Source organism: Brotaphodocola sp., assembly GCF_050873065.1.
Classification (GTDB): Bacteria; Bacillota; Clostridia; order Lachnospirales; family Lachnospiraceae; genus Brotaphodocola.
Genome location: NZ_JBNMIC010000013.1, coordinates 1 through 57,671 on the forward strand (window position 1 = coordinate 1; position 57,671 = coordinate 57,671).

The following is a 57,671-nucleotide window of genomic DNA, read 5'->3' on the forward strand; positions in this document are numbered from 1 at the left end:
ATGGTATCCAGAAAGAAAGATGCTAATCAGGATACTCATAAGATGATTAATCATTCGATTAGAATACGATTTGCATAAATCTAATTTTTTAAACTGGTTGTATATGAATGCTGAAAGATGTATAGTATTTGCAGGAGACACCTTCTTTCGTGAATGCTGTAAATGTTAGTTTGGGCACTTTCATTATACAACATAATCGAATTCAAGGTGTCTTTCTTTTATGCAAAATCACGAACTTGCTCATTTATAGCATAGAATAAGCAATGCTAATTCCACAATCATGCTTCTGTTTTCTTGGGTTTGTATGAAATGGATACGAAAAGATTGGAATTGAACTTTAATCGTGTTATAATTGGAAAGGAAAAATAAGCGCCCGCAGGAAATGGGCATTTGTTTTTCTTACTAGAGGGAAACAAGCAAGGCCTGCATGAAACAGGTAAATAAATTACAACCTTTACAACATTACTTCATCTTTCAAATTCTTTTAAGTTCAGTCATCATGGCATGAGCATTATTTTCATGTCAAATTTTAGGGAAAGAGTAGGTAGAATACAGATATGGACGTAAAATATTTGAATTACATTCTGGCGATTGCCAAACACAAGAACATGACGATTGCTGCAGAAGAATTGTTTGTCTCTCAGTCATCTCTAAGCCAGTATCTCTCCAGGCTTGAGCAGGAACTCGGCACTCCGCTCTTTTATCGAACGAAAACGGAGCTCGTTCCCACTCCCGCCGGAGAACTCTATATCGATGCGGCAAAAAAGGTGGTAAATATCCAAAAAGAGCTCTACCACAATATCGCCGCTCTCGATCACCGCGGCAACATCCGAATCGGCGTTACTTCCAATTTCGGTATGCGGATGCTGTCGGAACTGATCCCCGAATACAAAAAAACATACCCTGATGTGTCGATCGAGATCTCGGAGCTCGGACTCCCCGCTCTCAAAAAAATGATCATGGAGGAATCCCTCGATCTCGGCATTGCAGCGGTTCCAAACCTGACGCCCTTTGCGGATCAGGCAAAAGTACTCCGAAATGAGGAGGTATTGTTTGCAATCCCCGCTACACATCCTTTTGCAAAGGAACATCCGGGCGAAAAACTGACTCCGAAAAAACTCGCGGAGGCATTCTCCAACGAGAATTTCCTGAACTCCAAGCGCGGCTCTTCCCTGCGCATCGTCGCAGATCAGGTTCTCAGTGAGGCGGACTTCACCCCTCACGCTTTCTGCGAGACAAACAATATTGCGGCGACCCGCAATATGATCGCTCACGGGAACGGTGTCGCCTTTATCGCGGAATCGTGCGCGGTCGACCGGGAACGGATTGCCTACTATTCTTTCAATCCGCCTCTCTTCCGGCTCAATGCGCTCTTCAACCGCAAAAACTGGAAACCGAGCGAAGCAGAACAGGTCTTCTATCAGCTTCTGCTCCACTATTTTGATTCTATCACAGAGTCTCCCTATCTTGCGGAGTCCCACACAGTGTCCAATTAATGGATTTCTGGTGACGGATCTATAAAAATTCTGAATGGATTTTTATATTTCTCGCGGGAATTGTGAAGTTATGCAACAGTATCCGAAAGAGAAAATCTCCGGAGAAATCTTCCCTGGAGATCTTCTCCTTCCTCAACTTTGTATAAAAATACATTTCCCCCTGAGCATTGTGCAATCCGGGATCTCTTCGGATTGCCAGCGCTCGATACTCTTTCCTCTTACTGAATAGGTAAGATGTCTTTATTTTACCACTTGTCTGTCGTTTCTACAAGCGGGATCCCGGTTGTTTTTGGATAAAAAGCCATACAATTTATGCACGCTTTCGCAAAGAAACATTCATTCGATTCATCAGAAATAATTCATTGGAAATTCCCGCAGTCCGTTTTCTCCAGAAATTGCAGGCAGTCCATCACTCCCGCCATGTAAGTCCATGTCAGTTCACTCTCGTAAGCCAGCGTAATTTTCTCGACCATCTCATCGATACACTTTCTCTGTTCACTTGCCAGTCCCATCTGCGCATACCGGTCACTCGCCCTGGCTGCCTCCTCCATCTCAGCTCTCAGCTCTGGCTGCAAAAGGACAAAACTTGCCCGCGCACGCTCTCGAAACTTCTGCATAACCGGATACATTCGCTTTTCTAATTCACCACGGTATTCTTTCTTCATAAAGAATCCTCCTCTCACAAACGGTGTCACTCCATCAGTTCTTCGTCTGAGATTTGGATCATTCCTGCATTTCTGCTCAGAGGATCTCTCTTCTTGTAATCAAACAGTCGATAACTTCCATCACTCAGACGCTCCAAGTGTGCCATTCTCGCCATCTGTCTCGAATCATATCCCTCATAATGCTTCAAATAATGTGGATTTTGTTCTTCCTGCCGGAAAAATCTTCTCGTCTCCTCCTTCCAGCTTCCCGGATCGGGAGCAAACGATGGACGGCTCTTGATATTCTCCCGCAAATAGAGATCACACATCAGAAGATCCCGAAAACATTCTTGTTTTCCCGGGAAACGCTCCGCCAGCAGATCCCACAGAATCTCATAGCGGGCCATCCGGCTGTGATTTACCTCAAACAGCTGGTGCGCCTCATAGTAATCCGCCATCTCTCTGAACATGGAATAAGGGGACTCGTACTCTTTTTCCAGTTCGCGCAGCGTCAGGCAGAACTGACGGCTGTTGTAATAAACTTCCACCATCTCCTCAATCTGCTTTAAGGTCAGTACATCTCCATACGGAAGCCAGCGCGTCGACAACACCTCATACGGCGGAGCAGATGCATACTGAAGTCCACATTCCTGCGTCATCTCTTCCATGCAGGATCCCTTCAGCACTTTCAAAAATCCAAGCTGAAGCTGTTCCGGCTCCATCCGGTAGACATCATCAAACGAATGGCGAAAGCTCTCCAAATCTTCCCACGGAAGCCCTGCAATCAGATCAAGATGCTGGTGAATCCGTCCCCAGCTGTTGATCCTTGCCGTCACCTCACGGATCTCATCAATGTCTGTCTTTCTGTGGATCGCTTCAAGTGTCCGCTCATTTGTCGACTGAACCCCGATCTCAAGCTGCACAAGTCCCGGTCTCATCGTGGACAATAATTCCAGTTCGTCCTCGTCGAGAAGGTCTGCTGCAATCTCAAAATGAAAATTCGTGATTCCATTGTCCTGATCGCGGATAAATCTCCAGATCTCCATCGCATGATCCTTCTTGCAGTTGAACGTCCGGTCGACAAACTTGACCTGCGGCACCTTCGCCTCAAGAAACCATGCCAGCTCCCGCTTCACCAGATCAAGCCCGCGGAAACGCACTCTCTTATCGATCGAGGAGAGGCAGTATGCGCAGGAAAACGGACAACCGCGGCTGCTCTCATAGTAGATGATGCGGTGCTCAAGCTCCCCCACATCCACGCACTCATAGGGAAACGGAATCTGACTCATATCCATGTAGGAGCGAACCTTCGTCTCCATCACCCCTGACCCATCCGGATTGCGAAACGCCAGACCATCAATCTCCCGCCAGTTTTGAGGATCTCCGTCTTCTCTCACACAGTTTTTAAGAAGCTGTGCAAACGTCTCCTCTCCCTCTCCTTTCATCACGAGATCCACGACGGGATTCTCCCGGAGTGTCTTTGATGCGTCGTAGGAAACCTCCGGGCCACCAAGCCAGATCTGTACATCTGGAAGAACTTTCTTCACATCTGCCAAAAGTTCCCTGACATAGGCGATATTCCAGATATAGCAGGAAAATCCGATGATATCCGGCTTTTTCCGATAGAGATCCTGCAGGATCTGTCCGATCTGCTGGTTAATCGTATACTCTGCAAGCTCAATCTCTACCAGCTGATCCGAAGCCCCAAAGCCTTTTCGGTCGCCAAACTGTTCCCGGAGAATCTTCTCCCCGTACGCCTTCAAACTGTAAATTCCAAGATTGGAATGAATATATTTGGCATTGATTGCCGTCAAAAGAATTTTCATCGTCCGTTTTCTCACTTTTCTCTGTCACCTGATTTTATTCCCATCTATCATTGCGAACATTTGTTCTGTTTTTATTATAATCTATTTTCCAGATTTATACAAGAGAAAGATCGCTTTTCTTTGATAAAAATATTACTCTTCCATCTTTTCCTCTTCCTTTCTACGCCTTGACAATCTGAAGCTTCAGTGATAAAATAAGTCTACCGCTGAGATACTGCGGACCAGTTCAGGGCTTGTACTGGTTTCGACGGGGATCATGCAGCTGGTGAAGCTATCCGCATGCGATGCGTTAAATGGCAAAATTAAAATTAAACGCTGAAGATAATTTAGCATACGCAGCCTAAGTGCTGCTGTCAGCCTTAGTGCACTCACACATTAAGAATCTGGCATCGACTATGTGAGAAACGACGTACATTAAGCTTTGCGTGTATGGGCGTATGATGAAGCTACTAAAGCCGCAAGGGTGCCTGTTTTCGTGCGGTGGAGGGAATGTCAAATAACCGGCTATGATAGTAGAAGAACAGGGAATTGGTTTTCGGACAGGGGTTCGATTCCCCTCAGGTCCACTAGCATCATACAAAGGGACTTAAAGGCAATAACGATACTGTATGTGAGCAACACGCTGTACGGTATCGTTATTTTTATGTTCAAATCACAAGACCTGCAAAACCTCAAAATTCCCAAACTCTAAAAATTCCTAAACCAAACATTTTTGACCAGCTCAATATTTTTGATACAGGAGGAAAAAAGATGAATCATAACGAACTGATGAAACTTGCGATCGAGGAGGCTTACGAGGGAATTAAAAAGAGACACGGCGGCCCGTTTGGATGTGTAATCGCAAAAGACGGAAAAATCATCGGCAGAGGCCACAACCGCGTGCTTCTCAACCACGATGCCACCTGCCACGGCGAGATGGAAGCGATCCGGGACGCATCCCGCAATCTTGGCTCCCACGATCTGTCAGGTACTGTCCTCTACACGACCGCTGCTCCCTGTCCGATGTGTAAGGGCGCAATCCTGTGGGCAAACGTCGACAAAGTCTATTACGGATGCACGATCAATGACACCGACCAGATCGGTTTCCGCGATGAAGTCTTCTATGAGAAATGGAATGAGGGCGAGGACGGAAACTACGGCGAAGAGCTCGAGCGCGAAGCCTGCAAAGACCTGTTTAAGGATTACGCAGAAATGGAGCACCAGATTTACTAATACCGCTTCCTGCAATCTGCCATCTTCACAGGCAAAACCCAGACATCTGAAAAGAGCAAAAAGCAGGCAGAAATCCTTCCGGGTCTCTGCCTGCTCTTCTCTTTGAAACTTTCTATGAAGTTCTGTTTTGTCTCAGAATCTGTGTTAAAATCTGTCCCAAATTTTGGCTCAAATCAAATCCTGATAATCCGATTACATTCTGATGATAATTCTTACAGAATCTTGCGGATCCATCCCTCCGGAGCTTCGATTCTGCCCATCTGGATGCCGGTCAGGGTGTCATACAGCTTCTGGGTAACCGGTCCCATCTTCTCCATTCCACTCGGGAAGCAGATCTCCTCACCGTGGTTTACGATCTTGCCGACCGGAGAGATGACTGCTGCAGTACCGCACAGACCACACTCTGCGAAATCCTTCAGCTCCTCCAACTTAACCGGGCGCTCAGTTGCCTTCAGGCCAAGATAGTGCTCTGCTACATAGAGCAGGGAACGTCTCGTGATGGACGGCAGAATGGAATCAGACTTCGGGGTAACAACCTCTCCATCCTTCGTTACGAACAGGAAGTTTGCACCACCGGTCTCCTCGACATACGTTCTGGTTGCCGGATCAAGGAACATGTTCTCATCATAACCGTTGGAATGAGCGGTTACATTTGCATGCAGGCTCATTGCGTAGTTCAGACCTGCTTTTACATGACCGGTTCCATGAGGTGCAGCACGATCGAAATCACTCACGCACAGGGTCAGCGGCTTTGCACCGCCCTTAAAGTACGGGCCAACCGGAGTTACCAGCATACGGAACTGATACTCGTTAGACGGCTTTACACCGATAACCGGACCTGATGCAAACATATACGGACGAACGTAAAGAGTTGCACCGCTGCCATACGGCGGAACCCAGTCTGCATTTGCCTTTACAACCTCATCGAGTGCCTCAAGGAAGCGCTCCTTCGGGAATGCCGGCATCTCCAGACGGCTTGCAGAATCCATCATACGCTCTGCATTTAAGTCCGGGCGGAAAGTAACAATGCTTCCGTCTTCCGTGGTGTAAGCCTTCAGACCCTCAAAGCACTCCTGACAATACTGAAGAATGCCTGCGCACTCATTGATCACTACATTCGGATCAGAGGTCAGAGTACCCTCATCCCACTTTCCATCCTTATAATTTGCCACATAACGTTTATCGGTAACATGATATGCAAAACCGATATTACCCCAGTCAAGATCTTTCTTTGCCATAAATCTTTCCTCCATTCGGCATCCGCATCTTCCCGGCAGACACACATTCTTTTTCTGCGGCGATTCCATAACTGCACATGCACAGTCTCACGAAACCACTGCCTTTTTCTTTTTTAATTCAGCCCAATTTTATTTTCTGTCTGAACGATAAAGCTATTATATCCCCATTATCCGTCAAAATCAATGCTTCTTTTTCGTTTTTGGCATATCTGTCTTCTATGTCAGATATAACTCAGCTATAACTCGGAGGGGAGATCCCTCCCTGACCAGACTCACGGAATATAAATAATGGCGCTCTTTTTTAATACCACCATGATTCTCGTAATCGCAGAAACAATCAGTGCAAAGCATAAGACGTCAAGCATCACACTCTCCGAATTATTGTGGATCAGACAGATGACTGCAATCGCAAGGTCAAAGATTCCGTTTCCGAATTTCACCTTCCAGGTCCCAGCCTCAAGCCTGCGCGATTCAAGTGATCTGAATATGGAGATGATTCCCGCAAAAAGATAGTAGATCGTAAAATAAAACAGGACATATCTCTGACCGGTTCCATGAATGGAAATCGCGAAGAAACCGACGTCCATCGTAATCAGCGCCCGGTAAAAGATCATCTTGCCGCCTACCATGTGAATTCCCATGCTGAAAAAATAGATCATCTGCCTGATTCCACTCACCATCAATGTGATTCCGAAAATCAATGTTGCCAGTGCATACCCCAGATTCGGAACCGCAAACATCACAATGCTGATCAGAATCATAAACACTCCCGCCAGTACATTGTAAATCCGAGTGAATCTATTCACCGCAAACCCCTCATTTCATCGAATTTTCTAAAACTTTTGTCAGCTTTTTATAATCCCGGATCCCCCGAAATCCGTTTTTCCAGTAGTCGATCGAGATTCCTGCCAACATATTTCCGGACTCAAAAACGGCATTTGTGACCATGCTCTTCTGGCGCATTGCCGCAATGATAAATCTTCCAAACGGGGTCTGGTCCTTTAACTCTTCCGGAGCTTCCCCGTATGTTTTCTGATAAGCATGAATGTCAAAGCGTGGAATCTCCTGCCCGGAAAGTTCCTCACCCAACGCTTTCCATTCCTCTGAAGCATCCAGCTGGCGCTTGCGAAGAATCGCATGAATGTGGTCCATCCACTCCGCTGCCGCCTCGAAATCATACCGCTCTTTCTCAAAAATATCGACTTTTCCCCGAAAATATTTCATTGCAAAGATCATCTGGCAGAAGGCGTGCAGATAGTCCGACGGGTTGTCCTTGTCGATCACCTCGTAATTGCCCCAGGCCGGCTGATATTTATAATGGGCAAAACTGTAATCCGGCAGATGACCTGCCCGCCCATGACCGAGATTCATAATGGAATTCTCGCTGCCGTTATTGATGCTGTTTGTATAGAGATGCCTCTCTAAATCATCCTTTGCCGCAGGATTATGGCGAAACGAGATCCTTTTCTCACAAGTCTCCTTCCCCTCGCCATCTCCATCCAGCACTTCATAAAATTCAAAATCCGTATTGTTGATCACCTGTGAGGGCGTTCCGGCAAAATAGGCATGCGCCCAGGTATCTGCCATCACGTGCATGGCAATTCCAACACTCTCCAGATCCTTCTCCTTTGCGAGATTCACGGTCCGGACAATAAGATCGCCGTTTGGTTTGCAGATCAGTCTGTACTTGTTTCTGTAAGTCTTTGACCAGGCCTTGACCGGTGCATAGAGATCATAGGGCAGAAAATGGAAAGATGCCCAGATCCTCGTAATATTCTGTAAGCCGATAAGATCCGTTCTGGCCTCCATCAGTTCGCTCTGAAGCTGTGTCGTCGCAGCAGCCAACGGTGCATGAACCTTTTTTAAGAGTGTTGCCGAACAGTGATCCACAAATTGGGCACTATATGCAATGCTTAAGCTGTCCTCATGGGAATATCCCGCAAGATAGGCGGCACAATACGTCGCGTAATAATGAAAATCTTCCTGCATACATCCTACCTCAGCTTCTTTAGTAAAATGGAAAATACCACAACTTCCGCGAGAATCACATCCGACGTCAAATCAATCAGCGTCAGTATGAGATCATCGATGTGCAGCCACTCTGATGGCGAACTGGTAAAAAACTCGGAAAGATAGAGTGCCATGGAACTCACAAAAGTAACACTGGCCAAAATCAGATACTTCCTGCCTGTCTTTTGGCCAAGACTGGTCAAAATTGCCTTTCTGCCTATATAGACATATATTCCAATTACGCCAAAAAACATGAAAAAAATCACGATTCCCAAAACGATACTCTGCGTTCTATCATTTAGAATTTCCCTCAAAACCTCCGGTGTTTCCCGCAAAGTCCGGTAAAAAGACTCAATTCCCCGAATTCCGGACCACAGAGAGAATAAAATGATACCGGCTCCGCTTGTATACAATAAAGATTGCAGACGACGTATTTTTTTGTTTGGATTCATTCCCCATCCATCTCCTCGAACGTATATATTCGTATATTCCTTCGTGTATCTTCCTCTGTTCCTCCCTTGTGCTTCTTCCTTCCCGCCGCCAGTTAACGCAGTTTCTGCTTATAATCTCTCTCGACCTCACGGCGCATATCCTTCTTTGCCATGTCGTCGCGCTTGTCATAGAGTTTCTTTCCTCGTGCCAGTCCGATCTCCACTTTCACAAGACTTCCCTTAAAATAAACCTGAAGCGGAACGAGCGTATATCCCTTCTCCTTGATCTTCGCCTCCAGCTTTAAGATTTCCTTGCGGTGCATCAGAAGTTTTCTCGCGCGCAGCGGATCCTTGTTGAAAATATTTCCCTTCTCATACGGATTGACGTGCATGCCATAAACATACACCTCCCCGTGGTTGTCAATACGGACAAATGCCTCCTTGATGCTGCATTTTCCCATACGAATGGATTTCACCTCCGTGCCGAACAGCTCAATTCCGCACTCATATTTCTCATCAATAAAATAATCGTGAAATGCCTTTTTGTTGTTTGCAATCAGCTTAAATGCTTCTTTGCTTCCCATCTTCTCTCATTCCTCCTCAGAATTTCTATCTTCCGTCTTCCTAACCTCTGTGTCTCTGTTCTCTCTTACTTTTTCTTACTCTTTTTCTTTTCACTCTTTTTTATTTTTCCTTACCCTTATTCAAAATAGGGCAGAAAGTCCACGGTTCTCGTCAGTTTGTCGGTTCCGGATACCGTGACTTTCACTTTCTGTCCGAGGCGGTAAACCCGTCCGCTTCTCTCCCCGCGAAGTTCCATCTTTTCCTCGCTGAACAGATAGTAATCCCCATAGAGATCGCTGACACGCACAAGCCCCTCGACCGTGTTTGCAAGCTCCACATAAAATCCCCAGTTTGTCACGCCGGAAATCACGCCCTCGTAGACCTGTCCGATCCGCTTTGACATATACTCGCACTTCTTCATCTTCACAACCTCTCGTTCCGCCTCATCTGCCCGGCGCTCTGTCTGGGAACACTGGATCGACACTTCCGTCAGAATGCTGTCGTAATGGCTGATCCGCTTTCCGGTCAGGTTTCCGTGGAGATTTTCCTTTATGATCCGGTGAATCTGAAGATCCGGGTAACGACGGATCGGGGAGGTAAAATGCGTGTAATAGCGCGCTGCCAGTCCGAAATGACCGCCGCAGATCGGCATATACTTTGCCTGTTTCATCGAGCGCAGGGTCAGACGGCTGATCAGGGCCTCCTCCTCGGTTCCGTCAATCTTGTTCAGCAGTTTCTGGATCTCCTTCGGGTGAACCTCCCCGTTCTGCATATGCAGGGAATAGCCGAAATTGTTGATGAAAATGCCAAGTTTCTTCATCTTCTCCGGATCCGGGTTGTCGTGGGTGCGGTACAGAAATGGTACTTCCTGCCAGTAATAGTCCTCCGCGATCGTCTCATTCGCCATCAGCATGAAGTCCTCAATGATCTTCGTCGCGGCATTTCTCTCATACGGCTTGATCTCAACCGGACGTCCCTTCTCATCGAGCAGAATTTTCGTCTCCGGGAAATCAAAGTCAATCGAGCCCCTCTGGGAACGCTTCTCGCGCAGAATGTCTGCAAGCTCCTTCATGCAGTCAAACATCTCAACAAAACCGTCATACTCCGCCATCACAGCCGGATCGCGGTCTGTCACGATCGCATTGACGGCCGTGTAACTCATTCGTCTGTCCACGCGGATCAGCGTCTCGGCAACCTCATGGCTGATCACCTTTCCCTGCGGATCAATGTCCATGATACAGCTGAGTGCAAGGCGATCCACCCCCTGGTTTAAAGAACAGATCCCATTTGAGAGTTTGTGCGGAAGCATCGGCACAACACGGTCCACGAGATAGACACTCGTTCCGCGTTTGAGTGCTTCACGGTCAAGCGGGCTTCCCTCTCTCACATAGTGGCTGACATCCGCGATGTGAACACCGAGGCGATATCCGAACTCCTCTCTGCTGATCGTGATCGCATCGTCGAGATCCTTCGCATCCTCGCCGTCGATCGTGACGGTCTGCCACTCCCTGATATCCTTTCTCCCTGCTTTCTCTTCCTCCTGCACCTCATCCGGGATGTGCTCGATCTGCTCCATCACTTCCTGCGGATACTCATCCGGAATTCCGTATGCCTTGACGATCGAGAGAATGTCGGTACCCGGATCGTTCACATGACCGATGATCTCAATGATCTCGCCCTCCGGTTTCTTTCTCTCCCCGCCGTAGTCTGTGAGCTTCACAACCACCTTGTGTCCGGTCACTGCTCCCATATCCTTGCCCTGCGGAATGAAGACATCCTCCCCAATCTTCTGGTTGTCCGGGACCACAAAGCCGAAATTCCTGCTTTTCTGATAAAATCCCACAAGCGTCTGGTTTGCGCGCTCAAGCACCTTCACGATCGTGCCCTCCGCTCTTCGTCCTCCGCGCGCCGGCTCCGCAATCACCTGAACCCGGTCACCATGCATCGCATCTTTGACTTTGTCATACGGGATATAAATGTCATCCGGGCGTCCCTCAACCGTGACAAAACCAAACCCCTTCGCCGTTCCCGAAAACGTTCCGGTGAGAAACTCCTCAGACGGAAGTTTGTATTTTCCGCGCTTTGTTAAAACGATCTTTCCCTCCTGCTCGAGAGCCTCTAAGACCTCTCTCAGTTCGTCTCTCTGATCCCGCGAAAGATCGAGAAGCATCGCAAGCTCTTTAAGTTTCATCGGCACATACGTCGGATCGTTGAACAGTGCCATCATTTTTTCTTTTCTCTGATTCAATAATTCTTCTGTCATAAAATTACCGTTTCGTTCCTTTCCAAAAATTCTTGAACACATTATTTGAAAAAAGCACCCTTGTTTCCACAAGAGTGCTTCACTTTCGTTGTCTTATAAAATATTCAGGACAAGAGACAGCAGCATGAACAGAATTGCGGCAGCCGTCGTCGCTTTCTCCAGGTTTCCTTCCATGGAACGGCCCTTGTTGCGGCCCCAGTAGGTATCTGCCATACCACCGATTGCTCCAAGACCCTGGCTCTTTCCCTCCTGCATCAGAACAACAACTGTCAGAAACAGGCATATAAGAACGAAAATTACGCACAAAATCGTCTTCAGCATCTAAAAACACACCTCCTAATTCCCAGCATAATAAAGAATCTCATCTGCAAGATTCTTGTATTTTCCCATAAAACAAGGATATTTTATCACAGGTCCGCCCAAAACACAAGGAGAATCGATTTTACCTTGTCACCTTTACGCCATTGTCCGGTATTCCTGTTTCCAGCGCTTGATCAGTTTCGTCTCGCCCTTTTCTCTCTGAGACTGTTCCTGCGCAAAAAGCGCATCAAGCTGTGCAACCTGGGCAGAATTCTCCGCACGTTTTTTCGCTCCTGCCATATCCCGCTCCCAGCCGGCTCTCAGTTCCGGCGTCGCCAGAGCCTTGAACCGCTCGCTAAGCTTCAAATCCGGATCCAGTCTCGTCAGGCAGTAGATCTGACGCAGAATCTCCGGATTCGCATCTGCCGCATACGCGCGCTTGTACGCCTCGAATGCCTTGTCATAGCGGAACATTCTCGCATAGCAGGAACCGAGGTTATTGCCAACGCGCGCACGAAACGATTCGTTGACGACCTCATCTGCCGGAAACTCGAGAAGTTCCTGATAAATCTTGACTGCACGCCCGTACTGGCGCATCGAAAACAGCTCATCTGCCTTCATCCTGCGGTAATCTGCCTGATGTTTTCCGCGCAGATCCGCAATCTCCTGACGATAGTGCGCAATCTCCTGTGCCGTGTAATAATCGCTTTCCTGAAGAATCATCGGCAGAATCTCATCCTGATTCTCCCCGCTCTTCATCCACTGTTCAATCTTGAGTGCCAGAAATCCCTGCCCCAGTTCCTCCCGCATGAAATCAAGCAGGGATTCCCCGACAAATCCATCTAACACAAGCAGCGGATAATGGTAGATCACATATGCCAGCTCCTGCGTGGAGGAGAGGCGCAGTCCCAGTTCCTCGGCATAGTAAGGATGGGTGACGTGTTCTTGTCTGCATAACAGTAAACTCATATCATAACCTCTTGTCTGATCTGTACTCCGGAGGACGGGAAGAGTTCTCCGAGTCCCTGATCCTTTAAGATGACTTCCATGGTCTTTTCATCCGGAAACGAAATCTGCACCCGCACCTTCGTCGTCCGCTCTTCCCTCTTCGGAAATCCTTCCAGAAAAATGGAAACAATCTTCCGGTTCGCCACATCCTGCTGCGGTGTCACCACAAGATCAACGGTATTCTGGTGATCCGGAATCACATCCACACTTGCAACCCGGCTGTGCCAGCGGTCTCCCGCCGAGGCGAGCACAACAGAAGTCTCCTGTCCCTTTCGGATGACATTCATCGAGACCGTCGTCTTTAGGCGTCCCTCACAGATCATCGTGTACGGGAAGGAAGTTTTTTCCTGATTCATATCTTTTGCACAGTATGCCGCTCCTCTCGCAAAGAGAGCCGTCTCCATATAGACTCTGCGTTTCATGCAAACCATATTCATAAATTCCGGTGCCCAGTCCCGTTTTAAAAATCCCTTTCCGGCAAGGAAAATCGCCGAATATGCTTTCTTCTGCATCATCCGCTCTCCGCAGGAGCAGACGATCTTATCCGCTAAACGCTTTCCGGATGCGGTTCCGAGAATATCAAGGCGGAAACTCTCCTCAAGTTCCTCATAGTCCGCTGTCACGATCGTCTGGTTGATGTTCTTCTGCACTCTCATCTCATAGTAGCGAAATCCTTCATCCGAGAGATCAAACATTCCAGTCGTTCCGGTCCAGATCTCGCGCTTCTGGCTGACCATATAATACAGAAAGCTCTCCGCATGGCTGATCATATCGATCTTTTCTGCCTGGATTCCAAGCCGCCCCGCACAGGATTCCAGAATTTCGAGCATCTTTGAATCATACCGGCGCACGGCAACCACAATGCGGTCAACCGTCTCCCGTTTCAGTTCCGTCCGGACCATCCTCAAAATCTCTTCCAAAAAATGGCCGAGAACTTCCTTTCCGGCATAGCGGGCACCTCCGACTGAGAAAGATTCTCCCTTTAAAGCACGGCTCACCAGCTTGTCCAAAATCTCTCCGTCGCCATTTAGGGTATGTGTGTAGGCATCATCTCCCACATACCAGCTGTCCGCCGTTCTGTTCTTGCAGATCACGGACGGGAGCGACCAGACACGCTCCTCATCCGCACAGCTGACCTGCGTATATTCATCGCACAAATCGATGCCAACAATCAGTCCGTCCATACAAATGTCAACCCTTTCTCTCACTGCCACGCTCATTACATAAGTCCAAACATTTCTTCCATCATCGCGCTGTCTGTGAGATATTTCTTCATTTTCTCTTTCAGCGTGCCCTCTTCCTTCAGGGACAGACAAAGTCCCATCTCATTGAGTGCCGCAAAACGGCTTCCGGCTGAGTTTGTCATCTCAATATCACAGGAGATGCTTCCCTCATCCACAAGAACCCTCTTTCCATTTTTCCGGTCATATACCTGATACTCCAGAAGCTCTCCCTCAAACAGGACTTTCTGGTGCACATAGATTCCCGGATATACCTTCCGAAGCTCCTCCGGCGCATAACGTTCCTCATCCGGAAGCACTCTCGCCATCAGCTCCGGACGGCTGTCCCGATTGCCGTGATACTCGACAATCACCTTGTCCATGATTCCGTCCGGCATCGTCATCAGACGTCCGAGATCGTGGAACCAGGCAAAGACTCTTCCCTCCGAAATCAAAAGATCCACAATCTTTCTCGCAAGCTCTTTCTGCTCCTCGCCAAGCACCTTCATCGAAGCGTAGTGACGGCAGAGCGCCAGAAGATAAATCGTCGGAACCCGGCTCTTGTCCTCCGCCTTGTTCACCACTTTCTCGAGATACTCAAAGACGCGTTCCGAACCGGTCTTCTGGTTCAGGAAATAATCCACGGACTTCGTCGTAAAGTAAGCGCGGACGACAAGCTCACTCGTCTGCCTGCCATCTGCATACCAGTCAAAGACCTGATCGAGACGATCCGTCTCCCCGCTGAACATCATCTGGGCGAGCAGACGCTCCGGCAGATCATACAGTGAAATGTGATCGCGGACACTCTGGCTGAGCACCTTGAACATCTTCTTCGTCGAACCGTTAAAGTACTCGCAGAGGTAGTCGAGGACGGAATCGTCGTAGCGTCCCTCCGAGAACAGCTTGCACGCGAGCGACACCAGAGCGTCATCGCGTCCTGAGATCTCTCCCTGAATCATTCCGGAACAGAGCTTTAAAAGGCGCGCACTGCGGACATTCTCCCAACCGTAAGTACACATGATGTTGAATGCGTCTCTGTAATAGCCCTGCCAGGTCAAAATCTCGCAGATCTGCCCACGCTCCGCGTTGTTCATCTTTGTCAGATCAAGCCGTGCTAAATACTCCACATCGTCCGGAAGTTCCCCGGCATCGCTCTCAATCATGCGCTGATCGTACTCAAGAATTCTCGAGAGTACTCTGCGCTTAAACAGAGGATTGAATTTCATCTCCTCGGATGCCCGTCTGAGACGGATCAGCTGTCCGTCATCGGAAATGCCGTGCTCGGCAATCAGTCCGCATTCCTGGAGGCGAAGCATCGGGTGCTCCGGGAAGACCTCATAACAGCGGGCCTCAAGCTCTCTCTCCTCCTTGTGGGACATCGCCGGAAGTTTCTTGAACGGAAGATTCGCATAGCGGTTTCCGTACTCGTCCTGAAACAGAAGGACCGGATTTTCTGCAAACAGCGGAACATACGCCGTTTTGTCCTTGATCGGGAATGCATCCTGTCCTTCCGTCTCCCCGCTGCACACAACGACATAGCGGATCGACGGGTTGTCGATCTGAATCCGGTACGAGCGGAGAATCGACGGAAGTACCTTTGCCACCTTATCGTCAATCATTTCCTTGTAGAGCATATGCTCATACAGAACTGCAATCCGGCTGTTGATCCGCGACTTGAGAAGCTGTTCCATTGCAAACTGCTCAATATCGCGCTCATATTTCTTGTAGAGCTCCGCCTCCGGATTCATGTATCGAAGAATGTTCACATACAGTGCCGCACGGCTGTTCTCATCCATGCTCTTCTCATAAGAGAAGTAGAGAAGCACCTCTCTCGGAAGCAGGTATGCATAATCCTCCGGGAGCGCATACAGGAAGTACTCGTAAAGTCTTGTCAGGCTGATTCCTTCCTTCAGCGCCTTCTGATACCACGTAAAATACCGGCTGTCCCGGCAATCGCTCCGGATCAGCACACCACACAGCGCGGAGAGCACATTTTTGTTCTCATACTTCTCGTACAGCGCCTTTAAAATGCGGTAATGCAGGCGGCGGCGCGGTTTGACCGTCACAGAAAGAGCTGAAATCCGCTTTGCAAGCTCCTCCCCGACAAGTCCGTGTCTCGTTCCGAAACTCATCACCTGCATCTCAAATTCATCGAGGCGGCGAAGCAGTTTCGGGTCTTCCTCAAAGATCTTGATTGCCTGCACATACATCCACGGGCTCGTGCAGCCCTGAGCAAAAAGTGTGTGCATCTCGTCAAGGATCCCCGCAGGATTCAGCGCCTGATCCGAGTCGACTAAAAGCTGGATCAGATAGAGGTATCCTCTCGCCATCGCCTTCTTCTCAATCGCTTCACTCTGCTTCACAAGGCGGATAAGTCCCTCTCTCTGTCCCGGCTTTTGCTGAATCCGGTAGAGAAGATACTGGAAATAGGAATAGAGCACACGGTTGTCGAGCCGCTGGCTGTTGACCTGTGCCCGGCAGGATTCGAGAAGCGCCATCGCCTTCTCCTTCTCTCCGCCTGCCACATAAAGTTCCGCAAGGCAGATTGCGTTCATCGCGCTCTCTCCCTCCGTCTCCTTCTGCACTTCCAGCTCCTGCTTCATCTTTCCGGCAAGGGACTGGCGGCGTTTTCCGGAAACCATCTCATACTCCAGTCTCATCTTCAGGTAGCGGGACAGTGTTTTCTTGCGCCCTTTCTGTCTCGGCGTCTTCGTCTCATCCTCCCCGACTGCCTCAATCGGAATATCAAACTGCTGCCGGATTGTCCGGACATGGATCACACCGAGATTTTTTCCGCGGTGGAGCCGTCCCGGATTGATTGCATAGGAGATCATGCAGCTCTGATCCTTAAAATCTTTCCGTTCAAAGTCTTTTCTCGGAACCTCAAGGAAATCTCCCTCCGCCGTGACCTCAATCTGCACAGCTCCCCAGGTATCCGCCTTTACTTCAAGAAGATCCATGCGGATATCGGAAAGTCCCTCATAACGTCTCTGGTTCGTATCCACCGTCAGCGTCACCGGCTTTTTCGCTCCCAGGGCAACAAGAAATTCTTCTAACTGGTTCTGGCGGTTCGGTCTTCCCTTCAGCCCATCGTAGAGCGCACGGACGCGCAGATCCTGCATAAACGGTGCTTCCGCAAAATCCTGGTACTCGAACAGTCTGAGCGCCAGTTCCTGATCCCGGTGAACCAGGTCAGCCAGGTCATCGGCTGTCTGAAGCCCATCGAGGACTTTCCCCGACGCACCAATGTCGACGGAAAAAGAAAAAGGCACCTTTTTCTCTCCCCCATTGGTCACAAGATAAAAAGCACCCGAAATCACATCGTCTTTTGACAGGTTTCTTCCGTCGATCTCATACGTGATGTGATTGCGGTTGCCTCCAAACGCCTCTTTATAAATCCGGACCCGGGGATTGGAAGAATATGCCAGTCCCTTAATAAAACGTCCCTGAAGATCCGTCACATATAATTCTTTTCTCGTCAGCTCTCCGGCCTGTATTGCTTCTTCCACTGACTCCGGGACAACATGTACCTGCAAGACATCGGTATCCACAATTCCCCTCGCCAGACGGTTAATCTTCTCTCTCATCGTATCTCCCGCAAATTTCTGAGTTTTATCATCTTCATTTTTCAACATGGATATTTTTTATGATATTCACATTTTTTAATGAGAATCTGTATCTCGATAATCTTCCCTATATTATCACATTTTTACTTGATTTAAAAGGATTAAATTGTTATGATTAAGAAATTAAGAAAAATATAAGTATATCGATCATTTCGATATTGCTTTGCGAAAAGAGGACCGCCATGATGTTATCGGAACCGATGACTTTGTACAAACTTATGAATCTTTATATGCTTCGTCAGGTCAGTTTTCCACTGACGAACGCTCAGCTGACTGACTTTTTTTTACAGCATGAGTACACCAGTTATTTCACGCTCCAGCAGGCACTCAAGGAGCTTCAGGAATCCGGCCTTGTCCGCACGGAGTCCACACACAATACCACCCGCTACACGATCACGAAAGAGGGCGAGGAGACGCTCAGCTTCTTCGTAAAAAATATTTCTCCGGCGATCGTGGAAGACATGGACCAGTATCTGAAAAAGAACCGTCTGCGCATGAGAAATGAAGTCGGCGTTGTCTCCGACTATTTCAAGTCCACGACTCAGGATTACACCGTCCACTGCGAGGTCCGCGAGGGAAAGAGCACGCTGATTGATTTAAGCATCTCTGTCCCGGACCGCGAACAGGCCGAGGACATGTGCGCGAGATGGAAGGACAAGAGCCAGACGATCTATGCCTACATCATGAAAACCCTGATGGGCGGCGGGGAAGACACCGAAAATTGATGGTTCCCTGCCATTATATGGACATTCCAAAGGGGGACAGCCGGAAACCGGCTGCCCCCTCTTTTTTGTGTCTCCACTTATTTATGTTTTTTATTATTCCTCATAACCGTTCGGGTTATTCTTCTGCCAGCGCCAGGAATCCTCACACATCTCCTTGATTCCGTTCTTTGCCTTCCAGCCAAGCTCTCTTGCTGCCTTGCTCGGATCACAGTAGCATGCCGGAACATCTCCTGCGCGGCGGTCCTTGAAGACGTAGTTGATTTTCAGATGGTTTGCCTCCTCGAATGCATGAATCACATCGAGCACGCTGTAACCAACACCGGTTCCCAGATTGTAGATCCAGACACCGCCCTGCTCCTTGCTCATCTTGTCGAGAGCCTTCACATGACCGTCTGCAAGGTCCACTACATGGATGTAGTCACGAACGCAGGTGCCGTCCGGGGTATTGTAGTCATTTCCGAATACGCCAAGGCACTCCAACTTTCCTACTGCAACCTGAGTGACATACGGAAGCAGGTTGTTCGGGATTCCCTTCGGGTTCTCACCGATACGTCCGGACTTGTGTGCTCCGATCGGATTGAAGTAGCGGAGAAGCATAACCTTCCATTCTGGATCTGCGGTGTGAAGATCGGTCAGGATCTGCTCGAGCATTCCCTTTGTGCGTCCGTAAGGATTCGTGATCTCGCCCTTCGGGCACTCCTCCGTGATCGGGATAAATGCCGGATCTCCGTATACGGTTGCGGAAGAACTGAACACGATGTTCTTAACTCCGTGGCGACGCATCACATCACACAGAATCAGCGTTCCGGTGATATTGTTGTGATAGTACTCAAGCGGCTTGTACACAGACTCGCCAACTGCCTTCAGACCTGCAAAATGAATGACTGCATCGATCTTCTCATTCTGGAAGATGTGCTCGAGTGCCGGCTCGTCCAGGAGATCTGCCTCATAGAATGTCACCGGCTTTCCAGTGATCTCCTCCACGCGCTTTAATGATTCCTTGCAGGAATTGCACAGGTTGTCAACCACTACCACATCATAACCTGCATTCAGCAGCTCTACGCAGGTATGACTTCCGATATATCCAGCTCCGCCCGTTACCAAAATAGTAGCCATAATGCCCTCCTCTTTGCTATCTTAATATGTTTCTGATAAATGAATTTTGCATCAGCCAAAACAAAGTAAATTTGTATCAGCTTTGCGTTATTTTCTATTATAAGGGGAGAACCGCGGAAAAACAATGATATTTTCTTCGGAATCTGTTTAATTTTTATCGAAGTTTTTTTATGACTTTTTCCGCTGCCTCTTTTCTCTTTCCTCTCTCCCACTTTTTTCCCGCCGGTTCTGAGATAAACGGAACTCATCAGAACCGGCCACGATCAGTTCTGGCACAGAAATGCCCGCATTTTCAGCACTGCCTTTTTCTCAATTCTCGAGACATAAGAGCGGGAAATCCCAAGTTTCGCCGCAATCTCCCGCTGCGTCCACGCGCGTTTTCCCAAAAGCCCATAGCGCATGCCGACCACGGCCTTCTCCTGCTCATTCAGGCAGTTTTCAAAGGCCTCATAGAGTTCCCTGATATCCTGATCGAGAATCATCTCTTCCAGAAAATCTTTATTTTCCGCCTGCACCACATCCACAAGCGCAATCGCCTCCCCGTCCTTATCGAGACCGATCGGCTCAAACAGGGAGACTTCCCGGCTGTATTTTTTTCCCGCACGCAAAAGCATCAGAATCTCATTTTCAATGCACTTTGCCGCATAAGTCGCCAGTTTCGAGCCCCGGTCCGGGTGAAACGTATTCACTGCCTTGATCAGACCGATCGTCCCCACCGACAAAAGATCCTCCGTCTCATAATCTGTACTCTGATATTTTTTGACTACATGAGCCACCAGTCGCAGATTTCGTTCAATCAGGATATTGCGTGCCCTCAGGTCTCCCTCTCTCAGGCGTTTCAGGCAGGCACGTTCTTCTTCAGGTGTCAAAGGCTTTGGAAATGTCTGCACAGAAAAAGCCACCCTGAAGCTTACTTATGATAATGTATGCTTCGGTGGCTTTTCCAGTGCCATTCCGGCTTTTCCGAATTTGCGGTTTCTCTTATACGCACTGCACTATTTTTGTATCCTGCAAATTTTTCAATTCAGCAAACTCGTATCCGTATACAGCACTCGATTACAGATCAGCGTATAACATGCCCCGAACGCATTTGCGCCGACACGAAGCAGCACCGCCATCGGAAGACCAAAAAGTCCTGCCGCTATGGATAATGCTCCAAATGTGTTAAATGCAGTCTGCCATGCATATCCCGCGGAGTACCCTACTCCGATTCCGCCGATCATCCCGATATAGGGGTGCATGGACTTTGGAAGCAGCACATAGAGGCCAATAAACAGGACACAGCCGACAATGTTAAACATCCATCTGTCTTTCGATCTCGCGATACAGTCCTGCGGAAACGGAAGGCACACAGATATGCAGGCAATTCCCGCCCACATCGCTCTCGGCAGCCCTAACAGGTTCATAAAAAGCATTGCACTGCATACAATCAGTGTCAGCCTGATATACCATCTGCCGCGCGCAGATCTCAAGTCAAACTCTCTAAAAAGATCCAAAAACGTTCTTCTGTACGGGCGGTTCTTCTGGTTTTTATAAAAAATAACCATACAGAGAATCATTCCAACCGCAAGTCCCTCAACTCTCAGAAGATACTCCTGCCCCGTCACCGGATACCCCAAAAGAAGCAGATAGCCCAGAACAAACGTGGAGTGGTTATGCATGATCACGTTGTGGCAGCCCAGTATCATCAGAAGCAGAATGCAGCCACTGTTGACGACAAATGCAGGCAGCGGCGAAACCATATGGGCTAACCGCGGTCCCACCATCAAAACAGCGAAGATCCCTGCAATCGAAAAGATCCCATGGGCTGTCCTGATCCCGAAATCGGCCTGACGCAGCACAAGCACGGCAAGCAGAACTGTGACGCCAACCACACTGTTATCGCTGCCGGTAAGCTTGCTGTACGCACTCACCACCGCCACACAAAATGCCATAACCAGATATACCTTAAAATTATAAATCAAGATGTGACGGAGTTTTTCTTTCTTATCTGCGGTATTTCTGATCAGCTGTTTGGAACCGGCAGAACTCAATTGTAATTCCTGATAAAATGTCATGTTCTGTTGTCTCTCCCTCAAAAAATAAAATCACTGATTCTGTCAAATCGGCAAACAGCACTATATCGCAATTTTCACGAATCGTCAATCCTCAATCTGTACGTCGACACTCGCAAAGAGCATCACTCAGAGTCAGAACAGACCCGGAATCCTGCGTGTTAAACGGAATATTCCCGGAGAACCAGTTCTGTGATCCCAGGATTCTCACCCCCTGTCACCCGGAGCACTTTTGGATTCTGCCCATGTCCCAACTCCCGGTAAATCGCTCTCTGGATCGCATTTCCCCGGTTATACCCGTGAACAATCCGGATCCGATAGGTACTTCCATTCGCCCGTTTGATCAGCGCATGAATTCTCTCGATTGCCTGATCTGCCGTCATTCCGTGCAGATCCGCATCAATGTATGGTTCCTGTCTCATAGTTTTCTCCTAAAAATGATACAATAAAATACAATTTCCTACTATGCAAAAATCATCGGATGCGCCGGTAACGCCTCCGATGACTTCTTATTTCTCCATATACTGCCGGATCGTGCTGATCAGCATCTCTTCATCGAGCGGCTTTGTCAGGTGTTCGTTCATCCCGGCATGTTTGCTCAGCTCCACATCATCGGCGAACGCATTTGCAGTCATCGCAAAGATCGGGATCTCCCGCGCGTCCCGTCTTGCCATGCCTCGAATCGCTCTTGCTGCCTCTAAGCCATCCATCACCGGCATCATAATGTCCATGAGAACCAGATCAAAGCTACTCTCCTCAGAAGTCTCAAAAATCTCCACAGCTTCTTTCCCATTTCTCGCCATCGTCACTTCCATCCCGGCATTCTCAAGGAAAAACTTGGCGATCTCCATATTGAGTTCATTGTCCTCCGCCAGCAAAACCCTGCATCCGGCAAGCATCTGATCCGACACTTCCTTTCTGCCCGCCGTATCTTCCCGATAGCTGTAATCAATCTCAATCGGAATGAGAATCGTGCAGACCGTCCCGACATCAAGCTTACTCTCCACTTTGATCGTCCCGCCCATCATCTCGACAAGCTGTTTCGTGATCGTCAGCCCGAGACCGGTTCCCATGTAAGACGTTCTCGCATCGTCCTCCTCCTGGGAAAACGGTTCAAATGCGTGCTCAATATAATCCTCACTCATTCCGCGCCCGCTGTCTGCACAGACAAAGCGGTAGAGTCCCCGCCCGTTCTCGCAGGAAATCTCCTCCGTCGTGAACTGGACAGTTCCCCCGTCCCGGTTATACTTGACCGCATTTCCGGCAACATTCTGCAAAATCTGCTTGATATGGAGCGGACTTCCAATCAGATGAAAATGGCGGGTTTTCTCATGCTGGAATGAGATTTTCAGATTCCGGACCTCCCCCTTCATCTCCGCAATGCTGCTGACTTCCCGCAAAATCTGGAAGAGATCAAACGGCTTGCGTTCCAGAATGATCGCTCCTGATTCGAGCTTGTTCATATCGAGCACATTGTTGACAAGGTCGAGAAGAAATCCGACTGCCTCCTTGACCTTCTTCCTGCATTTTTTCAGCGTCACGACATCATCCGAGTAGTGATCCGCAATCGCAATCATTCCCAGAATTCCGTTGATCGGCGTCCGGATATCATGGCTCATTCTGCGCAGGAAATCCGTTTTTGCCATGTTTGCACGGCGGGCATCCTCCGCTGTCTCCATCAGTTTCTGCTTATACTCTGCCTCTTTCTGCTTCTCCGCATCAATCTGGCGGACCACATAGAGCACATTTGTCACCCGTCCGCTCTTGTCACGCTTCTTCACAATAAATCTCGCAAGATGCCAGGAACCCATAATCGCATGGTACTCGACTGCCACACTCTCCGTGTCGCGAAGTCGTTCCTGCAAGGTGGAGACATCAAGGAATTCTTTCATCATCTCCTGATGCTCCGGTGCGACAACACTCTCCCTCGCCTCCCGCAAAATCTCCTGTGCACTTCCGCATTTTCCGGTCAGCCGGTGCATATCCTGCCCCGCGGAGATCTCCTCATACGTCCCATCCGTCAGATCAATCCGGTAGATCAGCCAGTAGAGTTTGCTGATCGAATTGATGATCTCGCTGTTGAGCGTTGCATCCGCGAGCGCATTCTCAAGCTGGATCTTCTGTCTTTCCTGCTCCGCGACAATGTCGTCGACGTAGCGGTAGCCCATCACCACCTTGAATCCATCCGTGTCCTGAAGACGGGCAATCTGAACCTCAAAGCACTGCTGACCGGCGGGATTGGGATAGGTACGGAAGCGATAGGCGAATCTCTTGTTTTTCTCAAGATACGGGATCAGATACTCTGCGCTCATCTTCTCCACAAAGTCCGGCGCCGACTCCGGCACAACAAAATGATCAAAATAATACTGAATCCGGAAGGAGAACGACTGGCGCCCCACTGTGATCTCCTGATCTGCAACCGCTGCATTCGTGTCGCATCCCTGCTTCAGTGCAATCATGGTGTCTTCTATGAGATCGCAGTAATAGACCGAGGTATAGTCGATGCTCAGCACATCGAGAATCTTTTTTTCTTTATTTAACTCCTTCACACTGTTTTCTAACGACTGCTGCTTCTGCTCCAGTTTCTCCATCATCGCCAGATTCTCTTTCAATCCACCGATATGTCCGCCGATGGAGGTGAGAAGTCTCAAAGACAGATCCGACCTGCTCCGTTCCGGATTGTCAAACCCGATACAGCCGTTTAATTTTCCACGCACAAAAATCGGAATCAGAATGACCGCATGCAGACCCTGACCTTCAAATAATGCATACTCCTGCGGCATCTTCTCCCTGTCTTTCTCCCAGTCCATCGAGATGACTGCTTCCCCAGCAGTCAGCTTCGGCGTCCAGTTCGGCATCTCTGCCAGTCTCAGATTCTGCATCTCCTCCATCGTGTGAGGAACACCCTCGGCGCACCACTCATGCGTCATGCGCAGGGCCTCCCTGCTGTCAGAAGTCCATGTAAAGAGATAAGCGCGATCCGACATGGAATAATGACCAAGAGAAGCGAGAAGATCCGGCATCATCCGGTTCAGTTCTTCCATACTTGCGACATTGTCAAACATGGCAAGGTTGTCAAGAACCTCATCAACCGTGCCGAGCACAGCCTGAAGTTCCCGGTATTTCTTTGCCTGTTCCAGAATTGCTATCTTTTTCTTCCGCGTCTCATTTTTCATGCATAACTCCAATTTCTCAAATTTTCCCTTTGCTTTGCCGATTTTTGCTGATTCCCTGACTGACAAAGAAAAATGGGTCTCACTTTACAAAGTACAGCTAAATACAGCAAAAAACCGTCTGTGAAAATATTACTTCCACAGACGGCGCACAAACAATAAGCAAAAAATCTCCGAAAAAGATCAGATCACTGCTGCAACCGGCTGTCGTAGTTCCATGCAACGTAAAACTTCAAATTCTGCTGAACCTTAGACCCATTTGGCTTTGTGTCCTCGTCTTTCGGCGAGTTTACTAAATATGTCGTTTTTTATCAGAGTTATTATACTCACTTCATTTTCCAATGTCAAGAGACAGATCTCGTTTTACCCCCCCCGATTTGATTCAGCCAACAAATATTAAGAAATTCTTAATATTTTAAAAGAGCTGACCCGGCAGTTTTTTCTTTTCTTTCTTTGGAAATGTACGGTCAAACGCCTCCGCAGCCTCCTCCCCTACCAGATATCCTTCTGGTGTCGCGTACTCACCGGTGATCCCGTCCAAGTATCCCGCAGTCAGCTCCCTGCACAGAAAGAATGAAGCATCTTCCCCCTCTTCAAGCCCATGATAGCGGATTCCAAACTCGCTCGCAGGACGAAAGCCACTCTTTCCATAAAAGTCGATATTTCCCTCAAAGCAAAGCGCTCCGCAGCCAAGTGCTTTTGCCTGCTCTATCGAGTAATCAAGCAAAAGTTTTCCGTACCCCTTTCGTTTCCACTCGGGAGCAATACAGATCGGTCCCATCGTCATAATCGGAATCTCCCTCCCGTCATCTGCATGGATCACGGCTCTCACAAAAACATTCTGGCCAATCAGCTTCCCGTCCTGCTCCATCACAAAATCAAGTTCCGGCACAAAATCCGGATTCTCTCTGAGCTGATTCAACACATAGTGTTCAAGGCATCCCGGGCGATACACATTCCAGAAACTCTCCCGGACAAGGTTCTCCACATCCCGCTCCTCTTCTCTCTTTTCCGGGCGGATCACAACAACTTTTCCGTCCCGCTCATTTTTCAAAATCTTTTCTTCCATCTTTCTTGTCTTTTCCATTGTCTTTCCCTTTCTTTTCTACAAATTTTTCCACCTCGGATGCAAATCTCTGTGTCACATTCTCCCTCGCACTCTGATCCCCGGCACCGTCATACAGGCTGTAAAAGAAAAACATCAGCGAATAAAATCGAAGTGCCTCTTCCTCCGCCCGCAAAATTCCCATCTGTTTAAACAAATCTCTCACATATCCCACCGGGCCCGCGACAAGATACTGCTGATAAAGACCCTGCATTTCCGTGCTGCGAAACTGCTCTAAAACAAGCATTTTTCGAAACGAGGAGGCAAAGTCATCTTCCGTCCAGTACGCGAACATCTCCTTGCTGTACCTGGCAAAATCCTCCAGTTTGACCTTCCCGTACTCATCCGGCATCTCCTCCAAAGTTCCCTCTGGCATCTCACACTCTTCCGCCTGCTCTGCATCCCCCGCTTTCATCCGTCTGACAATATTCAAAAAAATATCCCTCTTGTTTTCATAATGGCGGTAGAGGGCTCCCTTCGTCATCCCAAGTGCTCCCGCAATCTGACTGACAGAAACCGCCTCATATCCATCCCTTGCAAACAGGTGAAGTGCCACCCGCAAAATCTCCTCTTTCGTATCCCTTGTCTCTCGTCTCATCCACTCTTCCTTTTCTCTATTTCTCTGTTTCTTTGTATCTCCGTTATTCTGTGATTCTTTTTCCTGTCACTCTGTCTGTGACCACCGTTCTTTCTTTTTTGTCGATAATCGTTTTTTGTAAACGATCGTTTACTTATCTTCATTTTTAGTATAGTGAACGATCGTTTATTTGTCAAGAGGCGCATAAAAAAAAGAAGAATCCGCTCTGTCAAATCAATGATTGACTGACTGCGGATTCTCCTGTATTTTTTACTTTATTGTCTTTGCTTTCTTCTTATTCCTTAGTTATTATGTTTTTACTTTTTAGGTTTTATTTGTTTTAATTCTCAGTTATTTCGTTTTCGGTATCTCTCTTGCATTTCATCTCTTACCCATTCACAGCACGGCGGATTGCAGTGAGCAGTTCGTCATACGTCTCATATGCCGGAAGTTCCGGATGATCTTTTTTGATCTGCTCGGTGCTCCGGAATAAAAATCCTGCCTTGCTCGCCTCGATCATGCCGAGATCATTGTAGCTGTCTCCGCTTGCAATCGTCTCAAATCCGATCGACTGGAGTGCCTTCACGGTCGAATACTTGGAGTTCTCAATTCTCATCTTGAATCCGGTGATCTCTCCGTCTTCTGCAACCTCGAGAGAGTTACAGAAAATCGTCGGCCAGCCGAGCTTCTTCATCAGCGGTTTTGCAAACTGGGTAAAAGTGTCGCTGATAATGATCACCTGTCCCATCTCGCGCAGCTCATCGAGGAACTCTCTTGCGCCCGGCATCGGATCAATCTTTGCGATCGTCTCCTGAATCTCCTTGAGCCCAAGTCCGTGCTCCTTGAGGATTCCCAGTCTCCACTTCATCAGTTTGTCATAATCCGGCTCATCTCTCGTGGTCCGCTTCAACTCCGGAATTCCACTCGCCTCTGCAAATGCCACCCAGATCTCCGGTACCAGAACTCCCTCTAAATCCAAACAGGTAATGTACATGATTTTTCTCTCCTCCCGGCAAAACGCCTGACAAAATGCCTGTATCTTATTTTTATTGATCTTAGCACAGGACTCCAAATTTTTCCACCCTGTTTTCTCGCATTTTCCATATTTTTGTTACCGTTCATGCCCTGCACAGACCACAACATCTCTTTTACAGTTTTTTTCGTGCTTTTCTGACTCTGTTCTGGGAAAATGGGATTGCTGTTTTGATAAATCTGTTTTAAAATCTTAGATAAAATGAAACTGTCAGATAAAATGAATGCTAATGAATGCTTCTGATAAAAAAGATTGGAGAATAATAGACTTATGAAAAAAGAGCGCTTATTAGACGATGGACGGATCATCCGTACCGCCACAATGAATGATTTAGATGCAATCTCTGCAGTGGAAGCAGAATGTTTCCCGGCTGCCGAAGCGGCTTCCAAAGAGGAATTTGAACAGCGAATCCGCGCTTACGGCAATCACTTCTGGCTGATGTCTGAGGGCGGACGCCTCGTCGCTTTTGTGGACGGAATGGTCACCAATCAGGCGGATCTGACCGACAATCTCTATGAGAATGCCAAACTTCACGATGAGTCCGGCGACTGGCAGATGATCTTCGGTGTCAACACCATCCCATCCTGCCGCAAAAAAGGATACGCCGGAGAATTGATCCGTCAGGCAATCTCCGACGCAAAAGAGCAGGGGCGCAAGGGACTTGTACTCACCTGCAAAGAAAAACTGATCCACTACTATGCTTCATTCGGATTTGTCAACGAGGGAATTTCGGAGTCCGTACATGGCAATGTCGTGTGGTACCAGATGCGGCTGGCGTTTTAAATTAACGCCAATGTCTTTAACAAGTACAGCCAGAACGTCAGCGAGAACGCACTTCCACAGGTTGTCAGCGCGACAATGCTGGAAGTGAGCACTCCGGCATGTCCCATATTGCGGGCCATGACATAACTGCTGACGGTCGTGCTCGATCCGAGCATGACGAGAATTGCAATCAGCTTTGCCTCACGAAATCCTACAAAGACTGCCACCGGAAGGAAGATTGCACAGAGTCCGAAAAGTTTCATAAATGTTCCGAGGAAAGCCGGCCCCATTCCACTCTTTGCCTTCTTCCAGTCAAATCCGGCACCCATCGCCATCAGTCCGAGAGGGGTCGCCATTCCGCCAAGCGTGCTGACCGTCTTTGACATGATGGACGGCATCGGAATTTTCAGGACAGACCACAGTGCACCAAGAAAAATTCCGATAATAATCGGATTTGTCGCGATCCCGCGAAGTGTCTTTTTGATCAGTGCCGGATCATTCGTCCCACTCTGCCCCGGACGCATGAAAGAGAGAATGACCACCGCCATCACATTGTAAAGCGGGACGCTTCCGACAATCATGAGAGGTGCCATTCCGGATGTCCCGTAAATATTTTTGATAAACGCAATTCCGAGAATCGCTGCACTGCTCCGGTACGATCCCTGCACAAACTCTCCCCGGATTGAGGAATCCCTGATCGCCAGTGAAATCAGATAGATAAGCGCGATACTTAAAAGCGTTGTCCCAAAACAGAACACAACAAACTTTGTATCCCAGACCGACGCAAAGTCTTCCGCTGCGAGATCTCCAAACAGCAGAACCGGCAGAGCCGCCTTAAATACAAACTGATTCAGACCGCCGATCATCTCCCCCTTGATCAGTCCAATGCGCCGAAAAAAAACGCCCAAAACCATCAGCAAAAAGATGGGAATTGTGGCGTTCAGACTAAAAACCAGATTTTCCATTTTTCTCCTCCTTAATACTCCCCGAAATCACCCTGACCCCTCAACATTTCCTTCGCAAAATTTCTCTCAAAATTTTCCTCTCAAAACCATCAGCAGAGTTCTCTCTTTTCATACAGTTACGTCTTTTTATTTTGCCACTATTTTCGCCTATTGTCAAATGAGATTGATTGTCAGGCAAAAGTCCATATTTTTCTCTTCGATCTGTTGTCTTTGCAGCCACTATTTTACAGAAAATTTTTCCAGAAGATTCAAATTGCGTTTTTCGCATCCTTGTGATACACTGATTGACATGCACGAAAAGGGTTCGTGCCAAAAAACAATTATCTTGTAATTCAAAAGGGGTTATTTTTATGCACAAACACAAGAGAAGTACCTTCTCCGGAAAGCTCGGTTTTGTCCTGTCTGCTGCCGGCGCTTCCGTGGGACTGGGAAATATATGGAGATTTCCATATCTGGCAGCAAAATATGGAGGAGGAATCTTTCTTCTCGTCTACATCATTCTGGCACTGACCTTCGGTTATTCCATCATCATCGCAGAGACTTCGCTCGGACGCATGACGAAGAAAAGTCCGGTGGGCGCCTTTGAGAGCTTCGGCAAGTCAAAAATTCGGTCACTTGGCGGATGGATCAATGCGGTTATCCCGATTCTGATCGTACCTTATTATTCTGTCATCGGCGGATGGGTCATCAAATACCTGTTTGAATATTTGAGAGGACACGCCCAGGCACTCGCCTCCGATGAATATTTTTCCACTTTTATTTCCAATGGACTTTCCACGGAAATCTGTTTTCTCGTATTTACCGCGTTCACGCTCGGCATCATCTATGCCGGTGTCCGCAACGGAATTGAGCGTGTCTCCAAATTCATGATGCCGATTCTGATTGTACTGTCCGTCATCATTGCAATTTACTCCACCACGAGACCGGGCGCTCTAGCCGGTGTAAAATATTTCCTTGTCCCGAATGTCTCTCATTTTTCCTGGATGACGGTCGTATCCGCGATGGGTCAGATGTTCTACTCTCTCTCCATCGCAATGGGTATCCTGATCACCTTTGGATCCTACATGAAAAAGGATACCTCTATCGAGGATTCCACCCAGCACGTTGAGATTTTCGACACGGCAATCGCGATCATGGCTGGTCTGATGATTATTCCGGCTGTCTTTGCCTTCTCGGGTGGAGATCCTGACACGCTCCAGGCCGGACCGGCACTGATGTTCATCACGATCCCGAAAGTCTTTGCCAGCATGGGATTTGGAACCGGCGCAGGAATCCTCTTTTTCCTGCTCGTCCTGTTTGCAGCAGTGACAAGTTCGATCGCACTGACGGAGAGCGCCGTCTCCACCTTTGAAGATGAGCTTCACTGGAGCCGAAAGAAATCAACGGTATTTATGGGTGTGATCATGGTTCTTCTCGGCACCCTCTCCTGCCTCGGATATGGACCACTCGCAAATGTGACGATCCTCGGCATGCAGTTTCTGGACTTTTTTGATTTTCTCACCAACTCTGTCATGATGCCGATCGCAGCGATTGCAACCTGCCTGTTCGTGTCAAGAGTCGTCGGTGTGGAGAAAATTGAGGAGGAAGTCACTCTGAATGGACAGCCATTCCGCCGCAGAAAAATTTTCCTTTTCATGATCCGCTATCTGTGCCCGATCTTTGCCGGAATCATCCTGATTAGCTCAGTGGCAAATGCCTTCGGATGGATTTCCATGTGACAGTAAAACATCTGGACAAGTTTTCCTTAATGAAAACCAGATTTACACCAGACATGATCCGACTTTTCACGGGGAGGCAGGTCTCATCCGCGAATTCTGTGCACAGACATCTATCACAGATCTGCATGAATACACCCTCTATTCCAGCTGCGAACCCTGTTTCATGTGCAGTGGTGCAATGGTATGGGTCAAACTTGGTCGGCTTGTTTATGGTGCTAGTAATATCGATTTGGAAAATATTCTCGGCAACAAAGGATGCAACTGTTCTAAGATCGTGTTTGACCATTCATTCTGGCAGCCAAAAGTTACAGAAGGAATTTTGCGAGAAGAAAGCCTGGTCATTTTAAAAGACTATTTTGGCAAACACGAAAAAGGCTGATACCGACAGCTTCCAGTTTTTAGGACTGAAACTACTGGAATTTATGAGGAGATTTAATTAATGGACAGTAAATGGAAAGAATTATATGACGCAGCAAAACAGGTGTTAAAACCGCGAGATGTCTCCAAAATTATTGAGGCAGGTGGAGTTTCGTCTCTTTCCCTCAACACTTATTTTCCATCAAAATTTTTCCGCCGACTCGATTTTTTATGGTAGAATACAATAATAAACAAATTGAAAATTGTGGAGGTACTATCATGGAAATAAAAAAGATCCCACATGATTTTTCTGTCTGTCAGGTGAAGGATTACTCTCTTGTAAATTTAGAGACCGAATATTGCTTTCTCGGCAAAACGGATGAAGAAAAATCGCTTGTGTGCATTACAAGTGAAGTGCCGTCAAATACCCTTCGACGTGATGATGGCTGGAGAGCCTTTCGCATTCAGGGCGTTCTGGATTTTTCATTAATCGGGATATTATCGAAAATCGCTGCGATTTTGGCAAATAATTCCATCTCAATTTTTGCAGTATCCACTTACAATACTGATTATGTTCTGATGAAACGCGAAAACTATCAGCGGGGATTGGAAATTCTGGAATCTGCAGGTTATGACATTATAGACTGATATTCAGCTATTCAGCCCAAAAGAAATCAACTAAGTCAAAAACGAGGGATGCCTGATTCTCAAACAGAACCATGCATCCTTCATTATTATTACTATGAAGTATCTACAGAATATTCAGATACCGCACCGGCACTTTTTTAGTCAGCCATACCCCATTTACCGACAAATAAAAGCGATAACCATCCTCCGCCATCTGCTTTGCATTTACCCGGTATACAACCGGCTTTCCATGCCGACCTCCGACTGTTTTGGCAGTCTCATAATCTTTTGACAGATGCACATACAGCCTGGATTTCGGAATCAGCCCAATCTGATCAATGGAATCTACATATTTCTCTCCCGTTCCATGCAATAAAACATCCGGCGGAGTCTTTTGCTCCAGTTCCACATCCACCGGAATGGAATGTCCCTGATTTGCCCGGATCAGTGTTTTATCCTCATTGAAAGAATATCTCTGCTTTGAATCAGTCCGCACAATTTCCTCCAGCATCTGCATGTCAAACGGTCTGCTCTCTGCTATCCCGGCAATCAGCTCTTCCGTACAGGCCCAGCCATGTTCATCTAGCTCAATTCCAATGGATTCCGGATGGTGCCGCAAAATAAACGATATAAATTTTCCAACATTTTCCTGATGTCCCATATTCCACCTTCCTCTCCTCTTTTAATACTTCTAATGTTATGCCAAATTATTTCCATCACTATAATATTACATCCAAGAAATTGCAAGAAGTCGTTTTGGAAGAAGATAATTTCCTATGCAACAAAAAAACAACAGGGACATCAGATTATCAAATCCAATGTCCCTGTTTCCTTTAAACCCTCTTACACTTCATCAATTGCATGTCCAATATCGTGGCGAAGATACTTATTCTCAAATTCCACCCACTCGGTTGCCTTGTATGCGTTCGCACGCGCCTCTTTTAAATCTTTGCCCAGTGCAGTCACGCCAAGAACTCGTCCTCCGTTTGTCACAACACGTCCATTCTCATCAAATTTCGTGCCGGAATGGAAGGCATAATAGCCTTTTGCGTCCTTAAATTTCTCGAGACCGCTGATCGGGTAGCCTTTCTCGTAGTGCTCCGGATAACCGTCGGACGCAAGCATCACGCAGACAGCTGCATTGTCCTCAAACTCCAGCTCCACCTGATCGAGTGTTCCGTCGATACACGCCTCAAAAACTTCAAACAGATCGTTCTTCATGCGCGGAAGCACCACCTGAGTCTCCGGATCACCAAAACGCGCATTGTACTCAAGCACCTTCGGTCCGTCCGGCGTCAGCATCAGTCCAAAGAAAATGATTCCCTTGAACTCTCTGCCCTCTGCTCTCATTGCATCGACTGTCGGCTGGTAGATGTGTTCCCGGCAGAACGCATCCACTTTCTCCGTGTAGAACGGGCTCGGGGAGAAGGTTCCCATACCGCCGGTATTCAGACCCTGATCTCCATCCTTCGCACGCTTGTGATCCTGGGCGGAAGTCATAATGCGGATCGTCTTTCCATCCACAAAGGACAGAACAGAAACTTCACGTCCGGTCATAAACTCCTCGACAACGATACGGTTTCCGGCAGATCCGAACTGCTTGTCAAGCATCAGCGTCTTCACGCCTGCCTTTGCCTCCTCGCGGTTCATGCAGATCAGCACACCTTTTCCGAGCGCAAGACCATCTGCCTTCAGCACGATCGGCATCTTTGCAGTCTCAAGATACTCGAGTGCAGACTCCGGCGTATCGAAGGTCTCATAAGCCGCTGTCGGAATTCCGTACTTTTTCATCAGATCCTTGGAAAATGCCTTTGATCCCTCGAGAATCGCTGCATTTGCTCTCGGTCCGAATGCGCGAAGACCTGCTTTTTCAAACACGTCAATCGCACCCGCTGCCAGCGGATCATCCGGTGCCACAACCGTTAAATCCACCTGATGCTCCTTTGCAAACGCTGCAAGCTTGTCAAACTCCATCACACCGATGTTCACGCACTCCGCAAGCTCTGCAATTCCCGCATTGCCCGGTGCACAGTAAATCTTATCTACTTTCGGGCTCTGTGCCAGTTTCCACACGATTGCGTGCTCTCTGCCACCGCCGCCAACAACCAGAACTTTCATTCCGAGTCCTCCCGTCTGTATGTTCTACCTGTGTATTCTATCTATATATTCTATCCGTATATTCTATCTGTATCTTTTATTTCACTTTTCCGTTTGCAATCAGATCAATCGCCTTTGGCAGAATCACCCACTCCGCCTGCTCCATGACTCTGCGCTGCAAAATCTCAGGGGTATCGCCATCCTGCACTTCCACAGCCTTCTGCAAAATGATCGGACCCGTGTCCATTCCGCCGTCCACAAAGTGAACCGTTGCTCCGGTCACCTTGACTCCGCGCGCAAGAGCAGCCTCATGTACTTTCAATCCATAGTAGCCGACTCCGCAGAAAGACGGAATCAGGGATGGATGAATATTGATGATACGGTGCTGGTATTTCTCCACCATCTTTTCCGGAATCTTTACAAGGAAACCGGCAAGCACGATCAGGTCAAGATCGAAAGCATCAACCTGCTCAAGCAGCGCCTCATTGAATGCTTCTCTGTTCTCAAACTGTTTCGGCGAGATGCAGATCGCAGAGATTCCGTGTTTTTTTGCACGCTCCAAGGCATAGGCATTCGGATTATTGCTGATCACGGTCACGATCTCTGCATTCGTGATCTTCCCGCTGTCCACTGCATCCAGAATTGCCTGGAGGTTTGTCCCGCCTCCGGAAACCATCACTCCGACTCTCAGCATAAGGTCACTCCCTTTTCCCCATCCTCAATCGAACCGATCACATACGGGGTGTCCCCGGTCTCGCGGATTGCAGCCATTGCCTTGTCCACATCTGCCGGATCCACTGCAACGATCATACCAATTCCCATATTGAAGGTGTTGTACATCATCTCTTCTGCGACATCGCCCTTCTTTGCGAGCATTCCAAAGATCGGCGGAACCGGATAGCTGTCCTTCTTGATCACAGCGCGGGTTCCCTCTTTGAGCATGCGCGGCACATTCTCATAGAAACCGCCGCCTGTGATATGGCTGCACGCTTTTACCTTGACACCGGCCTTCTTCACACTCTTGAGTGCCTTCACATAGATTCTTGTCGGTGCAAGCAGAGCCTCACCGAGCGTCTTTCCAAGTTCATCGTAGTAGGTGTCAAGACCTTCCTTTGTCATCTCGCTCTCAAATACCTTGCGGACCAGGGAGAAACCATTGGAGTGAACACCGGTGGATGCCATTCCGATCAGCACATCTCCAGCCTTTAACTGTTCACCGGTAATCATCTCTTTCTTGTCGCAGACGCCAACTGCAAATCCTGCCAGATCGTAATCCTCCTCCGGCATCAGGCCCGGATGCTCTGCGGTCTCACCGCCGATCAGCGCTGCCTCAGACTGAAGACATCCCTCTGCCACACCCTTTACGATGTCTGCAATCTTTTCCGGATAGTTCTTGCCGCAGGCAATGTAGTCAAGGAAGAACAGCGGCTCACCGCCTGCACAGGCAATGTCATTCACACACATAGCGACCGCATCGATACCGATCGTGTCATGCTTGTCCATGATGATTGCAAGTTTTACCTTTGTGCCACAGCCATCCGTTCCGGACAGCAGAACCGGCTCTTCCATCTCCTTGATCTTTGCAAGGGAAAATGCTCCGGAAAATCCGCCAAGACCACCTAAAACTTCCTCACGCATGGTCTTCTTTACATGCTCTTTCATCAGCTCCACTGACTTGTAACCTGCTTCGATATCCACTCCGGCTTTCTTATAATCCATGTTTTTCTCCGTTCTGCCGCCCGCTTAGCGGCTGTGTTTTCTGTGTTTCATTCTTCTTTGACACTCCCCACGGCTAAATCAGGGAGGAATTCTTACATCTGTGCCAGATATTCCTTGTAGCCGATGCTCTCTAACTTCTCCGCCTTCTTGACCACATCATTTTTCAGACTCTCTGCGTATGCTTTCACTTTCTCAAGGAGAGCATCATCAGATGCCGCAAGCATCTTTGCCGCAAGGATTCCTGCATTCGCACCGCCGTTGATCGCAACGGTTGCAACCGGAATTCCGGATGGCATCTGCACAATCGAGTACAGGGAGTCCACTCCGCCAAGATCAGAAGTCTTCATCGGAATTCCGATCACCGGAAGCGGGAAGATCGCCGCACACATACCCGGAAGATGAGCTGCCTTTCCGGCGCCTGCAATGATCACCTTGATTCCTTTTCCTTCTGCTGCCTTCGCCCACTCAAAAAATACATCCGGCTCACGGTGTGCAGAAATAATCGTCATCTCATAGTCAATTCCAAACTTGTCCAGAATCTCTGCTGCCTTTGCCATAATCGGCATATCAGAGTCGCTTCCCATCACAATTCCTACTTTTGCCATTGTTGTAAGCTCTCCTTTATTATTATATTAGTATTTCTTATAATTAGCGTTTGTAAATGAATTACTGCTTATTAGTATCATAACTGATTTTTTTTTCAACGTCAATAGGGAGAATCGAATAAAACAGGAACACTCTGTTTTTTTATGATATAAAAAAGAATGTGCCTTGGCACATTCTCGCGCCGAGGCGCGGTTGCTTTGGCAACCATCTTCCCCTGCGCCGAGTGCGCATCCTTGCGGAGCATTTTTTGTATGATAGGACGCAATTTCCTATCATACAAAAAACAGGAGCGGGCAGAATGCACGGATCTGATACATTCTGCCTCTCTCCTGTCTGGAAAATGATTTCTTATAAAATTTTTGAAAGCGGGCAGATCTCGATGCCTTCGCGCTCAAAGGCCTCGCGGATCTTTGCTACAAATGCAAGTGCGCTTGCACCGTCTCCATGTACGCAGATCGAATCTGCCTTGAGGGAGATGTCTTTTCCTGTGATCGCCTGAACCTTCTGCTCCTTGACCATGCGGATTACACGGGCAATCGCCTCATTCTCATCCGTAATCATCGCACCCTCTTTTGTTCTGGCGACAAGGGTTCCGTCCTCCTCATACGCGCGGTCTGCAAAGACCTCGGAAGCTGCGCGCAGACCACAGTCCTGTGCCGCATGAATCATCTCGCTTCCGGCAAGTGCCATCAGAATCAGGTTCGGATTGTACTCTGCAATCGCCTCACAGATTCCCTTTGCGAGCTTGTAATCCTTTGCCGCCATATTGTAAAAAGCGCCATGCGGTTTGACATGCTGCATCTCCACTCCGGATGCCTTGCAGAATGCATCTAACGCGCCGATCTGGTACAGCGTGTATGCCTTTGCCTCTGCCGGAGAGACATTCATGTTTCGGCGGCCGAATCCCATCAGATCCGGATATCCCGGATGTGCTCCGACACGGATGCCTGCCTCCTTTGCCATCTCAATCGTCTTTTTCATCACAACCGGATCAGATGCGTGGAATCCACAGGCCACATTTGCAGATGTGATTAACGGAATCACCTTGTCATCCATTCCCAGCGTATAACGTCCAAAGCTCTCTCCAAGATCGCTGTTTAAATCTACACGATACATTGTCTTCTCCTCCCGTCTATCCTATCTTATATCTATCTATACATATTTTTTATTTAATATGCATGGCAGTCTCGATAAATCCGGTATCTGCCTTTCCCTCAGCAAAAATCGGATGTCTCATAATCTGATACTGGAAATCCAGATTCGTCTCCACACCGATCACAAGCATCTCATTGAGCGCCGAGCGCATCTTCATGAGTGCCGCCGCTCTCGTCGGCGCATGCACGATCACTTTCGCAATCATGGAGTCGTACTCGGACGGAATCTTATATCCGGTGTAAAGACCGGTATCGACACGCACTCCGTTTCCTGCCGGCAGGTGAAGATGTCTGACCACACCGGGGCTTGGCATAAAGTTTTTCTCCGGAATCTCGGCATTGATTCTGCACTCGATCGCATGACCTCTCGGACGAACCTCCTCCTGCGTGAAGCTGAGCGGTTCTCCCATCGCCACGCGGATCTGCTCGATGATTAAGTCCGTTCCGGTCACCATCTCCGTGACGCCGTGCTCTACCTGGATTCGCGTGTTCATCTCCATGAAATAGAAATGACCCTTCGGATCCACAATAAATTCGATTGTTCCGGCATTCGTGTAGCCAACGGTCTTTGCCGCAAGAATCGCATACTTGTTCATCTCTGCACGCATCTCATCGGTGACGGCCGGAGACGGAGACTCCTCAATCAGCTTCTGATGGTTTCTCTGCACGGAACAGTCACGATCTCCGAGTGCAACCACATTTCCGAAGGAATCTGCCATGATCTGGATCTCAACGTGGCGCGGATTCTCGACAAAACGCTCAATGTACATCGTATCATCGCCGAATGCATTGGCGGACTCTCTCTGTGCAACGCCGAACTGGAACTCAAACTCTTCCTCGTTCGCTGCGACACGCATGCCCTTTCCGCCACCGCCGGAGGATGCCTTGATCATAACCGGATATCCGATCTCTGCGGCGAGCTTCTTGCCGACCTCTGCATCGTAGACCGGCTCTCTTGTTCCCGGAACAACCGGAACACCCGCATCCATCATCGTCTTTCTCGCATGGGACTTGTTTCCCATTCGGTCGATGACATCTGCATCCGGACCGATGAAGGCAATTCCATTTTCCTTGCAGCGTCTCACAAACTCACTGTTCTCAGACAGGAAGCCATAGCCCGGGTGAATCGCATCCGCGCCCATATTTTTGGCCGCCATGATGATCTGATCCATATTTAAGTAATTGTTCTTCGCAGGTCCCTCACCGATACAGATTCTCTGGTCGGCAAGCTGGACATGAAGACTGTTCTGATCTTCCTTTGAATACACCGCAACACTGCGGATTCCCATATTTCTGCACGCCCGGATGATGCGGACCGCAATCTCGCCTCGATTGGCAATCAGTATTTTTTCAAACATCGTCCGCTCCTCCCCGCTCTTATAATTTCTTTACACGGAACAGCGGCTGACCGTATTCCACTTTCTGCTCGTTGCTCACGAGAACCGCCTCGATCTCACAGTCGTAATCGCACTGAATCTCATTCATCAGCTTCATTGCCTCGAGAATACATACAGTCTGACCGTTCTTCACATGATCTCCTACTTTCACGAATGCCGGAACATCCGGTGCGGATGCGGAGTAGAAGGTACCTACGATCGGAGCGAGGATCAGCTCGATGTCATCTGCCTCCTCCTCTTTTGCATTGTCTGCCGCCGGTGCGGATGCTGCCTGCGCAGCCGGAGCCGGTGCAATTGCAGTGGTCACTACCGGCGGATGAGTCAGCTTGCTCATCGTAATCTTTGTATCGCCATCCTTGATCGAAAACTCCGTCAGGGAAGAATTCTCAATAATTTTTACCAGTCCTTCAATCTTCTCTAAATCCATATGAACAATCTCCTTATCCCTAATTTTCCTCTAATCTCATCGATCTCGTAATGAAATTCCATAAATTCCATAATCGAATTTTGTGATAGCATCCTACAATACGAATAGGAATCGTAATCGACAATTTAATCAGCAAACAGTCGTCTCAGACGCTTTGCAACCTGTCTGCACTCAAGAACTTCCTTACACGGCTTGTGGATCTGTACACGCATTGCCGCAAGGTTCTTCTCTTCCTCCAGATACAATCTCTGTGCTTCCTCGACGGAAACTTCCTCAAAGCGGATCTTGTGATCGGTCTTTCTCTGTACCAGTTTCGGAATATCCACACTGATCACCGTCGCAATCTTCGCATATCCGCCGGTCGTCTGTCGGTCTGCGAGCAGAATGATCGGTTTTCCGTGTGAAGGAACCTGAATCGATCCGAGTGCAATTCCCTCTGAGATGATGTCGGACGTCGTCTTCGGAGCGATGAACGGGCCCTCAAGCCGGCATCCCATTCGGTCAAAATCACTCGTCACCGTGTACTCTTCATTCAGGAAATTGTGGATTCCCTGTTTGCTGAACATGTTGTTCTGCGGTCCCATCACAACGCGGAGGGTGACGCTCTCCTGATCGAACTCATTGATGTTGAGCTTTCGAGAGAGGAAAAACGGAAGGTAATTTCTCTTGATTCGGAAGCTGATATAATCTCCCTCCATCAGTTTTCTTCCCTTGAATCCGCCGATCCGGCTCTTTAAGCTCGTACACCGGCTTCCCATCACAACCGGGATTTTCAGATAACCGGAAAATGCGATGTAGCCGCGGCTTCCTGTTCTCGCACTTCCGAATTTCAGGATATCTCCTTTATTCATATAGAGGGCCGTGTACATCGGCACCGGCTCCCCGTTTACTTCCGGATGGAAATCTCCTCCTGTGATCGCGATGATCGAAGCGGAGGTGAATTCCAGTGTCGGACCGATCAGCGTGAATTCCAGAACGGCCTCATTCTCCGGATTGTCAATCAGAAGATTTGCTATTTTAAATGACCGGACATCCATGACACCCGCAACACCGAATCCCTGACTCTGGTATCCTGTTCTTCCCAGATCCTGAACGGTTGTGAGCAGTCCGGCTTTTAAGATACGGATTCCCATATTACACCTCACCTTCACGAACGGTACACTCATATTCTCCCCGCTCGACCAGTTCCTTTATTCGCAGATATTCTTCCTCATCCACCGGGACAAACCGAATATAGTCTCCGGCTTCCACAAGGATCGGGACTTCACGCTCCGGATCATAAGTCTTTACCGGCGTCATTCCCATCAGCTGCCAGCCTCCCGGGGAATCCATCGGATAGATACCGGTCTGGGAACCACCGATTCCCACGCTTCCCGCATCGATCTTGATTCTCGGGGTTGCCAGTCTCGGAGTGTGAAGGCGCTCATCGAGTCCGCCGAGGTAGCAGAATCCCGGAAGGAATCCAAGCATATAGATCAGATAATCCGTCGAACTGTGCAGGGCGATGACTTCCTCCTCCGACATTCCCGCATGCTCTGCGATGTATGCCAGATCCGGGCCGTATTTTCCGCCGTAGCAGACCGGGATCTCAAAGACTCTCTTTCTCTTCTCTCCCGCTTTCGTCTCCACTTTCAAAAGTTTTTTCATCCGCTTTGTGATCTCACTGTAAGAGATAACACGCGGATCGTAGTTGATCAGCAGAGAACAGAATGCCGGGATCACGTCGAGAACGCCCTCAATGTGCTGTTCTCTCATCAGCTGAACCGTTGCCGTGATCTTCTGGTTGATCTCTGGGCTGATCTCATTTCCAAACTGAATCAGCAGGGAACTGTCACCTGCTGTTCGAATACTGATTTCACTCATGCCAAGAATCTCCTTCTTTCCGTGAACTCCCCCGGCCCGTAAAAACCGGAGTTTTCTGATCAAAACATTCAAGTCGACGCTCGCGGAGACTTGGCGCGTGATTCTGGTCAGCTCTGCTGACATCTTCCAATCAGAATCACTGCGCATTATCGCGGAGCGTATAACTCAGAAGGGGATTGTCTCCCCTCCCGAGAAATTTTGTGATACTCCCACCTATAGAGGAGGGGGACATCCACTCTGAGTTATTAATCGGAAAATGGACACAGCCGGATGGCTGCGCCCATCTCCATCGTCTTTCTTTCATTCAAGCCGACGCTTACAGAGCGCCCAACTTAGAATCTCTCTGAATTAGAACAGTCCACCCATCTTCGTCAGGAAAGTCGGAATTCCCATGTATGCGGATAAGATTACCACGATGATACCGAGAATCAGAAGGATCGTCGGATGATGATAATCTTCTCCCATGATCGACTTCATCTGGGAAGCGATCAGGCAGATTCCAAGGGTGATCGGAAGGATCAGTCCGTTGAATGCACCTGCGACAACCAGAAGAGTTGCCGGATTTCCAAGAACTACCATGATTGCAGTAGATACTACAATGAAGGCGATGATAACTGCATTCTCGTTCTTCTCAATCGACTTGTTGAAAGTCTTTAAGAAAGAAACGGAGGTGTAAGCTGCACCGATGATCGAGGTAACTGCTGCGCACAGAAGAACGAGTCCTGCGAAACGGTAACCGAGCTCACCTGCACCCTGACGGAATGCACTTGCTGCCGGGTTGGAAGCATCAAGCTCTGCGCCTCTTGCAACAACACCGAGAACTGCGAGGAAGAGGAAGATACGGACAACGGTTGCAATCAGCATACCCATGACGGAACTTCTGTTTACCTCATTCAGATTCTCTTTACCGGTGATACCGGCATCGATCAGTCTGTGTGCTCCTGCGAATGTTATGTAACCGCCGACGGTTCCACCCATCAGGGTCAGGATTGCCGGGAATAACGGCTGAATACCCGTTGACGGTGCAAATGTATTTGTCACTGCCTCTCCTACCGGAGGCTTTACTACAATAATCACAATAAAGATAACCGCAATCATGATTGCGCCGAGAACCTTGGTCAGCGTATCCATCGCTGCCTTTGCGTTCTTAAACAGGAATACCGCAATTGCAATCGCTCCTGCGATGATGTATCCGACAGTTGTCGGAACACCGAGTAACGTATTGAGTCCGAGTGCTCCACCACCGACGTTACCGATGTTGAAGACGAGACCACCGAGGACAACCATGAAGGCTACAAAGTAACCCAGTCCCGGAAGAACCTTGTTTGCCACTTCCTGACCGCGCAGACCCGTGATACAGAGAACACGCCAGATATTAATCTGTGCAATCGCCGCCAGAATAACCGATACCAGAATGACGAAGCCGAAACTTCCATGATACTGACCCGTAAATGTGGATGTCTGAGTAAGGAAACCTGGTCCGATTGCAGATGTTGCCATCAAGAATGCTGCACCGAGCAGCGCGCCGCCACCTTTTTTCTTTTCACTCATATAAAGCCCTCCTGTCGGATTAAATTTTCATACAGGAAACGCATTCCCGCACGTTTTCTCTGTATGTGGAACCTTTGTTACCGTTCACATCTCCTGCAAACAGTAACGAACTTTTCTTTCGCAAGAAATTTTCCTGGGATTTCCCGCGAAAGCCTTCATTTCATAGAGGATGCCACTCCTTTTGATCTATGAAACGCTTTTCTTTCATAGGATTTTTTCCTGTGAAATAAAAAATGGGCAGACGAATTGTGCTTTAAAAGCATCTTCGCCTTCCCATTGGAACATAGTATACCCTACATTTCTGAAAATTGCAACCAAAATGTTTATTTTTTTCAAAAAACACTGCTCATTTTGCTGTTTTTCACATAGTAAACGAAGCATTTCTCAGTTGAAACTTATTTTTCCAAAGTCAATGCCCTGTTTTTCTTCATTTTTTTTCCAGCTTTGCAAAAGGTTTTTAATGTGTTTCCGTCATAATGGTGATTTCTTTCTCCTTCGCAATCGCACGCCGGATCGCCTCATAGGCGCTGTCCGGGCTTGTGTAGAGTTTCGCATGGTGAAGCGAAACTCCCTTTGCGGCACGTGCCATCGAGATCTGGGCAAGAACGATCTGATCGTACTCCTCATCGATCTCCATCGCCTTCTTTCGGATGATCCGGTCATGCGTCTCAAAGTCTCCTCTGCCCGCTGCCTCATACGCCTCATCGAGGACAATCATATCCACACTCCGCTCCCGCCCAAGTTTGCTCCGGCAGTCGTAATAGAGATTTCTCGTCGTCTCAACAGTTCCGGAAAACGTGCAGAGAATCGCGGTCTTTCCCGGCCTTGAAGCCACCTCCTCAAGCATTGCGCGGTCCGGACAGATCACCGGCTTTGAGAGAAGTCCGGAAAAAAGAGGGGCATACGGCGAAAAAATCGTGCACGTCAAGAGTACGGCATCCGCCCCATCCGCACAGGCAGTGGCGAGCATGTCAAACATTCTCTTCATGGACTCATCTCTGATTCCGCCATCCTTTCTCACCTTCTCCAGAAGAACGCTGTCCAGATAATTGACCACCTTAATCTCCGGGTCTTTCTCCTGAAAATACTGTGTCATCGGATTCACTGCATTTAATGTCACACTCACAAGCGCAATTCTCGCCATCTCTTCTTCCTCTCTCTCCGTCAGATATCGGACTTTCTCATTTTTTTATTCTTCTGCTTTCAGAATGATGTCCTTTAATTTTCTCTTCGGTACATAGTGGACATCGTTCTCATCGCGGTAGTAATTTGTGCTCTCGCCCTCATCGATCTCGACTAAAACCACCTTCTCCTTCGGCTCGCCGATCGCCACGATCAACATCGGTGCCAGATATTCCGGCAGCTTTAACTCCTCTCTGACCGAACCAGCTCCGAAATTGCCGATCATGCATCCGCCGAGTCCCTTCTCAGTCGCCGCGAGCAGCATCGTCTGAGCCACGATTCCGACATCTTTCTGATAACGGTTCAGTGATTCGCCAAGTCTGGTATCCTGACAGATGATGATAAACGCTGTCGGGCACATTCCCGGATGCGGAAGCACGAGATCCGGCAGAGCGCGCGCCCACTTGGTCAGCTTCTGAATCCGGTCAACCTCCTCCTTCTTCCATGCAAGGTAATAGCGAAACGGCTGTCCGTTTACAGAAGACGGACAGAGTCTTGCACAATCCACAAGGTCTGTCAGCTCTTCCTCTGTCACCCTTCTCTCCTCATTGTATCCGCGGTAACTGCGGCTCTTTTTCACAAGATCTTTTAACATTGCGTATCCTTCCTTTCCTTTTTTTCCTGTCATCGCATACTGAGATGGCGTTTTCTTTTTCTGCCCTTTTATTTTACCGCGTTTTTTACTGCTTTGTCATCTCTTTTGCGCGCTCAAAAAAGTCAGGCTGGCCAAAATTTCCCGATTTGAGCACGAGACGGACGTTCGTATTCTCAAGAGGGGTCATCACCGGGACTCCCGGTGCAACGCTCGGCCCGATATAGAATGCCGCAAATCCGAGTGCCTTTGTGACTGCGCCGGACGTCTCTCCCCCCGCAATGATAAACCTCGTATATCCCTCGCGCTCTGCTCTCTGTGCAAGATTTGACAGCGTTTCCTCGATCTTTGCCGCCACCCGCTCTCTGCCAAGCTGTTGACTTTTCTTAAGTCCTTCCGGATCTGCGGAGCTGTAAATCAGACCGTCTCTTCCCTCTGTCTGAATCCACTCCCAGATCGAATCCACACTCTGTCGCCCGTCAAAAAGTTTCTCCGGCTCAATCACAAAAGAGGGATTTCCTGTTTTCTGATACGTTTCAATCTGTTTTAAGGTTACCGCAGAACAGCTTCCCGCAAGAAGCACTGCCTTTCCCCAAGCCTTATCCCTGCGCTCTGCCGCTGACTTTTTATCCTCGCCGGTTCTGAGCGCTTCCGTTTTTTTCTGCCCCTCTTCACTCGCATCATCCGTTCCTGCCGCCTTGCTAAGACGCACATAACGCCGTCCGAGTGCTCCGACAAGTCCGGAACCTCCGGTCAGAAATGGAAGATCGCCAAACAGCTGTGCAATCTGGTCTGCGTGTTCCTCTTCATAATAATCCGGCACCAGATAGATGTTTGAATTCTCATCGCCCGCAGATAAATTCATGGCTTCACCGCCTGCAAGCATTCTCTGCATCGTTTCCGCAGAGATCTCCCGGCACGGATATTTTCCCTGAACCCTCATCAGATCTGCGATCCGGGATTTTCGCATCGGAGTCAGTGGATGATCTTTCATCGGACTTTCTTCAAGAAGCACGCCGTTCACATACAACTTTCCGTCCCGGACCGTTCTTCCGTTTACCGGAAGCGCCGGACAGAGTACCGTTCTGGTCAGCGCGTACCTCTCCATCACTGCATCGATCACCGGACCAATGTTCCCCTGATCGGTCGAGTCAAATGTCGAACAGTATTTGAGATAAAGTTTTTCTGCCCCCATCGTTTTCAGCCAGGCAAAGGCATCCAGACTCTCACTCACTGCTTTTTGCGGCTCCTCCGTCCGGCTCTTGAGTGCCACGACAATCGCACGGGTCTGATCCGAAAGTTTCGGACACTGCTGTGGAATTCCGTTAAAGAGAACCGTCGGGACCCCCGCTTCCACAAGAAAAGAAGCCGCATCGGAAGCTCCCGTAAAATCATCTGCCACAACCCCTAAAAAAATTTCTCCCATGTCTTTACGCCCTCCTTTTCTTGTAATAGCCGCCCTCCAGAAAGTCCTTGACCGTCTCCGGCTCAATCTCACAAAGCGCAATGCCGGCACTCCGCGCGAGCACATTCATCTTGCAGACATTTTCCGTGACATCCAGAGCAGTCCGGCACTCAGAAAGGCTCTTGTCATAGACGAGGATTCCATGATGTTCCATCAGAATCACATGGCTCTTTGTGCAGACGTCCGCGACTGCCTCCGCCAGCTCTCTGCTTCCCGCATGATAATAGGGAATTCTCTCGATCGTCTCATCGTAGTACATCGACTCAATAAAGAGATTGGTCTTCAAGTCCAGATCCGTGCAGGCGCAGAATGTGCTGTAAAACGGTGAGGTGTGAATGATTCCCTGCACATCGGGACAATTCTGGTAGACCTTTACATGCATGGTCGTCTCTTTCGACGGCTTCTTTGCTCCATCCAGAACCCTTCCGTCCAGCGCACAGACAATGATGTCCTCCTCCTTCAGATCTCCCATCACCGTACCGCTCGCCGTCACATAGATTCTCTCACCGTCCCTTGCACTGATGTTTCCGGATGTGCCCCAGGTCAGCTGTTTTTCCATGATCCACTTCCCCGTCTCAATGATCTGAGACTTGATTTTCTCCATCTGTCTTCCCCCATCCCATCTCTGAATTTACTCTGATTCTGTTCTGACTCTGCTTTGATTTTTCTTTGATTCTGCTTTAAAGTCCCTTGCCGGTTCATCAAGCCCGAAGACACCTGCCGGGTGAAACGGACGAATTCCGCTGCATGCGAACAGGTGCCTTCTTTTTATCATTTTTGATCATGCACAATTATGCATTTTTGATTTTCTCTGCGATTGCCTCCGCAAAGCTGGAAGTGGAAGCCTTTCCGCCAAGATCCGGAGTCACATATCCCTCTTCCATCGTCTTGAGCACGTTGTCCTGCATCAGCTTTGCAACCAGTGCCAGCTTCTCATCCTTATAGCGATCTGCCAGCCAGTCGAACATCATGACTGCGGAGAGCATAATGCCTACCGGGTTTGCGATGTTTCTTCCTGCGATATCCGGTGCGGAACCGTGTGCTGCCTGTGCCATACACTGATGATCGTTGGTGTTGATCGCCGGTCCAAGGCCAAGGCTTCCGGTCAGCTCTCCTGCCAGATCGGAGAGGATATCACCGAACAGGTTTGTCGTGATGATGACATCGAAGTCTTTCAGTCTTCTCACCATGTGAGCGGTCATTGCATCGATGTGGTAATCATCGATCTGAACCTCCGGATAGTACTTTGCACCGATCTCCTTGATCGTGGAGCGGAACAGATCTCCCGGCATCTTGATGACGTTTGCCTTGTGAACGATCGTCAGCTTCTTGCGGCGCTTCATCGCCTGTTTGAATGCCTCATGTGCGAGACGCTCCGTCGCCTGTCTGGTGCAGATATTTAAGGAGATTGCCATGTCCGGAGTCGGCATGAACTCGCCCAGTCCCTTGTACATGTTTCTGTCCGGAAGAGAACCCTCGGAATTCTCACGGAACACGATGACATCTGCCTCGCCGACGCGGCTCTTGACACCCGGATAGCTGCGTGCCGGACGCATGTTGGAGAACAGATCGAAGTAGTGACGCATCGTTCCGCTCGGGTTTGTCTTCTTGAACTGCTCTTCCGGATATGCTGCGGAGTCATGCGGTGCAAATACCCAGCCGTGTACAGTCTTGAGTCCCTCTTTTGTCACTTCCGGCACCGGATCACCATATTTCTCAATGCCTTCCCATCCCATCGGGAAGACCGGAAATTCTACATCCACGCCTGCTTTTTCTACTGCTGCGCGCATGATCACCTCTGTCGCCTTTGTGATCTCCGGTCCGATTCCATCTCCGTAAAGTAAGCCGATTCTGTAAGTCATAATTCCTTCTCCTTTCATTTTCCCCCGGTCCTTTTTGCTGACCGCCCTGTGTTTTTCTGATGGCTTTATGATAACGGAAAATGATGACTTTGTGAAATGCCTAGTTCGGAATCGGAATCATGTCATAAATGGCATGGGGTCTCAATCCCACTGACACAGCCGGCAAATTTCTCCTGCATCAGGCGGATGAATTCTTTCTGAGCACCGGTTAGCAGCGTCCTCTCCCGGTAAACCGCGCCGATCTCCCAGAAAATCCCATTCGGGGTCAGCGCATACAGATACGGTGTCCGGACTGCATGGGAGAGAATCACGGTCGTCTCCGGCACAATCGACAGTCCCATATCCACAGTCGAAAGGCGGTATGCCGTCTCGTTGCTCGTCGTCTCAAAGATCTGCTTCGGAGAGATTCCATGCTCCATAAAGAGCACATCGACCGCCGTCCGGATTCCATGCCCTTTCTTGAGCAGCGTAAACGGATACTCCCCAAGCTCTCCGAGATTCACATAGGGGCGCCGTCCGCTCTCCGTACTTTCTTTCGTACTGTCTTTTGTACTGTCTTTCTCACTTTTCTCCTGTCGTCTTCCAGCCTGCTCAAGCGGGGTTCCTGAGACGAGAAGAAGTTCCTCCCTGCAGATGACCTCCTGTTCCAGCTTATGTTTCCCTGACAGCGGGAGCGGAAGCACCCCGATGTCACACTGCCCCTTTGCGACATACTCCTCAATCAGATCAGAGCGCACCTCCACGGTCCGCACATCGATGCCCGGATAGAGTGCCTTGAACTCCGGAAGCACATATGGGAGGAAAAAGGAAGCGCGCGCATGGGACATCCCGACGCGAATCACCCCCTTTTTGTTCTTCGCAATGTCTGTCACATCCTGTTTCAGCCGATCGTTGAGCGCCAGAATCATCCTTGCCGTCTCGACATAGCGCTCCCCTGCCGGAGTCAGCGAAATCGGCGTTGTATCTCGGTTGAAAAGCCTTGTTCCCATCTCCTCCTCAACACGCGCGATATAATGGCTGAGGGAGGGCTGTGTGATATAGAGCTCATTCGCCGCCTTCGTCATGTTTTGAAGTTCCGCCACTTTCAGCACATACTGATACTGCCTGAAATCCATTCAAAATCCTCCTTCTCCTCCGGACAAAAAAAGAGCCTGTTATAACACCAGACTCTCTCTTCCACACTCTTTCCCTATCGTTTATTTTTCTGTTTTCTTTTCTGTTATCTTTTTTATTTTCGAATGTAAAGTATTCCGTCCATGATTCTTCTCGCCGTTCTCTGCACAGCAACGCTCGGAAGCTCAAGCTCTCCGTTTTCTTCTCTGAGTTCCGGGCACATCGTCATAATTCCGCTCGGATGGCCGATGCGGACATTCTCCACCTGATCCGTCGGGCGCAGCACCTTTTCCACGACAGAACCCTTCATCGCTGCCGCCACACTGATTGCACTCGCAGACGTAAGCGGACACGCCTTATGACACTTGAACACAGAGATCACCCTCGCACATACATCCATGTCCTCTGCGCTCACCTGTGCGCCGGAGATATCCGTATAGGACTTCGGAACAGTCACGAATCCGACCTTCGGCACAGCAGGGCTGTTCTCCGTCGCATCCTTCAAATCTTTCGCAAATCCCATCTTGCAGCAGGCGGTTCCACGGATCTTCTCGAGAAGGTCGCAGATCTCCTTATTGCTGTTGATCTCCTCCGGAAGCTCTGTTCCCGTCATTCCAATATCCTCCGCCTTGACTAAAACCATCGGATTTGACACGTCAAGAATCGTCGCCTCAATCGGTCCGAATCCCGGAATTTCCAGAGTCTCCACGCATTTTCCGGTTGGCAAGAGTTTACCGGTCTTTGCGCCCGCCGGATTTAAGAATTTTACTTTCAGCTCTGCCGCAGTTCCATCTACTCCGGCAATCGCACAGTCGCCTTTCTGGGCAAATGTGTGGGTCTCAGGATCGATCGGAACGGTCACATCGATGTACTTGTCTGTATTTCGGTTGAGCATATGAACAGTCGTGATTGGCTCAGTGATCGTTACCATGCCCTCCTCAACCGCATACGGGCCGACTGCTGCGGTCATATTTCCGCAATTCGACTTGTAGTCCACCTGGCTCTTTCCGACGATAACCTGACCGACCAGGTATTCCACATCGATTCCCGGCTCCTCGCTCTTCCAGACAATCACGATCTTGTTGTTGGAAGAAACCGTTCCGCCCATACCGTCAATCTGCTTCGGATCCGGATTTCCCATCGCCTGAAGGAAAATGCTGTCCCACTCACTTCTGTCCTCCGGAAGATCCTCCTTGTGGAACATACATCCCTTGCTGGTGCCGCCTCTCATAAATACCGTCTGAAATTTTCTCATGATTCGTAGCCCTCCATAAAAAAATCAAAAGCTGTTTTTCTCTTTTTTCTTATCCTGATTAAATTATAAATCCAGAAAGGTTATAAGTAAAATATATGATTTCATATAAAGGTTATCCAAGTTTTCTATGATATGCGGAGACAAAAAGCGGCCGCAGAACGCGGAAAAAGAGATTTTCTCTTTCTCCGGCCTGCGACCGCCTCACGCTTCACAGCCGTATAAAATTGACCAAGTTCCAATCGACACAGAGATCGACTATCTCTTACTCATCCCAGTTGTGGTAAACAGCCTGCACATCGTCATCTGCATCCAGAAGATCCAGAATACGATTCATGCGCTTGATATCATCCTCGCTTGTCAGCTCAACCCAGGTCTGCGGGATCATGGTGACATCAGCCTCCATCATCGGGATACCCTCTTTCTCCAGAGCCTCACGAACTGCGCTGAAATCATCCGGAGCGGTGATTACCTCGTAGCTGTCCTCCTCCTCGGAGAAATCCTCTGCGCCTGCATCCAGAGCCAGCATCATCAGCTCATCCGGATCCATCTCGCACTCTTCCTTATCGATCACGATCTGACCCTTCTTGTCGAACATGAAGGATACGCTTCCCTGTGCGCCTACGTTTCCGCCGCCCTTGGTAAATGCGCTTCTCACATTTGCTGCGGTACGGTTCTTGTTGTCGGTCAGGGTATCTACGATGATTGCAACACCGTTCGGGCCGTAACCCTCGTAGGTCAGTACTTCGTAGTTTACAGAGTTTGCATCGCCGGCAGCCTTCTTGATTCCGCGGTCGATGGTATCGTTGGGCATGTTGTTTGCCTTTGCCTTCGCAATTACATCACGCAGCTTGCTGTTGTTAGCCGGATCCGGGCCGCCCTCTTTTACAGCTACGGCGATCTCACGTCCGATTACGGTAAATACTTTACCCTTGGCAGCGTCGTTTCTCTCTTTTTTGTGCTTGATATTGGCAAATTTAGAATGTCCTGACATAAAATAACAGCTCCTTATCTATCTTTCTCTTCTCGTCCTTATCCGCATTGTGCGGAAACCATCGTGGTCATTCTGTAATTCTTCATTAATTCTTCATTCTGAACAATAACCGAAAATCGAAGATCACAAATCACAAATTTTCAATCCGTTATCAATCGAAAAAAGCACAGACTTACAGAACGTTACGACAAAACATCTTTATCATTTTAGCACCAAACAGACGGAAGATCAATACTCCTGCTGAAATTTTGTCGGCGATTTTGATGTATATTTCTTAAATACGGCGCAAAAATGCTTGTAATCCGAAAATCCCGTCGCCTCCGAGATCTCTGAAATCCGGTATCTCCCGGTCTCTAAAAGCGTCACTGCCTGCTGGATGCGGTAGCGATTCAAGAAATCTAAAAACGTCTGCCCGGTCGCCTCCTTGAACTTTCGGCTTAAGTAGCTTGCGCTCACACCGAGCTCCTCCGCGATCTGCTCCACGCTCAGGCGCTTCTGGTAATCTTTCTGAATTCTGCGGATGCACTCCGCGACATAGCCATTCTCCATCACGCGAGCACTCTTTACCGCGGTCTCTGCCCGATTCTCCTCCGTCTGCCGCAGCGCACGCTCTGCGCGCCTCTCAAGGTCGATCTCCTTTTGGATCTCGCCGATCACACGCGCAAGTTCCTCCTCATCGACCGGCTTTAAGAGATAGGCGCTGACTTTCGCCTCGATCGCCCTCTTTGCAAACTCAAAATCTTCATAGCTTGTCAAAAGAATGCTCTTAAAGCGTACCTGCTTTTCCGCCTGACGGATCATCTCAATCCCGTCAAGACAGGGCATACAGATATCCGCAATCACCACATCCGGACGGCTCTCGAGAATTTTTTCAAGTCCTTCCTGACCGTCTGCGGCTTCCGCCACGACCACACAGTCCATGGAAAGCCAGTCCGTCGTGCATACCAGTCCCTTTCGGATCACCTCTTCATCCTCTGCGATCAGAATCCGCAGCATCGTTCTCTTCCCCCTCGCGCACCGGAAGTGTCACGACAAGGCTCGTTCCCTCGCCCTCCAGACTTCGGATCTCCACTCCATACGGACGTCCGTAGAGCAGGCCAATCCTCCGGTGAATGTTGTAAAGACCGGAATGACGGCTGGTATTCTCCCTCTGTTCGAGAAGAGCCGCCAGATTCTTGAGTGCGCTCTGACTCATTCCCATGCCGTCATCCCTGCAAATCAAAAACAGTGTCCCCTCATGGCAGTAAGCCTTCAAATTCACATGAATCTCTTTTTTGGTCCCACCGAACCCGTACTTGACCGCATTTTCAATCATCGGCTGAAGAATCAGCTTCGGAATCCGGCACGAGAGCGCCTCGGGACTGATCTTCGTCTCAAACTGAAACCGGTCTCCAAAACGGTATTTCAGAATCGCAAGATAGTGGGACAAATGGTCCAAGTCCTCCGAGAGAATCACTTCTCCCCCGGTATTCTCAAGACTGTAACGCATAAGCCCGGACAGATCGCGGACCATCTGCTCCGCAGACTGAGGATCAAGACGGCACATGTACCGGATGTTTTCCAGCGTATTGTAGAGAAAATGCGGATTAAACTGGGACTCGAGCTGCTTGTTCTGAGCCGCTGCCACAAGCTCCGCCATCTGGCGCGAGGACTCCCGCTCACGCCGCAGGCTCTCAATCATCTCATTGCAGGCATCCGCAATCTGTGCAAGATCCGGATCCGACTTTGCACAGATCTCCGTCTCAAGATTTCCGTCCTGAACCTGCTTAAGGCCTCTGAGGATCCGCTCACAGTCTTCTCTTTTCTGCATCTCCCGCTTTCTCTTAAACCATGCCCACATGCCGCCTCATTCCTCTCTAACTTCCAGCGTTTTCAATCCGACCCTGCGGCTCTAAGCCGATGCGAGATTGATGCTATAAAATATAAACGCCTCTCGGATCAAAGTCAAGAAAAGCCCGTTCCCCAGTCTCATAAATTCTGCGGTTGACCGGATTGTAATCCGTAATCTGAATCTCCATTCCTCCCACATTTAACTGGTAATACTGGTACGAACCCATGAATGTCGAGAGCGTTACGGTTCCCTCAATCACCCCACTCTCAGAAAGGCTCACTGCCTCCGGGCGGAGAACGAGTTCTGACTTATCGCCCGCCTTTGCGTGGGCAAAGTTGTTGACCTCGATCGTCTCCCCGGCGACGAGAATCTTTGCCTTCTCCTCCCCGGCTTCAAGAACCTGTGCATCGAGGAAGTTCGCCTCTCCGATAAAGTCTGCGACAAAGCGGGAATTCGGGTGATAGTAGATCTCTCTCGGCGTTCCGATCTGCTCAACTTTTCCCTTGCTCATAATGATGATCCGGTCAGAAATGCTCATCGCCTCCGACTGGTCGTGAGTGACATAGATCGCCGTGATTCCGACTTTCTGCTGGATCTTCCGGATCTCGGTTCTCATCGTCACACGCAGCTTTGCATCAAGGTTCGAGAGCGGCTCATCAAAGAGAAGCACGCCCGGCTCGAGAACAAGGGCACGCGCAAGAGCAACTCGCTGCTGCTGACCTCCGGAAAGCTGATTCGTCATTCGCGACTCCATGCCCTCCATCTCCACAAGTTTTAAAATGTTGAGCACTTTCTCGCGGATTTCATCCTTCGGCAGCTTTCGTATTTTTAATCCGTAAGCCACATTGTCAAACACGTTGTAATGCGGGAGAAGCGCATAGCTCTGGAATACCATCGCAGTATCCCGCTTGTTCGGCGTCAGCCCATTGATCGGCTCATTGTCGAGATAGATCTCTCCCTCATCCGGGCTCTCAAATCCGGCAATCATTCTGAGGATTGTCGTCTTTCCACATCCGGAAGGCCCGAGAAGTGTCACAAACGTTCCGGGTTCAATATTCAGATCCGCATCGTGCACGGCATAAAATTCTTTTCCGGTCTTAGGGTCATTATAAATTTTTGAGATATGTTCGAGCCGAACCCCTTTTTTCTTTTTTTCCATCCCGTCTTCCTCCTGATTGATTCTATTTTCCACATTTCCGAAGAGACTGCCCTGTCTCCTTTTCCGTCTTTATCTCCTTAACCTTTATTCTTCCTTCACTTTCCGGCTGACTCCGAAAAACTTCATCATCAGGTTCATCAGAAGAACAGCTCCGTAAGTGATGACGATCAGAACAGTTGCATATGCACACGCAACTCCATAGTTTCCTTTCTCCGCCTGCTCATTGATCTGACAGGTAATCAGCAGGAAATCCGGAGTCACAAGAAGAATGATCGCGGAGATTGCTGTGATGCTTCGCACGAACGCCGTCACAAGACCGCTGAAAAACGAATCCTTAATCAGCGGAAGCGTCACAGTCATAAACACTCTCGCGGAATTTGCACCCATATCGTAGGCAGATTCCTCGATCGACTTATCAATCTGGCGCAGTGCGGAAATTCCGCTTCTCGTTCCGGTCGGAAGGCTTCGCACAACAAAGACGATGATCAGGATGACTCCTGTTCCGTAGAGACTGCTTAAGACTCCGCTTCGAAACAGTCCGTTCGCATAACCGCGAATGTAACCGATACCGAGAACCGTTCCGGGAACTGCCATCGCAAGCATCGAGACAAACTCAATGAAGCTGCGCCCGCGGAAACGTTTTTTTACAACGAGGTAGGAAATCACCATCGACAAAAAGGCGGTGATCGGAGCTGCAATCAGGGAGAGCACGAAGGAATCCTTAAACGCCTTTAGTCCGCTCGTCTTAAACATATACTGGAACCACTTGAGGCTCAGGCTGTAATCGCGTCCCCACAAGGTAAACAGCGCACCGAACGGAACCATGATATACATCAGGAGAACGAAGGCTGCCACGATTCCACAAAAGATCGTAAGCGGGGTCGTCACGCTCTTATCCTCGATCAGCATTCTCATTCTCGATGCCTTTCCGGTCAGGGTTGCCGCCGTCTTCTTCTCGAGATAATATTTCTGGATCAGGAAGAGAATCACGGTCAGAGACAAGAGAACAACGGACATCGCCGCCGCACCCGTCGAGTCATAAGCACCCGTCACCTGCAAATAGATCGTCGTCGCAAGCGTATCATACGAACCGCCGATCAGCATCGGGTTTGCAAAGTCTGCAACCGACTCGATGAACGTTACCAGAAACGCATTTCCAAGTCCCGGAAGAAGCAGTGGAAATGTCACGCTCGTAAATACCTTCCAGCGCGTCGCACCCATATCACGGGTTGCCTCCTCGAGGGAGGGATCAATGTTCTTCAAAAGTCCCTTGAGCATCAGGTAGCAGACCGGAAAGAACGTCAGCGTCTGCACAATCGCAATACCCTTCAATCCATACACGTTTGAATCATAGATGTGAAGCATGGATCTCGTGATGATACCGCTTCGTCCAAACAGCATAATCATCGACAGGGACAGCACAAACGGCGGTGATACAACCGGAAGCATCGACACGAGTCCGAACAGCTTTTCGAGGATCTTTGTCTTCAGCTTTACGTAGACTTCCACATAGGCAAACAACAGTCCGATCGCTGTGGAGGCGAGACCGGTGATCACGCCGAGCACCAGTGTGTTGCGAAATGCATTCTGAAACCGCTCCAAGCTCAGCACACGCCGGAATACATCCAGGGTAATCCGCCCCTCTGAGTAGAAGCTGTCTACCAGAAGCATCAGAAGCGGATACAGAATAAACAGCGACAAAAAGATCAGCAGCACCGCAATCATACTGATCAAGATCGGATCTGAGAAAAATTTTCTGCGCTCAAGTTCGGCGCTTTGTCTTCTGGCCACAGCCAGTCCCCCTTTCTAACTAAGAGACACATCGACACATCAGCTCTGCATCTTTCTTAAGCGACGCTGCTTTCGCAACGCAAAAACCGCGCGGAACCGCTTTTCGCAGTACCGCGCGGCAGATATTCCGTCACATTGCAGATCACTTTTTATTTTAGTCGGCAATCACGATCCGGCTTTTTTATAACCGGTAGTGTCGATCCCTACTCTGTCAGGAATCTGCTCGAATCTGCACTGTCAGCAGAACTTCCAAGTGCATTGAAGAAATCTTCCACATATTTCGCACTGTTTGCCTTGGCATCTGCGAAATCGTAATCGATCGTGTTGTTCATATCCAGACCGAACTCCTCTGCTTCCTTCGGCTGCTGTGCATTCTTCAGAACGAGGAACTGATAGGAACCGTTATCCTTCGCCTGGTCTACACAGTCAGGAGACAGCGCATACTCGATCCACAGCTTTGCTGCATTTGGATGTGCACATCCCTCAAAGATTGCCGTTGCGCCGATCTCGTAAGACGTTCCATCTTCCGGGACAATCAGCTGAATGTTGTCATAGCCCTGCAGAATCTGGTAAATACCATCGTGCAGAAAGCCGATACCGATGACACACTCGCCAGGACCTACCATCTTGGACGGGCCAGAACCGGACTTCGTGTACTGGGCGATATTCTTGTCGAGTGCCTTAAAGTACTCCATCGCCTCATCGTGGCCCTTCATCTGAACCATCGTGTTAATCACGAGCTTTGCGGTACCTGCGGTATTCGGGTTCGACATCATGATCAGACCCTTGTACTCTTCCTTCGTCAGGTCATCCCAGGTCTTCGGTGCATCCAGTTTCAGGCGCTCAAGCTCCTCGGAATTTACCATGAATCCAAGAATGCCCTTGTAGATTCCGTACCAGCAGTTCGTCGGATCCTTGTACTGGTCACTGATGAGGTTCTTCGCATTCACTGCCTCATAAGGCATCAGCAGATTTGCTGCAACTGCCTCATTGTAAGGATCTGTCGTACCGCCGAACCATACGTCCGCTGACGGTTTTCCTGCTTCCTCAGATACCTTTGTGTAAACCTCGGAGGTGGACAGACGCTGGAACTTCGTCTTGATTCCGTAGAGTTTCTCGAAATTCTGGCAGGCAGCAGAGAGATACTCCTCCTCGCAGGAGCCATACACGGTCAGCTCTCCTTCTGCCTTTGCCGCCTCAATCAGAGCGTCGAGATCTCCGCCGTCGCTCTTCTCTGCGGAAGCCTCGGAAGATGCCGCAGCCGTCGTCTCTTCCGTCTTCGCTGCTTCAGTCGGAGCTGCTGTGGTTGAACCGGTACTGCTGTTTCCGCATCCGGTCAGTCCAAACAACATGGAACATGCCAGCAACAATGCCAATTTTTTCCTCATAATAAAACCCCTCCTTTTTTCTGATAGCTTGATTCTATCACAAAAAAGAAGGGGCGGAAACCCTATTTTCAGTAAGATTGTCTGATTTTCTGAACTTATCGTTCCATTTTTTATTGATATTCACGTGTTCTGTTTGATTTTTTATGAAATACGCGGGTAAATTGTCGAACTTCTGTCT

General features: G+C 48.9%; 53 protein-coding genes, 1 other RNA gene, 1 pseudogene and 1 riboswitch. Of the genes and pseudogenes, 9 read left to right on the top strand and 46 right to left on the bottom strand.

The annotated features are described in order from the left end of the window. The first annotated feature begins 557 nt into the window (after positions 1–557). Positions 558–1,496: a LysR family transcriptional regulator gene (locus ACR0QE_RS05245; RefSeq protein ID WP_432627311.1), complete on the top strand. Its 939-nt coding sequence runs from the start codon at positions 558–560 to the stop codon at positions 1,494–1,496. Positions 1,497–1,855: 359 nt separating this feature from the next. Here ACR0QE_RS05245 and ACR0QE_RS05250 read toward each other — a convergent pair whose 3' ends face one another. Next, complete coding sequence (locus ACR0QE_RS05250; protein WP_432627312.1) at positions 1,856–2,161, bottom strand: hypothetical protein; 306 nt, start codon at positions 2,159–2,161, stop codon at positions 1,856–1,858. A 26-nt stretch (positions 2,162–2,187) separates the two neighbouring features. Then, the gene (locus ACR0QE_RS05255) at positions 2,188–3,966 is read right to left on the bottom strand and encodes a B12-binding domain-containing radical SAM protein (RefSeq protein WP_432627365.1); all 1,779 of its coding nucleotides are present in this window, start codon (positions 3,964–3,966) and stop codon (positions 2,188–2,190) included. Positions 3,967–4,195: 229 nt separating this feature from the next. Here ACR0QE_RS05255 and ssrA point away from each other — a divergent pair. Together ssrA and ACR0QE_RS05265 are read left to right on the top strand one after the other, a co-directional pair. Continuing rightward, positions 4,196–4,535: a transfer-messenger RNA gene (gene ssrA / locus ACR0QE_RS05260) on the top strand. A 181-nt stretch (positions 4,536–4,716) separates the two neighbouring features. Next, on the top strand, positions 4,717–5,178 hold the full coding sequence (locus ACR0QE_RS05265; protein WP_432627313.1) for a nucleoside deaminase: 462 nt from the start codon (positions 4,717–4,719) through the stop codon (positions 5,176–5,178). A gap of 212 nt (positions 5,179–5,390) precedes the next feature. Here ACR0QE_RS05265 and ACR0QE_RS05270 read toward each other — a convergent pair whose 3' ends face one another. From ACR0QE_RS05270 to ACR0QE_RS05315, 10 genes are all read right to left on the bottom strand, one after another. Beyond that, positions 5,391–6,416, bottom strand: coding sequence for a branched-chain amino acid aminotransferase (locus ACR0QE_RS05270; RefSeq protein WP_432627314.1), 1,026 nt, complete (start codon positions 6,414–6,416; stop codon positions 5,391–5,393). Positions 6,417–6,688: 272 nt separating this feature from the next. Next, positions 6,689–7,222, bottom strand: coding sequence for a DUF308 domain-containing protein (locus ACR0QE_RS05275; RefSeq protein WP_432627315.1), 534 nt, complete (start codon positions 7,220–7,222; stop codon positions 6,689–6,691). A 10-nt stretch (positions 7,223–7,232) separates the two neighbouring features. Beyond that, complete coding sequence (locus tag ACR0QE_RS05280) at positions 7,233–8,405, bottom strand: DUF6765 family protein (protein WP_432627316.1); 1,173 nt, start codon at positions 8,403–8,405, stop codon at positions 7,233–7,235. A 5-nt stretch (positions 8,406–8,410) separates the two neighbouring features. Further along, entirely contained in the window at positions 8,411–8,878 is a 468-nt protein-coding gene (locus ACR0QE_RS05285; protein ID WP_432627317.1) for a hypothetical protein, read from the bottom strand. 92 nt (positions 8,879–8,970) lie between these two features. Then, the gene (smpB, locus tag ACR0QE_RS05290; RefSeq protein WP_432627318.1) at positions 8,971–9,441 is read right to left on the bottom strand and encodes an SsrA-binding protein SmpB; all 471 of its coding nucleotides are present in this window, start codon (positions 9,439–9,441) and stop codon (positions 8,971–8,973) included. 116 nt (positions 9,442–9,557) lie between these two features. Then, positions 9,558–11,684 carry a ribonuclease R gene (gene rnr, locus ACR0QE_RS05295; protein WP_432627319.1) on the bottom strand — a complete coding sequence of 709 codons (2,127 nt, stop codon included), beginning with the start codon at positions 11,682–11,684 and terminating at the stop codon, positions 9,558–9,560. A 93-nt stretch (positions 11,685–11,777) separates the two neighbouring features. After that, entirely contained in the window at positions 11,778–12,005 is a 228-nt protein-coding gene (secG, locus tag ACR0QE_RS05300) for a preprotein translocase subunit SecG (protein WP_432627320.1), read from the bottom strand. A gap of 135 nt (positions 12,006–12,140) precedes the next feature. Continuing rightward, positions 12,141–12,953 (bottom strand): hypothetical protein, encoded by an 813-nt coding sequence (locus tag ACR0QE_RS05305; RefSeq protein WP_432627321.1) that lies wholly within the window; start codon positions 12,951–12,953, stop codon positions 12,141–12,143. Further along, positions 12,950–14,176 (bottom strand): DUF5716 family protein, encoded by a 1,227-nt coding sequence (locus ACR0QE_RS05310; RefSeq protein WP_432627322.1) that lies wholly within the window; start codon positions 14,174–14,176, stop codon positions 12,950–12,952. The genes ACR0QE_RS05305 and ACR0QE_RS05310 overlap by 4 nt, the downstream gene beginning before the upstream one ends. A gap of 35 nt (positions 14,177–14,211) precedes the next feature. Beyond that, on the bottom strand, positions 14,212–17,799 hold the full coding sequence (locus ACR0QE_RS05315) for a DUF5717 family protein (RefSeq protein ID WP_432627323.1): 3,588 nt from the start codon (positions 17,797–17,799) through the stop codon (positions 14,212–14,214). 224 nt (positions 17,800–18,023) lie between these two features. Between ACR0QE_RS05315 and ACR0QE_RS05320 the strand changes: the two genes are divergently transcribed. Beyond that, a complete protein-coding gene (locus ACR0QE_RS05320) occupies positions 18,024–18,563 on the top strand; it encodes a DUF4364 family protein (protein WP_432627366.1) in 540 nt (179 codons plus the stop codon). A 93-nt stretch (positions 18,564–18,656) separates the two neighbouring features. On the opposite strand, the gene galE is transcribed toward ACR0QE_RS05320, so the two are convergent. From galE to thrH, 9 genes are all read right to left on the bottom strand, one after another. Further along, positions 18,657–19,679 (bottom strand): UDP-glucose 4-epimerase GalE, encoded by a 1,023-nt coding sequence (gene galE, locus ACR0QE_RS05325; protein ID WP_432627324.1) that lies wholly within the window; start codon positions 19,677–19,679, stop codon positions 18,657–18,659. After that, on the bottom strand, positions 19,661–19,891 hold the full coding sequence (locus tag ACR0QE_RS05330) for a hypothetical protein (RefSeq protein WP_432627325.1): 231 nt from the start codon (positions 19,889–19,891) through the stop codon (positions 19,661–19,663). The genes galE and ACR0QE_RS05330 overlap by 19 nt, the downstream gene beginning before the upstream one ends. Positions 19,892–19,942: 51 nt before the next feature. Then, the gene (gene sigK / locus ACR0QE_RS05335) at positions 19,943–20,569 is read right to left on the bottom strand and encodes an RNA polymerase sporulation sigma factor SigK (RefSeq protein ID WP_432627326.1); all 627 of its coding nucleotides are present in this window, start codon (positions 20,567–20,569) and stop codon (positions 19,943–19,945) included. 129 nt (positions 20,570–20,698) lie between these two features. Next, positions 20,699–21,736 carry an FUSC family protein gene (locus ACR0QE_RS05340; protein ID WP_432627327.1) on the bottom strand — a complete coding sequence of 346 codons (1,038 nt, stop codon included), beginning with the start codon at positions 21,734–21,736 and terminating at the stop codon, positions 20,699–20,701. Positions 21,737–21,894: 158 nt separating this feature from the next. After that, the gene (locus ACR0QE_RS05345) at positions 21,895–22,155 is read right to left on the bottom strand and encodes a Smr/MutS family protein (RefSeq protein ID WP_432627328.1); all 261 of its coding nucleotides are present in this window, start codon (positions 22,153–22,155) and stop codon (positions 21,895–21,897) included. A gap of 87 nt (positions 22,156–22,242) precedes the next feature. Continuing rightward, on the bottom strand, positions 22,243–24,909 hold the full coding sequence (locus ACR0QE_RS05350; protein WP_432627329.1) for an ATP-binding protein: 2,667 nt from the start codon (positions 24,907–24,909) through the stop codon (positions 22,243–22,245). A 189-nt stretch (positions 24,910–25,098) separates the two neighbouring features. After that, positions 25,099–25,210: riboswitch (cyclic di-GMP riboswitch) on the bottom strand. A gap of 111 nt (positions 25,211–25,321) precedes the next feature. Next, positions 25,322–25,993, bottom strand: a complete 672-nt coding sequence (locus tag ACR0QE_RS05355; RefSeq protein WP_432627330.1) for a GNAT family N-acetyltransferase — start codon at positions 25,991–25,993, stop codon at positions 25,322–25,324. Further along, positions 25,950–26,609 carry a TetR/AcrR family transcriptional regulator gene (locus tag ACR0QE_RS05360; protein WP_432627331.1) on the bottom strand — a complete coding sequence of 220 codons (660 nt, stop codon included), beginning with the start codon at positions 26,607–26,609 and terminating at the stop codon, positions 25,950–25,952. Before ACR0QE_RS05360 ends, ACR0QE_RS05355 begins: the two co-directional genes overlap by 44 nt. Before the next feature lie 367 nt (positions 26,610–26,976). After that, a complete protein-coding gene (thrH, locus tag ACR0QE_RS05365) occupies positions 26,977–27,582 on the bottom strand; it encodes a bifunctional phosphoserine phosphatase/homoserine phosphotransferase ThrH (protein WP_432627332.1) in 606 nt (201 codons plus the stop codon). 309 nt (positions 27,583–27,891) lie between these two features. On the opposite strand from thrH, the gene ACR0QE_RS05370 reads away from it, so the two are divergent. Further along, positions 27,892–28,404 carry a GNAT family N-acetyltransferase gene (locus tag ACR0QE_RS05370; protein WP_432627333.1) on the top strand — a complete coding sequence of 171 codons (513 nt, stop codon included), beginning with the start codon at positions 27,892–27,894 and terminating at the stop codon, positions 28,402–28,404. Here ACR0QE_RS05370 and ACR0QE_RS05375 read toward each other — a convergent pair. Further along, entirely contained in the window at positions 28,401–29,348 is a 948-nt protein-coding gene (locus ACR0QE_RS05375) for an AEC family transporter (protein WP_432627334.1), read from the bottom strand. The genes ACR0QE_RS05370 and ACR0QE_RS05375 overlap by 4 nt on opposite strands. 350 nt (positions 29,349–29,698) lie before the next feature. Between ACR0QE_RS05375 and ACR0QE_RS05380 the strand changes: the two genes are divergently transcribed. The 4 genes from ACR0QE_RS05380 to ACR0QE_RS05395 are packed head-to-tail and all read left to right on the top strand — an operon-like array spanning position 29,699 to position 32,071. After that, the gene (locus tag ACR0QE_RS05380) at positions 29,699–31,066 is read left to right on the top strand and encodes a sodium-dependent transporter (RefSeq protein WP_432627335.1); all 1,368 of its coding nucleotides are present in this window, start codon (positions 29,699–29,701) and stop codon (positions 31,064–31,066) included. Then, positions 31,041–31,445, top strand: a complete 405-nt coding sequence (locus tag ACR0QE_RS05385) for a nucleoside deaminase (RefSeq protein WP_432627336.1) — start codon at positions 31,041–31,043, stop codon at positions 31,443–31,445. Before ACR0QE_RS05380 ends, ACR0QE_RS05385 begins: the two co-directional genes overlap by 26 nt. Before the next feature lie 60 nt (positions 31,446–31,505). Continuing rightward, complete coding sequence (locus ACR0QE_RS05390) at positions 31,506–31,661, top strand: hypothetical protein (protein ID WP_432627337.1); 156 nt, start codon at positions 31,506–31,508, stop codon at positions 31,659–31,661. Positions 31,662–31,702: 41 nt separating this feature from the next. Beyond that, positions 31,703–32,071: an ACT domain-containing protein gene (locus ACR0QE_RS05395; RefSeq protein ID WP_432627338.1), complete on the top strand. Its 369-nt coding sequence runs from the start codon at positions 31,703–31,705 to the stop codon at positions 32,069–32,071. 103 nt (positions 32,072–32,174) lie between these two features. Here the strand turns inward: ACR0QE_RS05395 and ACR0QE_RS05400 are convergent, their stop codons facing one another. The 24 genes and pseudogenes from ACR0QE_RS05400 to ACR0QE_RS05515 form a co-directional block, all read right to left on the bottom strand. Continuing rightward, the gene (locus ACR0QE_RS05400) at positions 32,175–32,711 is read right to left on the bottom strand and encodes an RNA 2'-phosphotransferase (protein WP_432627339.1); all 537 of its coding nucleotides are present in this window, start codon (positions 32,709–32,711) and stop codon (positions 32,175–32,177) included. Between the two features lie 182 nt (positions 32,712–32,893). Next, positions 32,894–34,168 carry a phosphoribosylamine--glycine ligase gene (gene purD, locus ACR0QE_RS05405; RefSeq protein ID WP_432627340.1) on the bottom strand — a complete coding sequence of 425 codons (1,275 nt, stop codon included), beginning with the start codon at positions 34,166–34,168 and terminating at the stop codon, positions 32,894–32,896. 76 nt (positions 34,169–34,244) lie between these two features. Then, entirely contained in the window at positions 34,245–34,841 is a 597-nt protein-coding gene (gene purN, locus ACR0QE_RS05410) for a phosphoribosylglycinamide formyltransferase (RefSeq protein ID WP_432627341.1), read from the bottom strand. Next, positions 34,835–35,866: a phosphoribosylformylglycinamidine cyclo-ligase gene (gene purM / locus ACR0QE_RS05415; protein ID WP_432627342.1), complete on the bottom strand. Its 1,032-nt coding sequence runs from the start codon at positions 35,864–35,866 to the stop codon at positions 34,835–34,837. Before purM ends, purN begins: the two co-directional genes overlap by 7 nt. Before the next feature lie 92 nt (positions 35,867–35,958). Continuing rightward, positions 35,959–36,471, bottom strand: coding sequence for a 5-(carboxyamino)imidazole ribonucleotide mutase (gene purE / locus ACR0QE_RS05420; protein ID WP_432627343.1), 513 nt, complete (start codon positions 36,469–36,471; stop codon positions 35,959–35,961). 349 nt (positions 36,472–36,820) lie between these two features. Further along, positions 36,821–37,588 (bottom strand): LamB/YcsF family protein, encoded by a 768-nt coding sequence (locus ACR0QE_RS05425; RefSeq protein WP_432627344.1) that lies wholly within the window; start codon positions 37,586–37,588, stop codon positions 36,821–36,823. A 49-nt stretch (positions 37,589–37,637) separates the two neighbouring features. After that, on the bottom strand, positions 37,638–38,984 hold the full coding sequence (gene accC, locus ACR0QE_RS05430) for an acetyl-CoA carboxylase biotin carboxylase subunit (protein ID WP_432627345.1): 1,347 nt from the start codon (positions 38,982–38,984) through the stop codon (positions 37,638–37,640). 19 nt (positions 38,985–39,003) lie between these two features. Then, the gene (gene accB / locus ACR0QE_RS05435; protein WP_432627346.1) at positions 39,004–39,450 is read right to left on the bottom strand and encodes an acetyl-CoA carboxylase biotin carboxyl carrier protein; all 447 of its coding nucleotides are present in this window, start codon (positions 39,448–39,450) and stop codon (positions 39,004–39,006) included. Between the two features lie 125 nt (positions 39,451–39,575). After that, positions 39,576–40,583 carry a biotin-dependent carboxyltransferase family protein gene (locus tag ACR0QE_RS05440; protein WP_432627347.1) on the bottom strand — a complete coding sequence of 336 codons (1,008 nt, stop codon included), beginning with the start codon at positions 40,581–40,583 and terminating at the stop codon, positions 39,576–39,578. A gap of 1 nt (position 40,584) precedes the next feature. Further along, positions 40,585–41,313 (bottom strand): 5-oxoprolinase subunit PxpB, encoded by a 729-nt coding sequence (gene pxpB, locus ACR0QE_RS05445; protein WP_432627348.1) that lies wholly within the window; start codon positions 41,311–41,313, stop codon positions 40,585–40,587. Positions 41,314–41,661: 348 nt separating this feature from the next. After that, positions 41,662–42,864, bottom strand: coding sequence for an NRAMP family divalent metal transporter (locus ACR0QE_RS05450; RefSeq protein ID WP_432627349.1), 1,203 nt, complete (start codon positions 42,862–42,864; stop codon positions 41,662–41,664). 457 nt (positions 42,865–43,321) lie between these two features. Further along, positions 43,322–44,008: an aspartate/glutamate racemase family protein gene (locus ACR0QE_RS05455; RefSeq protein WP_432627350.1), complete on the bottom strand. Its 687-nt coding sequence runs from the start codon at positions 44,006–44,008 to the stop codon at positions 43,322–43,324. 45 nt (positions 44,009–44,053) lie between these two features. Beyond that, entirely contained in the window at positions 44,054–44,641 is a 588-nt protein-coding gene (locus tag ACR0QE_RS05460) for a nitroreductase family protein (protein WP_432627351.1), read from the bottom strand. Between the two features lie 85 nt (positions 44,642–44,726). Beyond that, positions 44,727–46,064, bottom strand: coding sequence for a four-carbon acid sugar kinase family protein (locus ACR0QE_RS05465; RefSeq protein ID WP_432627352.1), 1,338 nt, complete (start codon positions 46,062–46,064; stop codon positions 44,727–44,729). 4 nt (positions 46,065–46,068) lie between these two features. Then, positions 46,069–46,707 carry a class II aldolase/adducin family protein gene (locus ACR0QE_RS05470; RefSeq protein WP_432627353.1) on the bottom strand — a complete coding sequence of 213 codons (639 nt, stop codon included), beginning with the start codon at positions 46,705–46,707 and terminating at the stop codon, positions 46,069–46,071. A gap of 187 nt (positions 46,708–46,894) precedes the next feature. Continuing rightward, positions 46,895–47,965, bottom strand: coding sequence for an isocitrate/isopropylmalate dehydrogenase family protein (locus ACR0QE_RS05475; RefSeq protein WP_432627354.1), 1,071 nt, complete (start codon positions 47,963–47,965; stop codon positions 46,895–46,897). A gap of 122 nt (positions 47,966–48,087) precedes the next feature. Beyond that, positions 48,088–49,080, bottom strand: coding sequence for a LysR family transcriptional regulator (locus ACR0QE_RS05480; RefSeq protein WP_432627355.1), 993 nt, complete (start codon positions 49,078–49,080; stop codon positions 48,088–48,090). A 113-nt stretch (positions 49,081–49,193) separates the two neighbouring features. Further along, positions 49,194–50,333 (bottom strand): 2-methylaconitate cis-trans isomerase PrpF family protein, encoded by a 1,140-nt coding sequence (locus tag ACR0QE_RS05485; protein WP_432627356.1) that lies wholly within the window; start codon positions 50,331–50,333, stop codon positions 49,194–49,196. Between the two features lie 262 nt (positions 50,334–50,595). Then, complete coding sequence (locus ACR0QE_RS05490; protein ID WP_432627357.1) at positions 50,596–51,324, bottom strand: YebC/PmpR family DNA-binding transcriptional regulator; 729 nt, start codon at positions 51,322–51,324, stop codon at positions 50,596–50,598. Between the two features lie 228 nt (positions 51,325–51,552). Then, complete coding sequence (locus ACR0QE_RS05495; protein WP_432627358.1) at positions 51,553–52,320, bottom strand: response regulator transcription factor; 768 nt, start codon at positions 52,318–52,320, stop codon at positions 51,553–51,555. Further along, positions 52,292–53,146 (bottom strand): annotated as a pseudogene (locus ACR0QE_RS05500) (sensor histidine kinase); the annotation flags it as partial. The gene ACR0QE_RS05495 and the pseudogene ACR0QE_RS05500, both read right to left, overlap by 29 nt. A 91-nt stretch (positions 53,147–53,237) precedes the next feature. Continuing rightward, complete coding sequence (locus tag ACR0QE_RS05505) at positions 53,238–54,314, bottom strand: ABC transporter ATP-binding protein (RefSeq protein ID WP_432627359.1); 1,077 nt, start codon at positions 54,312–54,314, stop codon at positions 53,238–53,240. Positions 54,315–54,398: 84 nt separating this feature from the next. Then, positions 54,399–56,105, bottom strand: coding sequence for an ABC transporter permease (locus tag ACR0QE_RS05510; protein WP_432627360.1), 1,707 nt, complete (start codon positions 56,103–56,105; stop codon positions 54,399–54,401). 203 nt (positions 56,106–56,308) lie between these two features. Then, on the bottom strand, positions 56,309–57,493 hold the full coding sequence (locus ACR0QE_RS05515; protein WP_432627361.1) for an ABC transporter substrate-binding protein: 1,185 nt from the start codon (positions 57,491–57,493) through the stop codon (positions 56,309–56,311). Positions 57,494–57,671: the final 178 nt, after the last annotated feature.

What these genes read in the sequence shown, in the direction of transcription:
- ACR0QE_RS05465 (WP_432627352.1), bottom strand. Translation starts at nt 46,064, where the DNA reads ATGGGAGAAATTTTTTTAGGGGTTGTGGCAGATGATTTTACGGGAGCT.
- ACR0QE_RS05265 (WP_432627313.1), top strand. Translation starts at nt 4,717, where the DNA reads ATGAATCATAACGAACTGATGAAACTTGCGATCGAGGAGGCTTACGAG.
- purE (WP_432627343.1), bottom strand. Translation starts at nt 36,471, where the DNA reads ATGGCAAAAGTAGGAATTGTGATGGGAAGCGACTCTGATATGCCGATT.
- secG (WP_432627320.1), bottom strand. Translation starts at nt 12,005, where the DNA reads ATGCTGAAGACGATTTTGTGCGTAATTTTCGTTCTTATATGCCTGTTT.
- ACR0QE_RS05390 (WP_432627337.1), top strand. Translation starts at nt 31,506, where the DNA reads ATGGACAGTAAATGGAAAGAATTATATGACGCAGCAAAACAGGTGTTA.
- accB (WP_432627346.1), bottom strand. Translation starts at nt 39,450, where the DNA reads ATGGATTTAGAGAAGATTGAAGGACTGGTAAAAATTATTGAGAATTCT.
- ACR0QE_RS05495 (WP_432627358.1), bottom strand. Translation starts at nt 52,320, where the DNA reads ATGCTGCGGATTCTGATCGCAGAGGATGAAGAGGTGATCCGAAAGGGA.
- ACR0QE_RS05480 (WP_432627355.1), bottom strand. Translation starts at nt 49,080, where the DNA reads ATGGATTTCAGGCAGTATCAGTATGTGCTGAAAGTGGCGGAACTTCAA.
- purD (WP_432627340.1), bottom strand. Translation starts at nt 34,168, where the DNA reads ATGAAAGTTCTGGTTGTTGGCGGCGGTGGCAGAGAGCACGCAATCGTG.
- ACR0QE_RS05255 (WP_432627365.1), bottom strand. Translation starts at nt 3,966, where the DNA reads ATGAAAATTCTTTTGACGGCAATCAATGCCAAATATATTCATTCCAAT.
- ACR0QE_RS05245 (WP_432627311.1), top strand. Translation starts at nt 558, where the DNA reads ATGGACGTAAAATATTTGAATTACATTCTGGCGATTGCCAAACACAAG.
- ACR0QE_RS05250 (WP_432627312.1), bottom strand. Translation starts at nt 2,161, where the DNA reads ATGAAGAAAGAATACCGTGGTGAATTAGAAAAGCGAATGTATCCGGTT.
- ACR0QE_RS05385 (WP_432627336.1), top strand. Translation starts at nt 31,041, where the DNA reads ATGCCTTCGGATGGATTTCCATGTGACAGTAAAACATCTGGACAAGTT.
- ACR0QE_RS05315 (WP_432627323.1), bottom strand. Translation starts at nt 17,799, where the DNA reads ATGAGAGAGAAGATTAACCGTCTGGCGAGGGGAATTGTGGATACCGAT.
- ACR0QE_RS05460 (WP_432627351.1), bottom strand. Translation starts at nt 44,641, where the DNA reads ATGTTAAAAGATCTTGTGAAAAAGAGCCGCAGTTACCGCGGATACAAT.
- ACR0QE_RS05340 (WP_432627327.1), bottom strand. Translation starts at nt 21,736, where the DNA reads ATGACATTTTATCAGGAATTACAATTGAGTTCTGCCGGTTCCAAACAG.
- ACR0QE_RS05280 (WP_432627316.1), bottom strand. Translation starts at nt 8,405, where the DNA reads ATGCAGGAAGATTTTCATTATTACGCGACGTATTGTGCCGCCTATCTT.
- ACR0QE_RS05440 (WP_432627347.1), bottom strand. Translation starts at nt 40,583, where the DNA reads ATGGGAATCCGTATCTTAAAAGCCGGACTGCTCACAACCGTTCAGGAT.
- ACR0QE_RS05350 (WP_432627329.1), bottom strand. Translation starts at nt 24,909, where the DNA reads ATGAAAAATGAGACGCGGAAGAAAAAGATAGCAATTCTGGAACAGGCA.
- ACR0QE_RS05360 (WP_432627331.1), bottom strand. Translation starts at nt 26,609, where the DNA reads ATGAGACGAGAGACAAGGGATACGAAAGAGGAGATTTTGCGGGTGGCA.
- ACR0QE_RS05425 (WP_432627344.1), bottom strand. Translation starts at nt 37,588, where the DNA reads ATGTATCGTGTAGATTTAAACAGCGATCTTGGAGAGAGCTTTGGACGT.
- rnr (WP_432627319.1), bottom strand. Translation starts at nt 11,684, where the DNA reads ATGACAGAAGAATTATTGAATCAGAGAAAAGAAAAAATGATGGCACTG.
- ACR0QE_RS05380 (WP_432627335.1), top strand. Translation starts at nt 29,699, where the DNA reads ATGCACAAACACAAGAGAAGTACCTTCTCCGGAAAGCTCGGTTTTGTC.
- ACR0QE_RS05505 (WP_432627359.1), bottom strand. Translation starts at nt 54,314, where the DNA reads ATGGAAAAAAAGAAAAAAGGGGTTCGGCTCGAACATATCTCAAAAATT.
- ACR0QE_RS05395 (WP_432627338.1), top strand. Translation starts at nt 31,703, where the DNA reads ATGGAAATAAAAAAGATCCCACATGATTTTTCTGTCTGTCAGGTGAAG.
- ACR0QE_RS05470 (WP_432627353.1), bottom strand. Translation starts at nt 46,707, where the DNA reads ATGGAGAAAATCAAGTCTCAGATCATTGAGACGGGGAAGTGGATCATG.
- ACR0QE_RS05320 (WP_432627366.1), top strand. Translation starts at nt 18,024, where the DNA reads ATGTTATCGGAACCGATGACTTTGTACAAACTTATGAATCTTTATATG.
- accC (WP_432627345.1), bottom strand. Translation starts at nt 38,984, where the DNA reads ATGTTTGAAAAAATACTGATTGCCAATCGAGGCGAGATTGCGGTCCGC.
- ACR0QE_RS05400 (WP_432627339.1), bottom strand. Translation starts at nt 32,711, where the DNA reads ATGGGACATCAGGAAAATGTTGGAAAATTTATATCGTTTATTTTGCGG.
- ACR0QE_RS05375 (WP_432627334.1), bottom strand. Translation starts at nt 29,348, where the DNA reads ATGGAAAATCTGGTTTTTAGTCTGAACGCCACAATTCCCATCTTTTTG.
- ACR0QE_RS05305 (WP_432627321.1), bottom strand. Translation starts at nt 12,953, where the DNA reads ATGAGTTTACTGTTATGCAGACAAGAACACGTCACCCATCCTTACTAT.
- ACR0QE_RS05515 (WP_432627361.1), bottom strand. Translation starts at nt 57,493, where the DNA reads ATGAGGAAAAAATTGGCATTGTTGCTGGCATGTTCCATGTTGTTTGGA.
- ACR0QE_RS05485 (WP_432627356.1), bottom strand. Translation starts at nt 50,333, where the DNA reads ATGAGAAAATTTCAGACGGTATTTATGAGAGGCGGCACCAGCAAGGGA.
- purN (WP_432627341.1), bottom strand. Translation starts at nt 34,841, where the DNA reads ATGCTGAGAGTCGGAGTGATGGTTTCCGGAGGCGGGACAAACCTCCAG.
- ACR0QE_RS05285 (WP_432627317.1), bottom strand. Translation starts at nt 8,878, where the DNA reads ATGAATCCAAACAAAAAAATACGTCGTCTGCAATCTTTATTGTATACA.
- purM (WP_432627342.1), bottom strand. Translation starts at nt 35,866, where the DNA reads ATGGATTATAAGAAAGCCGGAGTGGATATCGAAGCAGGTTACAAGTCA.
- ACR0QE_RS05450 (WP_432627349.1), bottom strand. Translation starts at nt 42,864, where the DNA reads ATGAGTGAAAAGAAAAAAGGTGGCGGCGCGCTGCTCGGTGCAGCATTC.
- ACR0QE_RS05370 (WP_432627333.1), top strand. Translation starts at nt 27,892, where the DNA reads ATGAAAAAAGAGCGCTTATTAGACGATGGACGGATCATCCGTACCGCC.
- ACR0QE_RS05355 (WP_432627330.1), bottom strand. Translation starts at nt 25,993, where the DNA reads ATGGAAAAGACAAGAAAGATGGAAGAAAAGATTTTGAAAAATGAGCGG.
- thrH (WP_432627332.1), bottom strand. Translation starts at nt 27,582, where the DNA reads ATGTACATTACCTGTTTGGATTTAGAGGGAGTTCTGGTACCGGAGATC.
- ACR0QE_RS05345 (WP_432627328.1), bottom strand. Translation starts at nt 22,155, where the DNA reads ATGAGACAGGAACCATACATTGATGCGGATCTGCACGGAATGACGGCA.
- ACR0QE_RS05270 (WP_432627314.1), bottom strand. Translation starts at nt 6,416, where the DNA reads ATGGCAAAGAAAGATCTTGACTGGGGTAATATCGGTTTTGCATATCAT.
- smpB (WP_432627318.1), bottom strand. Translation starts at nt 9,441, where the DNA reads ATGGGAAGCAAAGAAGCATTTAAGCTGATTGCAAACAACAAAAAGGCA.
- ACR0QE_RS05475 (WP_432627354.1), bottom strand. Translation starts at nt 47,965, where the DNA reads ATGACTTACAGAATCGGCTTACTTTACGGAGATGGAATCGGACCGGAG.
- pxpB (WP_432627348.1), bottom strand. Translation starts at nt 41,313, where the DNA reads ATGAGTGAAATCAGTATTCGAACAGCAGGTGACAGTTCCCTGCTGATT.
- galE (WP_432627324.1), bottom strand. Translation starts at nt 19,679, where the DNA reads ATGGCTACTATTTTGGTAACGGGCGGAGCTGGATATATCGGAAGTCAT.
- ACR0QE_RS05490 (WP_432627357.1), bottom strand. Translation starts at nt 51,324, where the DNA reads ATGTCAGGACATTCTAAATTTGCCAATATCAAGCACAAAAAAGAGAGA.
- ACR0QE_RS05310 (WP_432627322.1), bottom strand. Translation starts at nt 14,176, where the DNA reads ATGGACGGACTGATTGTTGGCATCGATTTGTGCGATGAATATACGCAG.
- ACR0QE_RS05455 (WP_432627350.1), bottom strand. Translation starts at nt 44,008, where the DNA reads ATGGCGAGAATTGCGCTTGTGAGTGTGACATTAAATGCAGTGAATCCG.